Origin of the sequence: Grylomicrobium aquisgranense, from assembly GCF_033971865.1 — a bacterium.
Classification (GTDB): Bacteria; Bacillota_I; Bacilli_A; order Erysipelotrichales; family Erysipelotrichaceae; genus Bulleidia; species Bulleidia massiliensis.
This window is the reverse complement of record NZ_JALBUR010000002.1, coordinates 57,672-113,889: the sequence shown is the minus strand read 5'-3', so window position 1 is coordinate 113,889 and position 56,218 is coordinate 57,672. Positions and strand designations below refer to the sequence as shown.

63 protein-coding genes and 1 other RNA gene (2 of these 64 only partly in view) are annotated in these 56,218 nt (G+C 48.0%); 51 read left to right on the top strand and 13 right to left on the bottom strand.

From position 1 onward, the window contains the following. The 24 genes from serS to MOZ60_RS01565 form a co-directional block, all read left to right on the top strand. Positions 1-322, top strand: the 3' portion of a protein-coding gene (gene serS / locus MOZ60_RS01680; protein ID WP_277009802.1) for a serine--tRNA ligase. It extends 971 nt beyond the left edge of the window; only the last 322 of its 1,293 coding nucleotides appear in the window; its start codon lies beyond the left edge, outside the window; it ends in the stop codon at positions 320-322. 92 nt (positions 323-414) lie between these two features. After that, an RNA gene (gene ffs, locus MOZ60_RS01675) (signal recognition particle sRNA small type) lies at positions 415-511 on the top strand. 23 nt (positions 512-534) lie between these two features. Continuing rightward, complete coding sequence (tadA, locus tag MOZ60_RS01670) at positions 535-1,002, top strand: tRNA adenosine(34) deaminase TadA (protein ID WP_277634986.1); 468 nt, start codon at positions 535-537, stop codon at positions 1,000-1,002. Between the two features lie 47 nt (positions 1,003-1,049). Then, complete coding sequence (gene dnaX / locus MOZ60_RS01665) at positions 1,050-2,804, top strand: DNA polymerase III subunit gamma/tau (protein ID WP_370595409.1); 1,755 nt, start codon at positions 1,050-1,052, stop codon at positions 2,802-2,804. A gap of 11 nt (positions 2,805-2,815) precedes the next feature. Then, positions 2,816-3,124 carry a YbaB/EbfC family nucleoid-associated protein gene (locus MOZ60_RS01660; protein ID WP_277634988.1) on the top strand — a complete coding sequence of 103 codons (309 nt, stop codon included), beginning with the start codon at positions 2,816-2,818 and terminating at the stop codon, positions 3,122-3,124. Between the two features lie 2 nt (positions 3,125-3,126). Beyond that, positions 3,127-3,720 carry a recombination mediator RecR gene (gene recR / locus MOZ60_RS01655; protein ID WP_370595408.1) on the top strand — a complete coding sequence of 198 codons (594 nt, stop codon included), beginning with the start codon at positions 3,127-3,129 and terminating at the stop codon, positions 3,718-3,720. Positions 3,721-3,740: 20 nt separating this feature from the next. Then, positions 3,741-5,408, top strand: coding sequence for a formate--tetrahydrofolate ligase (locus tag MOZ60_RS01650; protein ID WP_370595407.1), 1,668 nt, complete (start codon positions 3,741-3,743; stop codon positions 5,406-5,408). A 15-nt stretch (positions 5,409-5,423) separates the two neighbouring features. Further along, positions 5,424-6,326 (top strand): hypothetical protein, encoded by a 903-nt coding sequence (locus tag MOZ60_RS01645; RefSeq protein WP_277655626.1) that lies wholly within the window; start codon positions 5,424-5,426, stop codon positions 6,324-6,326. Further along, the gene (mnmG, locus tag MOZ60_RS01640; RefSeq protein WP_108774593.1) at positions 6,313-8,193 is read left to right on the top strand and encodes a tRNA uridine-5-carboxymethylaminomethyl(34) synthesis enzyme MnmG; all 1,881 of its coding nucleotides are present in this window, start codon (positions 6,313-6,315) and stop codon (positions 8,191-8,193) included. The genes MOZ60_RS01645 and mnmG overlap by 14 nt, the downstream gene beginning before the upstream one ends. Then, complete coding sequence (locus MOZ60_RS01635; protein WP_370595406.1) at positions 8,183-8,812, top strand: hypothetical protein; 630 nt, start codon at positions 8,183-8,185, stop codon at positions 8,810-8,812. The genes mnmG and MOZ60_RS01635 overlap by 11 nt, the downstream gene beginning before the upstream one ends. Positions 8,813-8,982: 170 nt before the next feature. Next, positions 8,983-9,678 carry a 16S rRNA (guanine(527)-N(7))-methyltransferase RsmG gene (gene rsmG / locus MOZ60_RS01630; RefSeq protein ID WP_277653005.1) on the top strand — a complete coding sequence of 232 codons (696 nt, stop codon included), beginning with the start codon at positions 8,983-8,985 and terminating at the stop codon, positions 9,676-9,678. A gap of 9 nt (positions 9,679-9,687) precedes the next feature. Further along, the gene (locus MOZ60_RS01625; protein WP_108774590.1) at positions 9,688-10,506 is read left to right on the top strand and encodes a ParB/RepB/Spo0J family partition protein; all 819 of its coding nucleotides are present in this window, start codon (positions 9,688-9,690) and stop codon (positions 10,504-10,506) included. 12 nt (positions 10,507-10,518) lie between these two features. After that, a complete protein-coding gene (locus tag MOZ60_RS01620; RefSeq protein ID WP_108774589.1) occupies positions 10,519-11,301 on the top strand; it encodes a ParA family protein in 783 nt (260 codons plus the stop codon). After that, positions 11,301-12,194: a ParB/RepB/Spo0J family partition protein gene (locus tag MOZ60_RS01615; protein WP_370595405.1), complete on the top strand. Its 894-nt coding sequence runs from the start codon at positions 11,301-11,303 to the stop codon at positions 12,192-12,194. The genes MOZ60_RS01620 and MOZ60_RS01615 overlap by 1 nt, the downstream gene beginning before the upstream one ends. Positions 12,195-12,300: 106 nt before the next feature. After that, complete coding sequence (locus MOZ60_RS01610) at positions 12,301-12,660, top strand: hypothetical protein (protein ID WP_277009768.1); 360 nt, start codon at positions 12,301-12,303, stop codon at positions 12,658-12,660. Position 12,661: 1 nt separating this feature from the next. Beyond that, positions 12,662-13,366 (top strand): F0F1 ATP synthase subunit A, encoded by a 705-nt coding sequence (locus tag MOZ60_RS01605; RefSeq protein WP_108774586.1) that lies wholly within the window; start codon positions 12,662-12,664, stop codon positions 13,364-13,366. 15 nt (positions 13,367-13,381) lie between these two features. Beyond that, positions 13,382-13,621 (top strand): ATP synthase F0 subunit c, encoded by a 240-nt coding sequence (locus MOZ60_RS01600; RefSeq protein WP_108774585.1) that lies wholly within the window; start codon positions 13,382-13,384, stop codon positions 13,619-13,621. A 14-nt stretch (positions 13,622-13,635) separates the two neighbouring features. Further along, positions 13,636-14,151: a F0F1 ATP synthase subunit B gene (atpF, locus tag MOZ60_RS01595; RefSeq protein WP_108774584.1), complete on the top strand. Its 516-nt coding sequence runs from the start codon at positions 13,636-13,638 to the stop codon at positions 14,149-14,151. Continuing rightward, complete coding sequence (gene atpH / locus MOZ60_RS01590; protein ID WP_108774583.1) at positions 14,141-14,686, top strand: ATP synthase F1 subunit delta; 546 nt, start codon at positions 14,141-14,143, stop codon at positions 14,684-14,686. The genes atpF and atpH overlap by 11 nt, the downstream gene beginning before the upstream one ends. Continuing rightward, positions 14,683-16,212, top strand: a complete 1,530-nt coding sequence (gene atpA, locus MOZ60_RS01585) for a F0F1 ATP synthase subunit alpha (protein ID WP_370595404.1) — start codon at positions 14,683-14,685, stop codon at positions 16,210-16,212. Before atpH ends, atpA begins: the two co-directional genes overlap by 4 nt. Further along, positions 16,209-17,063: an ATP synthase F1 subunit gamma gene (gene atpG, locus MOZ60_RS01580; RefSeq protein WP_370595403.1), complete on the top strand. Its 855-nt coding sequence runs from the start codon at positions 16,209-16,211 to the stop codon at positions 17,061-17,063. The genes atpA and atpG overlap by 4 nt, the downstream gene beginning before the upstream one ends. A 17-nt stretch (positions 17,064-17,080) precedes the next feature. Further along, on the top strand, positions 17,081-18,472 hold the full coding sequence (gene atpD / locus MOZ60_RS01575; protein ID WP_277009755.1) for a F0F1 ATP synthase subunit beta: 1,392 nt from the start codon (positions 17,081-17,083) through the stop codon (positions 18,470-18,472). Continuing rightward, on the top strand, positions 18,469-18,870 hold the full coding sequence (atpC, locus tag MOZ60_RS01570) for an ATP synthase F1 subunit epsilon (protein WP_277634997.1): 402 nt from the start codon (positions 18,469-18,471) through the stop codon (positions 18,868-18,870). The genes atpD and atpC overlap by 4 nt, the downstream gene beginning before the upstream one ends. After that, a complete protein-coding gene (locus MOZ60_RS01565; RefSeq protein ID WP_370595402.1) occupies positions 18,867-19,403 on the top strand; it encodes a hypothetical protein in 537 nt (178 codons plus the stop codon). The genes atpC and MOZ60_RS01565 overlap by 4 nt, the downstream gene beginning before the upstream one ends. Positions 19,404-19,507: 104 nt before the next feature. Here MOZ60_RS01565 and MOZ60_RS01560 read toward each other — a convergent pair whose 3' ends face one another. Next, positions 19,508-20,056, bottom strand: coding sequence for a hypothetical protein (locus MOZ60_RS01560; RefSeq protein ID WP_370595401.1), 549 nt, complete (start codon positions 20,054-20,056; stop codon positions 19,508-19,510). A 24-nt stretch (positions 20,057-20,080) separates the two neighbouring features. Further along, a complete protein-coding gene (gene nagA, locus MOZ60_RS01555) occupies positions 20,081-21,229 on the bottom strand; it encodes an N-acetylglucosamine-6-phosphate deacetylase (protein WP_370595400.1) in 1,149 nt (382 codons plus the stop codon). Between the two features lie 190 nt (positions 21,230-21,419). On the opposite strand from nagA, the gene MOZ60_RS01550 reads away from it, so the two are divergent. The 3 genes from MOZ60_RS01550 (at position 21,420) to MOZ60_RS01540 (ending at position 24,102) form a co-directional block, all read left to right on the top strand. Next, positions 21,420-22,595, top strand: a complete 1,176-nt coding sequence (locus MOZ60_RS01550) for an SIS domain-containing protein (protein ID WP_277635000.1) — start codon at positions 21,420-21,422, stop codon at positions 22,593-22,595. A gap of 18 nt (positions 22,596-22,613) precedes the next feature. Further along, entirely contained in the window at positions 22,614-23,063 is a 450-nt protein-coding gene (locus MOZ60_RS01545; RefSeq protein WP_370595399.1) for a PTS sugar transporter subunit IIA domain-containing protein, read from the top strand. Positions 23,064-23,139: 76 nt separating this feature from the next. Next, positions 23,140-24,102: an N-acetylglucosamine kinase gene (locus MOZ60_RS01540; RefSeq protein ID WP_370595398.1), complete on the top strand. Its 963-nt coding sequence runs from the start codon at positions 23,140-23,142 to the stop codon at positions 24,100-24,102. A 379-nt stretch (positions 24,103-24,481) separates the two neighbouring features. Here the strand turns inward: MOZ60_RS01540 and MOZ60_RS01535 are convergent, their stop codons facing one another. Next, complete coding sequence (locus MOZ60_RS01535) at positions 24,482-25,660, bottom strand: helix-turn-helix domain-containing protein (RefSeq protein ID WP_370595397.1); 1,179 nt, start codon at positions 25,658-25,660, stop codon at positions 24,482-24,484. Between the two features lie 230 nt (positions 25,661-25,890). Between MOZ60_RS01535 and agaV the strand changes: the two genes are divergently transcribed. From agaV to MOZ60_RS01520, 3 genes are all read left to right on the top strand, one after another. Continuing rightward, on the top strand, positions 25,891-26,367 hold the full coding sequence (gene agaV, locus MOZ60_RS01530) for a PTS N-acetylgalactosamine transporter subunit IIB (protein WP_277009313.1): 477 nt from the start codon (positions 25,891-25,893) through the stop codon (positions 26,365-26,367). A 69-nt stretch (positions 26,368-26,436) separates the two neighbouring features. Further along, positions 26,437-27,228 (top strand): PTS sugar transporter subunit IIC, encoded by a 792-nt coding sequence (locus MOZ60_RS01525; protein ID WP_277009314.1) that lies wholly within the window; start codon positions 26,437-26,439, stop codon positions 27,226-27,228. After that, positions 27,218-28,081 carry a PTS system mannose/fructose/sorbose family transporter subunit IID gene (locus MOZ60_RS01520; RefSeq protein ID WP_277009315.1) on the top strand — a complete coding sequence of 288 codons (864 nt, stop codon included), beginning with the start codon at positions 27,218-27,220 and terminating at the stop codon, positions 28,079-28,081. Before MOZ60_RS01525 ends, MOZ60_RS01520 begins: the two co-directional genes overlap by 11 nt. A gap of 67 nt (positions 28,082-28,148) precedes the next feature. On the opposite strand, the gene MOZ60_RS01515 is transcribed toward MOZ60_RS01520, so the two are convergent. Then, the gene (locus MOZ60_RS01515; RefSeq protein ID WP_277645190.1) at positions 28,149-28,421 is read right to left on the bottom strand and encodes a hypothetical protein; all 273 of its coding nucleotides are present in this window, start codon (positions 28,419-28,421) and stop codon (positions 28,149-28,151) included. A gap of 87 nt (positions 28,422-28,508) precedes the next feature. Between MOZ60_RS01515 and MOZ60_RS01510 the strand changes: the two genes are divergently transcribed. Continuing rightward, complete coding sequence (locus MOZ60_RS01510; RefSeq protein ID WP_370595396.1) at positions 28,509-29,213, top strand: hypothetical protein; 705 nt, start codon at positions 28,509-28,511, stop codon at positions 29,211-29,213. A gap of 55 nt (positions 29,214-29,268) precedes the next feature. On the opposite strand, the gene MOZ60_RS01505 is transcribed toward MOZ60_RS01510, so the two are convergent. Together MOZ60_RS01505 and MOZ60_RS01500 are read right to left on the bottom strand one after the other, a co-directional pair. Next, a complete protein-coding gene (locus MOZ60_RS01505) occupies positions 29,269-30,594 on the bottom strand; it encodes a class II D-tagatose-bisphosphate aldolase, non-catalytic subunit (protein ID WP_370595395.1) in 1,326 nt (441 codons plus the stop codon). A gap of 183 nt (positions 30,595-30,777) precedes the next feature. Continuing rightward, positions 30,778-32,022: a glycerate kinase type-2 family protein gene (locus MOZ60_RS01500; RefSeq protein WP_370595394.1), complete on the bottom strand. Its 1,245-nt coding sequence runs from the start codon at positions 32,020-32,022 to the stop codon at positions 30,778-30,780. Positions 32,023-32,196: 174 nt separating this feature from the next. On the opposite strand from MOZ60_RS01500, the gene MOZ60_RS01495 reads away from it, so the two are divergent. The 6 genes from MOZ60_RS01495 to MOZ60_RS01470 all read left to right on the top strand — a co-directional run bounded on the left by MOZ60_RS01495 (position 32,197) and on the right by MOZ60_RS01470 (position 37,259). Next, positions 32,197-33,507, top strand: a complete 1,311-nt coding sequence (locus tag MOZ60_RS01495; RefSeq protein WP_370595393.1) for a phenylacetate--CoA ligase family protein — start codon at positions 32,197-32,199, stop codon at positions 33,505-33,507. A 133-nt stretch (positions 33,508-33,640) separates the two neighbouring features. Beyond that, the gene (locus MOZ60_RS01490; protein WP_370595392.1) at positions 33,641-33,997 is read left to right on the top strand and encodes a metal-sensing transcriptional repressor; all 357 of its coding nucleotides are present in this window, start codon (positions 33,641-33,643) and stop codon (positions 33,995-33,997) included. A gap of 76 nt (positions 33,998-34,073) precedes the next feature. Further along, the gene (cbiM, locus tag MOZ60_RS01485; protein ID WP_370595391.1) at positions 34,074-35,093 is read left to right on the top strand and encodes a cobalt transporter CbiM; all 1,020 of its coding nucleotides are present in this window, start codon (positions 34,074-34,076) and stop codon (positions 35,091-35,093) included. Next, on the top strand, positions 35,083-35,796 hold the full coding sequence (locus tag MOZ60_RS01480; protein WP_370595390.1) for an energy-coupling factor transporter transmembrane component T: 714 nt from the start codon (positions 35,083-35,085) through the stop codon (positions 35,794-35,796). The genes cbiM and MOZ60_RS01480 overlap by 11 nt, the downstream gene beginning before the upstream one ends. A gap of 10 nt (positions 35,797-35,806) precedes the next feature. Beyond that, positions 35,807-36,469 (top strand): energy-coupling factor ABC transporter ATP-binding protein, encoded by a 663-nt coding sequence (locus MOZ60_RS01475; protein ID WP_370595389.1) that lies wholly within the window; start codon positions 35,807-35,809, stop codon positions 36,467-36,469. A gap of 91 nt (positions 36,470-36,560) precedes the next feature. Continuing rightward, a complete protein-coding gene (locus tag MOZ60_RS01470) occupies positions 36,561-37,259 on the top strand; it encodes an HAD family hydrolase (protein ID WP_277634484.1) in 699 nt (232 codons plus the stop codon). On the opposite strand, the gene MOZ60_RS01465 is transcribed toward MOZ60_RS01470, so the two are convergent. Next, positions 37,222-38,571, bottom strand: coding sequence for a DEAD/DEAH box helicase (locus MOZ60_RS01465; RefSeq protein ID WP_370595388.1), 1,350 nt, complete (start codon positions 38,569-38,571; stop codon positions 37,222-37,224). The two genes, MOZ60_RS01470 and MOZ60_RS01465, sit on opposite strands and share 38 nt — an antisense overlap. 124 nt (positions 38,572-38,695) lie before the next feature. Here MOZ60_RS01465 and mnmE point away from each other — a divergent pair, with 124 nt between their 5' ends. From mnmE to MOZ60_RS01440, 5 genes are read left to right on the top strand one after another with little or no spacing between them, the layout of a single operon-like run. Then, a complete protein-coding gene (gene mnmE / locus MOZ60_RS01460; RefSeq protein ID WP_370595387.1) occupies positions 38,696-40,015 on the top strand; it encodes a tRNA uridine-5-carboxymethylaminomethyl(34) synthesis GTPase MnmE in 1,320 nt (439 codons plus the stop codon). Continuing rightward, on the top strand, positions 39,981-40,784 hold the full coding sequence (locus tag MOZ60_RS01455; RefSeq protein WP_370595386.1) for a TatD family hydrolase: 804 nt from the start codon (positions 39,981-39,983) through the stop codon (positions 40,782-40,784). The genes mnmE and MOZ60_RS01455 overlap by 35 nt, the downstream gene beginning before the upstream one ends. Further along, positions 40,777-41,310: a ribonuclease M5 gene (gene rnmV / locus MOZ60_RS01450; RefSeq protein ID WP_370595385.1), complete on the top strand. Its 534-nt coding sequence runs from the start codon at positions 40,777-40,779 to the stop codon at positions 41,308-41,310. The genes MOZ60_RS01455 and rnmV overlap by 8 nt, the downstream gene beginning before the upstream one ends. Beyond that, the gene (gene rsmA, locus MOZ60_RS01445; protein WP_370595384.1) at positions 41,307-42,149 is read left to right on the top strand and encodes a 16S rRNA (adenine(1518)-N(6)/adenine(1519)-N(6))-dimethyltransferase RsmA; all 843 of its coding nucleotides are present in this window, start codon (positions 41,307-41,309) and stop codon (positions 42,147-42,149) included. The genes rnmV and rsmA overlap by 4 nt, the downstream gene beginning before the upstream one ends. Then, positions 42,146-42,988 (top strand): 4-(cytidine 5'-diphospho)-2-C-methyl-D-erythritol kinase, encoded by an 843-nt coding sequence (locus tag MOZ60_RS01440; RefSeq protein WP_108774566.1) that lies wholly within the window; start codon positions 42,146-42,148, stop codon positions 42,986-42,988. Before rsmA ends, MOZ60_RS01440 begins: the two co-directional genes overlap by 4 nt. Here MOZ60_RS01440 and MOZ60_RS01435 read toward each other — a convergent pair whose 3' ends face one another. Then, on the bottom strand, positions 42,989-43,825 hold the full coding sequence (locus MOZ60_RS01435) for a tyrosine-protein phosphatase (RefSeq protein WP_370595383.1): 837 nt from the start codon (positions 43,823-43,825) through the stop codon (positions 42,989-42,991). Between the two features lie 74 nt (positions 43,826-43,899). On the opposite strand from MOZ60_RS01435, the gene MOZ60_RS01430 reads away from it, so the two are divergent. Both MOZ60_RS01430 and MOZ60_RS01425 read left to right on the top strand, forming a co-directional pair. Continuing rightward, positions 43,900-44,805 (top strand): bifunctional UDP-N-acetylglucosamine diphosphorylase/glucosamine-1-phosphate N-acetyltransferase GlmU, encoded by a 906-nt coding sequence (locus tag MOZ60_RS01430; RefSeq protein ID WP_108774564.1) that lies wholly within the window; start codon positions 43,900-43,902, stop codon positions 44,803-44,805. Positions 44,806-44,885: 80 nt separating this feature from the next. Continuing rightward, a complete protein-coding gene (locus MOZ60_RS01425) occupies positions 44,886-45,848 on the top strand; it encodes a ribose-phosphate diphosphokinase (protein WP_370595382.1) in 963 nt (320 codons plus the stop codon). 79 nt (positions 45,849-45,927) lie between these two features. Here MOZ60_RS01425 and MOZ60_RS01420 read toward each other — a convergent pair whose 3' ends face one another. The 4 genes from MOZ60_RS01420 to MOZ60_RS01405 are packed head-to-tail and all read right to left on the bottom strand — an operon-like array spanning position 45,928 to position 47,992. Next, on the bottom strand, positions 45,928-46,209 hold the full coding sequence (locus MOZ60_RS01420) for a winged helix-turn-helix domain-containing protein (protein WP_108774562.1): 282 nt from the start codon (positions 46,207-46,209) through the stop codon (positions 45,928-45,930). Between the two features lie 4 nt (positions 46,210-46,213). Continuing rightward, positions 46,214-46,939: a hypothetical protein gene (locus tag MOZ60_RS01415; RefSeq protein WP_370595381.1), complete on the bottom strand. Its 726-nt coding sequence runs from the start codon at positions 46,937-46,939 to the stop codon at positions 46,214-46,216. A gap of 14 nt (positions 46,940-46,953) precedes the next feature. Then, positions 46,954-47,640: an ABC transporter ATP-binding protein gene (locus MOZ60_RS01410; RefSeq protein ID WP_370595380.1), complete on the bottom strand. Its 687-nt coding sequence runs from the start codon at positions 47,638-47,640 to the stop codon at positions 46,954-46,956. Beyond that, entirely contained in the window at positions 47,633-47,992 is a 360-nt protein-coding gene (locus MOZ60_RS01405; RefSeq protein WP_370595379.1) for a GntR family transcriptional regulator, read from the bottom strand. The genes MOZ60_RS01410 and MOZ60_RS01405 overlap by 8 nt, the downstream gene beginning before the upstream one ends. 458 nt (positions 47,993-48,450) lie before the next feature. Here MOZ60_RS01405 and MOZ60_RS01400 point away from each other — a divergent pair, with 458 nt between their 5' ends. The 6 genes from MOZ60_RS01400 to MOZ60_RS01375 all read left to right on the top strand — a co-directional run bounded on the left by MOZ60_RS01400 (position 48,451) and on the right by MOZ60_RS01375 (position 53,057). Further along, positions 48,451-49,413, top strand: a complete 963-nt coding sequence (locus MOZ60_RS01400) for an RpnC/YadD family protein (RefSeq protein WP_370595378.1) — start codon at positions 48,451-48,453, stop codon at positions 49,411-49,413. 45 nt (positions 49,414-49,458) lie between these two features. Beyond that, entirely contained in the window at positions 49,459-49,650 is a 192-nt protein-coding gene (locus MOZ60_RS01395; protein ID WP_370595377.1) for a hypothetical protein, read from the top strand. A 47-nt stretch (positions 49,651-49,697) separates the two neighbouring features. Continuing rightward, positions 49,698-49,952: a hypothetical protein gene (locus MOZ60_RS01390; RefSeq protein ID WP_277007379.1), complete on the top strand. Its 255-nt coding sequence runs from the start codon at positions 49,698-49,700 to the stop codon at positions 49,950-49,952. Between the two features lie 170 nt (positions 49,953-50,122). Continuing rightward, positions 50,123-51,832: a phosphoenolpyruvate carboxykinase (ATP) gene (locus MOZ60_RS01385; protein ID WP_370595376.1), complete on the top strand. Its 1,710-nt coding sequence runs from the start codon at positions 50,123-50,125 to the stop codon at positions 51,830-51,832. 88 nt (positions 51,833-51,920) lie between these two features. Next, positions 51,921-52,454: an HD domain-containing protein gene (locus MOZ60_RS01380; protein ID WP_277009247.1), complete on the top strand. Its 534-nt coding sequence runs from the start codon at positions 51,921-51,923 to the stop codon at positions 52,452-52,454. A 108-nt stretch (positions 52,455-52,562) separates the two neighbouring features. Further along, positions 52,563-53,057, top strand: coding sequence for a nitroreductase family protein (locus MOZ60_RS01375; protein ID WP_370595375.1), 495 nt, complete (start codon positions 52,563-52,565; stop codon positions 53,055-53,057). Between the two features lie 30 nt (positions 53,058-53,087). Here MOZ60_RS01375 and MOZ60_RS01370 read toward each other — a convergent pair whose 3' ends face one another. Continuing rightward, entirely contained in the window at positions 53,088-55,895 is a 2,808-nt protein-coding gene (locus MOZ60_RS01370; protein WP_370595374.1) for a bifunctional diguanylate cyclase/phosphodiesterase, read from the bottom strand. A 200-nt stretch (positions 55,896-56,095) separates the two neighbouring features. Between MOZ60_RS01370 and MOZ60_RS01365 the strand changes: the two genes are divergently transcribed. Beyond that, positions 56,096-56,218 carry the beginning of a GntR family transcriptional regulator gene (locus tag MOZ60_RS01365; protein WP_108774549.1) on the top strand. It continues 243 nt past the right edge of the window, so only the first 123 of its 366 coding nucleotides appear in the window; it begins with the start codon at positions 56,096-56,098; its stop codon lies off the right edge, out of view.

Sequence of the window (56,218 nt, the reverse complement as noted above, 5' to 3'; positions counted from 1 at the left end):
ATGCTGCTCCGGTGATCTGGCTGATCTCAAGGTCAAGAGCTGTGACGTCGAGGCATGGTCTCCGCGCCAGAAGAAATACTTTGAAGTCGGATCCTGCTCTAACCTTGGCGATGCCCAGGCAAGAAGACTGAAGATCAGAGTGAAGGGCAAGGATGGCAACTACTTCCCGCATACACTGAACAATACTGTTGTGGCACCGCCGAGAATGCTGATTGCATTTGTTGAGAACAACCTGCAGGCAGATGGATCTGTATTGATTCCAAAGCCTCTGCAGCCATATATGGGCGGTCAGACTGTTCTTGTTCCTAAGAAAAAGAAGTAATGCGTCAAAGCTGCAGGCGAAATCCTGTGGCTTTTTGTTTCACGTGAAACAATCCAAACATCACAGTTGCCACAAACAAAAAACTTTCATATAATTAACAGCGGTACAGCAAACATGTACTAATCTGGTCAGATCCGGAAGGAAGCAGCCATACGTTCCTCTGTTTGCGTGTACCACTTTTTATTATCATGGAAAAAACACCTGAATATTACATGAGACTTGCTCTGAAAGAAGCAGAGAAAGCAGCTGCCATTGATGAAGTACCTGTTGGCGCCGTGATCGTACAAAATGGCAAAGTGATTGCCAGAGCACACAATCTCAAAGAAAAAAAGATGCAGTCTACAGCTCATGCGGAAATGCTGGCTATTCAGAAAGCATCCAGAAAGCTGAACAACTACTATCTTGATGACTGTGATCTGTATGTCACTCTGGAACCCTGCATGATGTGCACCGGTGCGATCGTATTGAGCAGAATCCGGACGTTGTACTATGGCACTGCTGATCCTAAAGGCGGATGTACGGATACACTGATTCAGGTACGAAACATCAAGCGCTTGAATCATCATCCGAATGTTATTTCTGGTGTACTGCAGCCAGAATGTGCCGAGATTCTAAGCTCTTTTTTCAGAGAAAAACGCAAACATCCAAAGAAGAACCGGAAACCTGTGCAGCCTGCATAAATATGCAGGTTTTTTGCTATAATAGGGGAACGAAGAGGAGAGTGTCTGTGAGCAAACTGGCATTATATCAGAAGTACAGATCATCTACATTTGACGAGGTTGTCGGGCAGGAAGTCACGGTGCGCACCATCAAGAATGCCATCAAAGAAAACAAGGTAGGACATGCCTATCTGTTCTGTGGACCAAGAGGCACCGGCAAGACAACGATGGCCCGTCTGCTTGCCAAGGCAGTCAATTGTGAAAATCCAGAAGAAGCACCCTGCGGTCATTGTGAAAGCTGCATTGCTGCAGCCAATGGCACCCATCCGGATATCATTGAAATCAATGCTGCCAATGAGACCCACGTGGATGATATCCGTGACCTGATTGAACGGGCAAGACTGGCACCGATGGTTGGAAAGCATAAGGTCTATATCATCGATGAGGTGCATCAGTTGTCATCCGCAGCATCCTCTGCATTGCTGAAAACACTGGAAGAACCGCCTGAAAATGTCATTTTCATTCTGGCAACGACAGATCCTCAGAAACTGCTGCCAACCATCATTTCCAGATGCCAGCAGTTCAATTTCTATCGGATTAAAACAGATCAGATTCAGAATCATCTGCTGGATATTGCCAAAAAGGAAAATATTGAGATGGATGAGGGTGCGGCCAGAAAGATTGCCATCCTGGCCAACGGCGGTATGCGTGATGCACTGTCCATCATGGACCAGTGTGCTTCCTTTTCATCCGACAAGATCCAGGAAAAAGATATCGACCGTATTTATGGCCTGACATCTTTGCAGGAACAGATTGATCTGGTGCAGAATCTGTTTGACCATGATCTGGCAAGTGTTCTTAACAGAATCCGCAGCTATGATGAAAGCGGCATTGATATGAACCGTATGTCGGATGCTCTGATTGCGGATCTGAAAGATGCGGCCGTGTACGGCTATACCAGACAGGCAGATCTATTGAAAGTACTGGATGAAGAACATGCAAAGCAGCTGAGCAAAGACCATTCACCGGCCATTCTGTTAAAAATGATTGATGTACTGATGGATGGCAAAAATAAATTCAAGCTTGCCCAGAGTGCTTCTTCTGCCTTTGAAGTGGTATGCCTGGAAACCATTGCGGCTATGGATGCACCAGCAGAGACAGAACAGGTGCAGACGGTCAGAAAACCTGCTGCTGATAAGATAAAGGCTGAGCAGAAAGCCGAAAATAAGCCGAAACCTGCAGTATCCATGATGCAGCAGTCGTATGCACTGGAGCAGAATGAGGAGCACCCTGTCAGTGCAAACGAAGAAGAAGTATTATCTTCAGCACCAATAGAAACAAAAACAGAAACATCATCTGATCTCAGCATGGATGATATTCTTGCCATCCTGCAGGTCTGCAATAAGGACGATAAGAGTGTTGATCAGCAAAAATACAGTCATCTGAATGAAATCATGGGTTTGGAAAAGGCAAAATGGAAACTGATGCTTAATGGCGTTGTGATTGCAGCAAGCGGAAAAGATCTGATCCTGTTTGCATGTGACAATGCCGCAAGTGCTTCCCGCATCAACAGTGACAAAGAAAACCGCGGACTATATGGCTTTCTGCGGGATGATCTGCATATTGAAAAAAGGCCGTATGCGATCACATCAAGACAGTTTCAGGATGCGGCAAGGCAGTTTATGATCCGCAGAAAAAACAATACACTGCCAGATCCCTGGAAATGTGAACCATACAAAGATAACGAAGATATTCCGCATCAGGAAACATCAGAAGAAAAAGTAATCAATCTGTTTGGCAAAGAAAATGTACAGATCATATAGAGGAGAGAAACATGGATTTTAACAGCATATTGCAGCAGGCCCAGATGATGAAGGATAATCTTGGCAAGCTGAGTGAAGAACTTGATGAAAGAACCTATACCGGCAATAACGGCGGCAAAGATGGTGTAACCGTTGTGATCAATGGCCGCTATGAAGTACAGAGTGTCACCATTGGTGAAGATCTGTGTGACAAGGATAACCGTGAGATGCTGCAGGACATGATCCTGCTGGCCTTCAATCAGGCAAGTGATAAAGCGCGTGAAGATCGTGAAAAGTCACTGGATGAGGCAACCGGCGGCCTGAATATTCCGGGGATGTGAGCATGTACCCGCAGAGTCTGAGAAAACTGATTGACTGCTTTAAGATGCTGCCGAGTGTCGGTGAAAAGACCGCAGAACGCTATGCACTGCTTGTGACTGATATGAATCCTGAGAAGGTGCAGAACTTTGCGGATGCACTTGTCGAAGTACGCAACAATCTTCACCACTGCAAAACATGCGGCAACCTCTGTGAAGGGGATGAATGCGAAATCTGTACAGATACAGAACGTGATCATGCCCTGATCTGTGTCGTGGCATCACCCAAGGATGTCATCGCCATGGAAAAAACAGGTGAATACAAAGGAGTTTATCATGTCCTGAACGGACTGATCTCAACAACAAAAGGCATCATGCCGGAAGATCTGAACCTGCAGACACTGCTGGAAAGGGCAGAACATGCAAGGGAGATCATCCTGGCAACAAATACAACACTCGAAGGAGAAACGACGGCAATGTATCTGAACAAGCTGCTTGCCAGCCAGTATCCGGATCTATTGGTTACCCGCATTGCCCATGGCCTGCCAAGCGGCGGTTTACTGGATTATGCGGATGAAATGACCCTCGCCCATGCGATGAGTGACCGCAGAAAGATGTAATCAGAAAGAAGGTGGAATACATGAATGAAGATTTGAAAATTGCCCAGGCTGCGACCCTGGAAGACATTGAAACCATTGCTGCAAAGGCAGGTATTGCCAAAGAATATCTGGAACCTTATGGCAGAGACAAAGCCAAGGTCGATACCAAAATATTTGCCAGTCTCAAGGATAGACCAGATGGCAAACTGATTCTGGTGACAGCCATTACCCCGACAAAAGCAGGTGAAGGCAAGAGTACAACAACAATTGGTCTTGTCGATGGACTGAACAAGATTGGCAAGAAAGCCATGGGTGCCCTGCGTGAACCATCCCTGGGACCTGTCTTTGGCTTAAAGGGCGGTGCCACCGGGGGCGGTCATGCTCAGGTCATCCCGATGGAAGCGATCAACCTTCACTTTACCGGTGATATGCATGCCATCACCACTGCAAACAATCTGATTGCTGCGATGCTCGACAATTCGATCTATCAGGGCAATCCATTAAATATTGATCCAACTAAGGTTGTCTGGAAACGATGCATGGATATGAACGACCGCACGCTGCGTTCCATTACGATTGCCCAGGATAAGAAGACAAACGGTGTGGAACGCAAAGACGGCTTTGTCATCACTGTGGCATGTGAAGTCATGGCCATCCTGTGTCTTTCCAAAGACCTCCACGACTTCCAGCAGCGCATTGCCAGATGCGTTGTCGCATACACCTATGATGACAAACCAGTCACCGTCAAAGACATCCAGGCAGACGGTGCTGCTACAGTTGTCATGAAGGAAGCTCTCAAGCCGAATCTTGTACAGACACTGGAACACAATCCGGTTCTCATCCATGGCGGACCATTTGCCAATATCGCCCATGGCTGCAACTCCCTGATCGCCACAAAGCTTGCATTAAAACTCAGCGATTATGTTGTCACAGAGGCAGGCTTCGGTGCAGATCTTGGCGCTGAGAAGTTCCTGGATATCAAGTGCCGCATCGGCAATCTCCATCCTTCTGCAGTTGTCATTGTCGCTACTGTCAGAGCACTCAAGATGCATGGCGGTGTTGAACAGGAAAACCTGCAGACAGAGAATGTTGAAGCCATGCTTGCAGGTGCAGAAAACCTGCAGAAACATATCGATTCCATTCAGGCATTCGGTCTGCCGTATGTGGTTGCCATCAATAAGTTTGTAAAGGATACACCGGCAGAAGTCGATGCCCTGCTTTCCTGGTGCAAAGACCACAATCACCCGGTATGCCTGGCCGACGGCTGGGCAAAGGGCGGTGCAGGCATGACGGAACTTGCCAGTTGTGTGAGCGAACTTTGTGAGAAGGAAAATCACTATGCACCGATTTATGATGTCAATGATTCGATCGAAGATAAGCTGACTAAGATTGCCACGACTGTCTATGGTGCAAAGGACGTCGAATTCTCTGATGAAGCAAAGGCGAAGATTGTTCAGTTTGCAAAGTATGGCTGGGACAAGCTGCCTGTGTGTGTTGCCAAGACACAGAACTCTTTGTCCGACGATGCCAAGCTCAAAGGCAGACCGCGTGATTTCACGGTTCATGTCAGAGATCTCAGCATCTCGGCAGGAGCTGGCTTTGTGGTTGCCTATACCGGCACAATCCTGACGATGCCAGGTCTGCCAAAGGTACCGGCAGCGGTTCATATGGGTGTTGACGAAAACGGCAATACCTATGGTCTGTTCTGATTAGAAAGGATATGCATGAGTTCCATTGCCTACGTAAGTGATCCAGCCATGCTGGAATATCATCGTCTGTGCCGCAGCCAGACGATCCTGTTCTGGCGGCTGACCGTGAAAAACAGATTCTCAGATTTCCATCATGGTGATCTGCTGTTTTTCTATGCCCGCGGCCCCCGCTCCCGGAAGAAGGGATTTATTGGCTACGGGCATTACGAAGGCACAAGAAAACTGTCACTGAACCAGATGTGGAAACAGTTTGGCAGAATGACAGGCTATGATACCAAAGCACAGCTGGAAGAAGCCATTGCCAAAGCATCCCGAAACCACATTCCGGAATCCATGCAATGTCTCATCCTCAGCAACATCGTCTTCTTTACAGCACCTGTCTTTCCAAAAGAGGTCGGCCTGGATATTCCTGCTAACCTGGAATCCTACTGCTACATTGATAAGGATGATCCTTCTGTGACAGTACGTATTCTGAAACAAGCGGATAAATTTGGTATTGATCTCTGGAGCTATGACAACAGGCAGTCTCCTGAGACTGTTTTCAAGGCAGATGAAGTCCGCCACATCCTTGCTATGGCCTGCTATCAGATGGGCAAAGAAACAGGATCGGAAAACGAGAAGACCATCAGCCATCGTCTGGCCAGAGAAAAAACAAAAGAAGATGGCTGGGAATTGATCAGGGGATCACTGAGTGACTGCGGATCCATGGACAGCCATGGCATTCATCTAGCCATTCCCTTTGTATGCAGCAGTATTGACCGTCCGCACCGTATGCAGATGTGGATTGGCCGTGCAATGCTCTATGCATTGTATCTGAAACAGAATAAAATCAATGATGCACTTTCTGTGTCCGTACTATGTGAGACAGAGGATGCGGAAATGGAAAGGCTCGTGAAACAGTTGAATGGACAACTATGAAGTCATTGTAATCGGCGGCGGTCATGCCGGCATTGAGGCAGCACTTGCCTGTGCCCGCATGCATCACAAGACGCTGCTGTTATCACTCAGTATTGAAAACATCGGCAAGATGCCATGCAATCCTTCTGTCGGAGGACCAGCCAAAGGCATCGTTGTCAGAGAAATTGATGCCCTTGGCGGTCAGATGCCAATCACCGCAGACAAAACAGCACTGCAGTTCAAGATGCTCAACAGTGCCAAAGGACCTGGTGTCAGAGCACTGCGCGTACAGTCTGATAAACTGGCTTACAAAGCCATGATGCAGGATGTCTGTCTGCATCAGGAAAACCTGACAGTCAAGGCAGACATGGCTGTGCGCCTGAACGTGGAAGATGGAAAGGCTACCGGCGTCACATTAAAGGATGGCTCTGTCATCAACAGCCAGATTGTCATCCTGACAACCGGAACATACATGGCCGGTCTCAACATGATCAGCAGTGAAGTCACACCAGGAGGACCAGACCGTGAAACCACAACAAACGATCTGTCCGCATCACTGCGGGAAGCCGGTCTGCGCACATTCCGCTTAAAGACCGGCACACCGCCAAGAGTGCTGACAAAATCCATCGATTTCTCTAAAACAGAGATCGAACCAGGTACCAACAAGTTCATCTGCTTCTCTGACACGACAACGCATATTCGCCCGTTTGACCAGCAGGTACCTTGCTATCTGACCTATACAACCCCGGAAACACATGAGCTGATTCTCAGCAATCTGCACAAGTCATCTATGTATTCCGGTGTTGTCAAAGGTGTTGGACCGCGCTACTGCCCATCCATCGAAGACAAGCTTGTCCGCTTCAAGGACAAGCCAAGACATCTTTTATTCCTGGAACCGGAATCACTGTCTCTGGATACAACCTATGTCCAGGGATTCTCCACATCTCTGCCAAGAGACATCCAGGAAAAGATGGTTCACTCTCTGCCGGGCTTTGCCAATGCCGTGATCAAGAAGTATGCATATGCCATCGAATATGATGCCATCGATCCAATCCAGATGCGGCCATCTCTGGAATCCAAGATCATTCAGAATCTTTTCACTGCCGGTCAGGTAAATGGCACCTCCGGCTATGAGGAAGCAGCCGGACAGGGTATCATGGCAGGCATCAACGCCAGCCTGAAACTGGAAGGAAAGCAGCCACTCATCCTTTCCAGAGATGAAGCCTATATCGGTGTCATGATTGATGATCTGACAACCAAGGGCACGGCAGAACCATACAGGCTGTTAACAAGCCGTGCTGAATTCCGTCTGTTATTACGCCATGACAATGCCGATCAAAGACTGCTGGAAAAAGGCTATCAGATTGGTCTGATCTCTGAAGAGAGACATGATGCGTATCTTAAAAAGATGGAGAAAATCAAAGATCTCAAAGAACATCTGAAAAATACAGGTCTGAACCATGAAAATAAGGATGCCAGCGATTATCTTGTCTCACTTGGCTATAGTCCGCTGGAAGGACACGTGTCAGAAGATGAACTGGCCAGACGTCCGAAAGTCGACCTGTATACGCTGCTTTGCAAAGCAGGGGAAGATGTGGATGAAAGGATTGCCGAACAGGTTGGTATTGAAGTCCGCTATGAAGGCTATATCAATAAGGCAAAGCGTGAAGCCGCAAAATTAGCAGCCATGGACCATGTCATTCTTCCCGATGATCTGGATTATCAGAAGGTTGACAATCTGTCTATTGAAGGCAGACAGAAACTGTCAAAGTTCCGTCCTGCCACCATGGGCCAGGCATCCCGCATCTCGGGTGTCAATCCGGCTGATCTTGCCGTACTTGCTATATATCTCAAAAGTCAGAAAGAAGTGAAGTCATATGAATTATGAAGAAGTTGTTTCCAATGTCCAGGTCTATGGTCTGGAAGAATCCGTCAAGGGATCCAAATATCCCATGGCAACCGATCTTGCCAAAGTTACCTCGGAAGTAACCCCAACCACCCAGAAACTTGCGAACGCTAAAACAGGATCCGGCCATGATAACTTCATGAACGGCATCGTTGTCCAGTTTGATCTGACCTTCACCAACAAGGCATGGGTCGAAGCCGAGCGCTATCACTTCCTGGACTTTGTCTCTTCACAGTCCACCATGCACCGGATCACCAAGTTTGATCTGGATCAGGCCTATATTTCCTATGTCGATCCCCGCATCATCACGATCATGAAGGAAAAGGTCAAGGATTACAATGACCTGCAGGCCGATATCAAGCGTCTCAAGGCAGAAGGCAAAGACACCTCAACCCTGGATGATCTTGCCCGCAGTAAGTATCTGGAAATCCTGTATTCCAACCCGGCCGGCTTCCGTCTGACCGCCCGCATGACTACCAACTATCGTCAGCTCAAAACGATCTATTTTCAGAGAAGAGATCACAGACTGCCGGAATGGCGTGCTTTCTGCAAGTGGATTGAAACACTGCCATATGCCGAATTTATTATAAAAGCACAGTAAAACAGCAGGGTACATGTATGTAATCAGATGTGGAGAATAAACTTTTCCACATTTATTTTGCCCTGTACGTTTTCTTTTCATGAAAATGTGGATAAATTGTTTTTCAACAATCCAATGTATCCGCATCTGAATCTTGATGGTAGAATGGGTTAGCGCAGAGAGGAAAAGACATGACCAATGAACAACTGAAGGATGCCTGCACGGCCATGCACATGCCTTTAGACAATGAACAGATGGCAAAGCTCCATACATATGCTCAGATGCTTGCCAGCTGGAATGAAAAGATGAATCTGACTGCTATTACCGAGGAAGAGGAAGTCAATGAAAAGCACTTTCTCGACAGCATTCTGCCTCTTGGCGATGTTCATGTCCTGGGAAATATTTGTGATGTCGGCTCCGGTGCCGGCTTTCCCGGCCTTGTCTGGAAGATCGTCAGACCAGACCTCACTGTCACCCTGCTGGAGCCAACAGGCAAACGCTGCACCTTTCTGCAGGCAGTGATTGATGAGCTGCATCTCAATGAAATCAAGGTCATCAATAAAAGAGCTGAAGATTTTGCCAAGGAAAAAAGGGAAAGCTTTGATGTGGTAACAGCCAGAGCCGTTGCCAATCTGTCACTGCTTTCAGAACTCTGCCTGCCTCTTGTCAGGCCAGATGGCCTCTTCATTGCCATGAAAGGCCTTCATGGAGATGAAGAAGCCATTGCGGCAGAACATGCCATCACCATTCTTGGCGGCAGAAAAGAAGCCGAATACAAACATGAACTGCCATCGGGTGAACGCATCAACCTGGTTTACCGCAAGGTCAAAAAGACACCAGTGATGTATCCACGCAATTATGGCCAGATGAAGAAGAAACCGCTGTAAGGAGATTGTATGCGAACAAAGGGAAGAAAAGGAATCCTTGATATCTTTGACCGTCAAAGTGAGCAGACAATCAAACAGATTCCGGTAGAGCAGATTGCAGCATCCCGCTATCAGCCAAGACTGAAGTTTGATGAGGAAGCATTGCAGGAACTTGCACAGTCGATCAAGGAGCAGGGACTGATTCAGCCGATCACGGTCAGACAGGTAGAAGATCATTATGAGATCATTGCCGGTGAGAGAAGATTCCGTGCCTGCCAGATGGCCGGCTATGACACGGTGCCATGTTATCTGCTGACACCAAGTGAAGATCAGGCTGCCCAGATGGCACTGGTAGAGAACATTCAAAGACGTGACCTCAGTGCGATTGAGGAAGCCAAGAGTTATGTACAGATCATGCGGCAGGCCAGTCTGACCCAGGAACAGATGGCAGAACGGGTCGGCAAATCGCAGTCGGCCATTGCCAACAAGATCCGCCTGCTGAATCTTCCTCAGGAAATTCAGGAAGGCGTGCTGGACCAGAAAATTTCGGAGCGGCATGCCCGTGCACTGCTGAGTGCGCCGGCTGAAAAGCAGAAACAGATTTACCACGAGATTCTCAAGCATGGCCTGACTGTGCGGGAAACCGAAGACTACATCAGGAAAGCATCACAGCCTGAAAAGGTACATAAAAGACAGAAGACAAAGGGATTCACCAGGCAGACACAGCTTGCCATCAATTCGGTGAATCAGTGCGTACAGATGATCCGTAAGATGGGCATTGACGCAGAAGTGCAGCAGATGGAAACAGACAATGACATCCGAATGGTCGTCCGTTTCCCTAAAAATTAAGGGGAAAACGTTATGGGAAAAATTATTGCAATTGCCAACCAGAAGGGCGGCGTAGGAAAAACAACCACCAGCATTAACCTGGCAGCTGGTCTGGCATATTTTGACAAGAAAGTACTGTTGGTCGACTTTGACCCCCAGGGCAATGCCACCCATGGCATCGGTGCCAACAAAGTCGGTTTTGATGCAAGCGTCTATGATGTATTAACCGGCGACAATACCCTGGAAGAAGCCACTGTGCATCTGACCATGCCGCCGCTGGATGTTCTGCCCAGCACGATCGATCTGGCCGGTGCCGATGTAGAGATGAGCTCCTATGAAGTCGGCAAGGAACAGCTTCTCAAGAAGCGCCTGGAACCAGCCCGCGATAAGTATGATTTCATCATCATCGACTGCCCGCCGGCACTGGGCCTTTTGAATACAAACGCACTGACTGCTGCTGATTCTGTCATGATCCCGGTACAGTGTGAATACTTTGCCCTGGAAGGACTGACCCAGCTGTTAAGCACGATCCGCCTTGTCCAGAAGCTCTGGAACCCGCATCTGTCGATCGAGGGCGTATTACTGACGATGTTTGATGTGCGTACCAGGCTGTCAGTCGAAATCCAGCAGGAAGTGCGCAAATATTTTAAAGAAAAGGTGTACCATATCGTGATTCCACGCAATGTCAGGCTGTCTGAAGCACCATCCATGGAAAAGTCGATCTTTGAATATGACACCAGATGTGATGGCGCCAAGTCTTATGCACAGCTTGTCAAGGAAGTCATTACACAGAATGCAAAGGACGGCAGAAAATAATGGCAGAGAAGAAAAAGAAACTCGGCAGAGGACTTGATTCCATCTTTGGCGGCAATGTGGAACAATTCCTGGACGAGATCCAGGAAAATGCCAATGATGAACCAGGCCGCCGGGAAGTACAGATCAATATCAATGAAATCAGGCCGAACCCATATCAGCCTCGTAAAGAGTTTGATGAAAAAGGACTGCAGGAACTGGCTGACTCCATCAAGGAACATGGCATCTTTACACCGCTGTTAGTCAGAAAGTCCGTCATGGGCTATGACCTGATCACCGGTGAAAGAAGACTGCGTGCAGCCAAGATGGCAGGCCTGGATAAAGTGCCAGCCATTCAGGTAGATTTCGATGATTCAGAGATGATGGAAATCGCGCTGCTGGAAAACGTGCAGCGTGAAAATCTCAATCCGATCGAAGAAGCCCTTGGCTATGAAGCCCTGGTCAAAAAGCTTGGCTATACGCAGGAAAAGCTTGCCGAGCGGGTCGGTAAGAGCCGTGAGTACTGCGCCAATATGATGCGTCTGCTGAAACTTCCTGATTCCATCAAGGATCTGGTCGTCGCAAAGAAACTGACGATGGGCCATGTCCGCCCATTGCTCAGCTTAAAGGATGAAGATGCGATGGAAGATGCGGCCGATGAAATTTTGAAAAAGAAGATGTCGGTGCGTGAAGTTGAAAAGTATGTCAAGCAGCTCAATGTCCAGGATCAGCCGGTTTTGAAGAAAGAGAAGGAAAAAGATCCGTATACGAGGGATCTGGAAACCCGCATGAGTGATAAGTACGGCACCCGGGTAGAAATCGGCAGACACGATATCAAGATCAGTTTCAGCGATACTGATGATCTCAATCGTCTGCTGGAAATGCTTGGCTGTCTGGATGAATCAGAGCAGGATTAACAAACAAAGCACATTTTCTGTCTATGATATACAGGAAATGTGTTTTTTTTACAGCTGAATTCCTCTAAAATGATAAGTATGGTTCATATCCGGAAGGAGTGATACGATGCGTACGAATTCGTGGAAGCTTTTCAGGATTTTGACGATTCTGATATCGCTGGTCACCGCAGTATTTAACTGGCGGTGGACAACAGGTTTTCTTGCGGGAACGGCAATGTGCATTCTGCTGTATTACCGCACAGATACCTACTGGAGCGATATCCTTGACAGTGGTACGACCAAAGGCAGCCGCTACATGTTTCATTTCGCCATCAATTTTCTTCTGATGGCACTGCCGATGGTGCTGGCAGCACTGTTCCCGCAGATCATGAATATCTTCGCAGCGGCACTTGGCTTACTGATGATCAAGATCACGGTCACCGTGGAAGTACTGCTGCCAAAAGGAAAGGAGGAAGCACGATCTTAGAATGAAAATTCAATCGGATGTCTATACGATCATCCTCATTACCCTGATCATTGGCATCAGTATTGTCCTGATTTCAAAGAAGATTGACAAGCTTGATCCCTATGCAAAGCCCAAAGGCTTTACCGGCGCGGTGATCCTTGGCGTCCAGGCAGTTTACAACACGGTCAGTGACAATACCGGCAGAAAGCTGGCAGACCACTATGTCCCGTATATTCTTGTCCTGTGGACATATATCTTCCTTGCCAACATCATCTCGCTGTTCGGTATTTCATCACCAACTGCAAATCTGTCCGTGACCCTGCTGCTGGCCATCATTACCTGGGTTATGATCCAGTATGTGGAGCTCAAATACGGCGGCTTCAAAGGCTACATGCACAGCTTCATTGAACCGATTGCCGTCATGCTGCCAATGAACATCTTCGGCAAATTCTCTACCATGATCTCCATGTCGCTGCGTCTGTTTGGAAACATTCTGTGCGGCGGCATTATGATGCAGCTGGTATACAACGCCTGCCAGTCACTGTCCAACCTGTTGCTGGGCTGGATCACCAAGTCAGGAACCGTATTCAATTTCATGGCGCCGATTCTGGCTCCATTGCTGCATGCATACTTCGATTTGTTCTCTGGATTCATCCAGACACTCGTCTTCGTCACATTAACAGTAGTTCTGATCGGGAATGATATTCCTGAAGATATCAAGAAATAAAAAGGAGAAAAAATTATGGATATCAACAAAGGTTTAATCGCAATCGGCGCCGGCCTGGCAGTTATGACAGGTATGATGACTGGTCTTGGTGAAGGTACCTGCGCAGCTCATGCCTGTGACGCCATCGGCAAGAATCCGGAAGTCGAAAGCAAGATCCGTTCCACGATGATCCTTGGTATTGCTCTTTCTGAGACATGTGCCATCTATGGTCTTCTGGTTGCCATCCTGCTGATGTTTGTCTATCCGAATCTTTAATAAGAGGCTGATCAATGATTAATATCGACATCGTTGAACAGCTTGTTCCAAACGTTTACACGATGATCGTTCAGCTCTGCTCCACACTCGTTCTGTTTTTACTCATGAAGAAATTCCTGTGGAAGTCCGTCAAGAAGTTCATGAATGCCCGGGAAGAGAAGATGCAGTCAGATCTGGCTGCCTCTGCTCAGGCAAAGCAGGATGCCCTTGGCGATCGCCAGAAGGCATTGAGCGAACTCCAGGAAGCTTCTTCCCGCAGCAAGCAGATTGTGGACGCTGCCGTACAGCAGGCCAAGGATGAAAAGACAAACATCCTTGCACAGGCAAATCAGGAAGCTGATGCGGTCAGAAAGAAGGCCCAGGAACAGATTGAATCCGAGCGTCAGGATATGTACAGGTCCATGCAGAAAGAAATGGTCGATGTGGCGATGGCCGCAGCCGGCAAGCTCATTGGTGAAAAGAGCAATGAGGAAATGGACCGCAAAGCCGTTGACGCTTTTGTAAAGGAAGCAGCCGGCAATGAGCAGTGAAGTCGCTGAAAGATACGGCACAGGTCTGTTCGAGCTGGCATGTGAAGACAATACCGTTGAAAGCAAGAAGGAACAGGCAGAAACACTTCTTGATACATTAGAACAGAGTGATGAACTGCTTTTATTCCTGCAGGCTGTCAAAGTTACGAACGAAGAAAAGAAAGATACGGTTGTGGAAATCTTCAAAGATACACTGGACAAGGACATGATCAACCTGATCAGGCTGCTTGTCGACCGCGACCGTACCTGGTATCTCAAGGATATTCTGCGTGTGTATATCGGTCTTGCCGATGAGAAACTCGGCATCCAGAAAGCAGAAGTTTACTCGGCCCGCAAACTGAGCAAAGAAGACCTGCAGCGCATCGCAGATGCCATTGGTAAAAAACAAAACAAGAAGATTATTCTGCGCAACATTGTGGATCCATCCCTGATTGCCGGCATCAAAGTCAAAGTTGGCAATACCGTGACGGATATCACCATGAAGAGCCAGATTGAAAATCTCAGACAAGCATTACTGAAAGGAGGCAACGCATGAAACAGCTGCGTCCGGAAGAGATCAGTTCCCTGATCAAGGATTCCATCAAGAACTATGACAGCCGCATTCATTCCGATGATGTTGGCTATGTCATCAGTGTCGGTGATGGCATTGCCATGGTCCAGGGTATCGATAAAGCTATGTCATCCGAACTGCTGGAATTCCCGCATGGCGTCATGGGTATGGTACAGAACCTCGAAGAAGACCATATCGGTGTCGTCTTGTTTGGCGATGATTCCCTGATTCATGAAGGTGATGAAGTACACCGCACCGGCAGAATTACAGAAGTACCGGTCGGTGATTCCATGCTGGGCAGAGTCGTCAATGCCCTTGGCATGCCTATTGATAACAAAGGTCCCATCAACACAACCAAGACCCGTCCGGTAGAAAGAGTCGCGCCTGGCGTCATGACCAGAAAATCTGTATGCCAGCCGCTGATGACAGGTCTTAAGATTATTGATTCCATGATTCCGATTGGCAAAGGCCAGCGTGAATTGATCATTGGTGATCGTGAAACCGGTAAGACTGCCATTGCAGTTGATACCATCATCAACCAGAAGGGCAAGAACGTTTACTGTATCTATGTCGCGATCGGCCAGAAGGAAAGCACCGTAGCCCGTATGGTACAGAAACTGCGTGAGACCGGTGCCATGGACTACACAGTTGTCGTTAACGCAGGCGCTGCTGAAAGTGCACCGCTGCAGTACATTGCACCATATGCAGGCTGTGCCATTGGTGAGGAATGGATGGAACAGGGCAAGGATGTCCTGATCGTCTATGATGACCTCTCCAAGCATGCAGTTGCCTACCGTACGATGTCCTTACTGCTCAGACGTCCTCCGGGAAGAGAAGCCTATCCTGGTGATGTCTTCTACCTGCACAGCAGACTGCTGGAAAGAGCTGCCAAGCTCTCGGATGCCCTGGGCGGCGGTTCTTTGACGGCACTGCCGATCATCGAAACCCAGGCAGGTGATATCTCTGCCTACATTCCGACCAATGTGATTTCCATCACCGATGGTCAGATCTTCCTGCAGACAGATTTGTTCGCTTCCGGTGTCAGACCGGCCGTTGATTCCGGCCTGTCCGTATCCCGTGTCGGTTCCAGTGCCCAGACCAAGGCAATGAAGAAAGTATCCTCATCCCTCAAGCTGGATCTGGCCCAGTACCATGAAATGCTGAGCTTTGCCCAGTTTGGATCTGATCTGGATGCCAATACCAAGAAGATCATTGAACATGGTGCCAGAGTGACAGAACTGCTCAAACAGCCGCAGTATCAGCCGATGTCCATGGCAGATCAGGTATTGTCCCTGTACTCTGCCAGGAAAGGTCAGCTGGATCAGGTGCCAACCGATCAGGTTGCCGCATTTGAAAAAGCCATGCTCAGATTCTTCCATGACAAGCATGCCGATCTTGTCAAAGAGATCGAGGATACGGAAGACATCAGCAAGGAACTTGATGCAAAGCTGAGTGCTGCTATGGATGAAGCCCTGCAGCATTTCCAGCTGCTTAAGGGAGTCGCTGCATGAGTCAGTCCAAACAGGCCCTGCGGTCCCGGATCAAATCGGTCAATTCGACCAAGAAGATTACCCGGGCCATGGAAATGATTGCCAACGCCAAGCTTTTCAAGCAGAGAAACAAGATGGAAAGCAATCGTGAATATGCCCAGCGCCTGCAGGACACCGTCAATGAGATTGTCACCAAGAACAAAGGAATCGACAATCAGTTCATGAAGCCCAGAACTGCCAAAGCAGTCTACTCCATCGTATTCTGCTCTGACCTTGGTCTTTGCGGCGGCTACAATGGCAACATTACCCGCTATGTTGAGACCTATCTGAACAAAGAAGATCCGCTGATCCTGATCGGCACCTCATTGTTCCATATTCTGCAGGAGAAAGGCTTCCATCTGCTCAATGACAAGCCGATTTCCAGTGATCACATGGATTTCATGACTCTCAAGGGCTATGTCGAAGATGGCGTGAAGCAGTATCAGGCAAACAAGGTTGGCAAAGTTCAGCTTGTCTATACAAAGTTCATCAATACGATGACTTTTGTGCCTGCTGAAGATGTCCTGCTGCCATGTGAAGTCAAGGAAGACCAGCAGGTCAAAGAAAACAAGAACCACGTCGAAACATTGTTTGAGCCGGATCCGGATACGATTCTGGATGCACTGATTCCGATGATGATCGCCGATGTTGCCTATTCTGACTGGATGGAGAGTACAACCAGTGAGCAGGGCAGCCGCAGGGTTGCCATGAAGACGGCAACAGACAATGCGAATGATCTTTCTGACAAGCTGCTGCTGGCTTACAACAAGGCAAGACAGGCGGCGATCACGCAGGAGATTACTGAAATCGTCAGCGGATCACAGGCCGTCTGACAAGAAAGAAGGAAAAGATGGAAAATACTGGAAAAATCGTACAGGTCATCGGACCTGTCGTAGATATTCGCTTTCATCCGGATCATTTGCCTTCCATCCGCAATGCAATTCATATCAAGATGGGTGACAAGGAAATGACCTGTGAAGCAGCCCAGCATATCGGCGATGATATCGTCCGCTGTATTGCCATGTCTTCCACCGACGGCCTTGTCCGCGGCATGGAATGCATTGATACCGGCAATCCAATCGAAGTGCCGGTAGGTGATGAAGTACTGGGCAGAATGTTCAACGTCCTTGGTGAACCGATTGATGGTCTGGGACCGGTCAATGCCAAAGAGCATCTGCCGATCCACCGTCCTGCCCCGACCTTTGCCCAGCAGCAGACATCCAGTGAAATTCTGGAAACCGGCATCAAGGTCATTGACCTGCTGTGCCCGTATGCCAAAGGCGGTAAGATCGGTCTGTTCGGCGGTGCCGGTGTCGGCAAGACCGTATTGGAACAGGAGCTGATTCATAACATTGCGATCGAGCACGGCGGCCGTTCCGTCGTTGCCGGTGTTGGTGAAAGAACCCGTGAAGGCAATGACATGTACTATGAGATGAAGCAGTCCGGCGTCTTGAAGAACACCGTGCTTGTCTATGGCCAGATGAATGAATCTCCGGGTGCCCGTATGCGTGTTGCTCTGAGTGCACTGACCATGGCAGAGTACTTCCGTGATGAAGAACATCAGGATGTGCTTCTGTTCATCGATAACATCTTCCGTTTCACCCAGGCTGGCTCGGAAGTATCTGCTCTGCTTGGCAGAATGCCTTCAGCCGTTGGCTATCAGCCAACCCTGGCAACCGAAATGGGCCAGCTGCAGGAACGTATCACATCGACCGACAAAGGATCCATTACATCCGTGCAGTGTGTCTATGTGCCTGCCGATGACCTGACCGACCCTGCGCCGGCTGCTACTTTCACCCATCTGGATGCCAGACTCGTTCTGGATCGTTCCATTGCTGCACTGGGTATTTACCCGGCCGTAGATCCGCTGCAGTCCAGTTCCAGAATGCTGGATCCGCTGGTAGTTGGTGAAGAGCATTACGAAACAGCCAGAAAGGTTGTTGAGATTCTGCAGAGATACAAGGAGCTGCAGGATATCATTGCCATCCTTGGCATGGAAGAACTTGGTGAAGAAGACAAGCGTACCGTCAACCGGGCAAGAAGAATCCGTAACTTCCTGTCTCAGCCGTTCTATGTTGCTGAACAGTTCTCCGGCCTGCCGGGTGTCTATGTCAAGGTTGAAGATACGATTCGTTCCGTCAGAGCAATTCTTGATGGCAAGTACGATGATCTGCCGGAACAGGCTTTCCTGTCTGTTGGCACCATTGAAGATGTCGTCAGGAAGGCAGAGAGTCTGAAATGAGTACGCTGCACGTGAGGATTGTCACCCCGCATGGTCTGTACAAGGAATTTGATACAGAGATTCTCAATGTGCAGACAAATGATGGTGATCAGGGCATCCTTGCCCATCATATGCCGCTGGTGACAATGCTGAAGATTGGTAAGATGTCGACGGTGGAAAATGGCAAGCGTGAAGAATATGCCGTGGCCGGAGGGCTTCTGTATTTCCGTGACAACACGGCTGAGATTCTGACCGATGCAATCGAAAGCAAGGACGAGATCAATGTTGACAGAGCCGAAGCTGCTAAGAAAAGAGCAGAAGAACGGCTTGCCTCCAAGGATCCTAACATCGACATGAAGCGGGCCCAGGCAGCACTCGCCAAGGCGCTCAACCGTCTGGAGCTGACACACACGAAATGATCAGACGCTACTATAAATCTGTCATTTCCCTGAAAGCAGCACTCAGACAGACCATCAATGCACTGCTTGTCTTCCTGTTTGCCTATCTGACCTTCCATACCGGCACTAAAACATACTGGTATCTGGGCGTGATCACTGGCATCACGTTGATCATCCAGATCATTCTGACTGAGATCAAAAAAGCTTCCACAACAAGAAGCCTGCACCAGGTGAAACATGCGGACCAGTATTATGATGAAGGTGCCATGCTTGGCAAATCATTCTTCCTGGAAGACAGAATTCTTCTTTGCACAGGTAAGATCCAGGTGAAAGAATATCCATCCAACGGATGGACAAAGGTGCAGATCAAGCCGGGCAAAAAAGAAACCATGCAGGTAACACTGCAGGGCAGTGAAAACATCACATTCACTGTCGATAATAAACTGCAGGCGGAAAGGCTTGCAGCTTTCCTGAAGAAAAGAAACAAAGAAATTACCATTGATGGGATTGCACCAAAGGGAAATGGAACCCTGCAGGAATTAAAGAATGAATGAAGAACACCAGCTGATATGAATTGGCTGGTGCTTTTTCTTATAATAAAAAGCCCCCTCAGTTTCCTGAGGAGGTGAAAGGGGAAGGTGATATGTTTTACTTGTGATTACTTTTGAAGCATGATGGCATGTATATAGTTGTATGCCATGTAGAGGCAGCCTGCTAAGACAACGAAGGAACCAATGATCATCACAATGGAAGACTTCTGCATGAACATGTAGACAACCAGCAGGATGCCAAATGCCAGGTACAGAACCATCAGCAGTATTGCTTTTGGCTTTGTGTAGGACTGGGCAACGGCTTCTGCCAGGGTGTGTCTTCTTTCTGGCTTGAAGTTTTCGATGTGGGACAGGTTCTGCAGCCATTTGCGGTAGCGGAATTCCAGCAGGATGTACAGGATGACACCGACAATCAGCGGCATCTTCCATGAATTGACAAACGAAGCCAGAATCATGAAGACAGCAATCGCAATGGCAATACGGTTATGATACAGGCTGTAGGCACTCCTGTCAGACGGCTTGAGAAGATAGCCGGTACCGGTACGTTTGACATACATAACCGTCTGTCCCTTATCATTCTTATAAATGTTCAGGCCGGCAATTTCATCATTGGAATTGCTTTTATTTCCCATTCCTGTTTTTTTCTTATCTGACATGAGCTTCTCCTTCTAATCTTACATTCAGAACTGCGGAACGCCCTTGCAGTATGTTTCCTCAACAGAGTAATCATCGTTGAGAACAACAAGGTCTGCATCATAGGCTGCAGCAATCTTGCCGATGTGGTCATTGAGACCAAGCAGGGTTGCCGGGTTGATGGTGCAGCTGTTCAATGCGGCATCAAACGGCACCAATGCCCTGGTAACCAGATTCTTAAGACCATCGCACATCCACATCGTGGAACCAGCCAGACCCTTTGTCTCGGTCAGATGGGCACTGCCATCCGGATAGATTTCAATCTCGTGGCCGCCGAACATGAACTTGTCACCCGGCTTGAATCCCTTTGCCATCAGGGCATCGGAAATCATGATACCATGATCCTTTCCCTTGCTGGTGAAGAAAATATTCAGTGCTTCTGGTGTGGAATGGTTGCAGTCACAGATGACTTCACTGTACAGATCATGCAGACGAAGAGCGGCTCCGGTCACGCCATTGGCACGGTGGTTGAACGGTGACTGTCCGTTATATGTATGGGTAATGGACTTGGCACCATTAGCAACAGCCAGAATTGCTTCCTGGAAGGTAGCACCGCTGTGGCCGATGGACACAACCACACCATTTTCACTGCAGTATCTTGTCAAGGCATAATCCGGATCATGTTCCGGTGCCAGGGTGATGATCTTGATCAGACCGTTGGCAGCTTCCTGATATTCCTTGAACTCATCCACAGACGGCGGCACGATTGCCTCCGGCGGTTGGGCTCCCTTGTACTTCATATCCAGGTACGGACCCTCGAAATGAATACCGAGGATATCAGCACCATCTCGGCCTGCCTCAAAGTCTTTCTTGACGGCAGCCACATTCTTGACGGCCTTCATCAGTACCGGCTTGAGCTCCGTGATCGTTGTGGACATGAAGCCTGTAACACCTTCATGCACAATGCCCTTGGCCCACTTCTTCAATCCTTCCGGCTCTGCATAGTTGGTATCGTATCCATAGGCACCATGGCAGTGAATGTCAATGAAGCCCGGTACGATACGCAGATCGCCATAATCCTTGTCTGCCGGTTTTGTGTTGATCGGATAGATTTCTGTAATCTTTCCATCGTTAATTTCAATTTCTGCAGGGATGAAATCACCGCAGATCCAAACATGTGTACTCTGAATCAGCATAAATAATCTGATCTCCTTTCTTGTTTTCTGGTTTGTACTTATAAGATATCACGTGATGTAAGCGCTTGAAATCGATATGCTTACACTTTTCGGTTATCCTTTTATCGTTTTCAACCGAAACGTTCCATACCGGTATCGCACATGATATCATCCGGTTGTAAGAAGTAAGGCAAGGAGGAAAAAATACCTTATGACAATATTTGGTTATACAGAAGAAGATCTGCAGAACAAGAATGCAATCTTTACCGCCACAGAGATTCACCAGCAGCCGGATACCTGGGAGAAGACAGTGAAGCAGATTGCGTCCATGAAGGATGAGATCAAGGCTTTCATCTCCAAGGTCACAAGCCAGCCCGACTATGACATCATCATGACTGGTGCTGGTACATCTGAGTTCGTCGGCAATGCACTGTTCTCTTATCTGAACAGACTGACAAACTATAAGGCAAAGAGCTTTGGCTCCACAGACCTGACACCGACACCTGAGAACTATGTCAGTGCCCACAAGCCAACCCTGCTGATCAGCTTCGGCAGATCCGGTGATTCTCCGGAGTCCATTGGCGCCATTCAGTCTGTTGAGGCTGTTAATGACAATGTTTACCATCTGTTCATCACCTGCAACAAGGATGGTGCTCTGAGCAAGAGAGCTGCCCAGGAAGGTGACAGATGCCTGGCGATTGACCTGACACCGGAGACACTCGATAAGAGTTTTGCAATGACATCTTCTTTCTCCAATATGTATCTTGCCTGCCTGCTGTGCTTCAGCCTGGACAACCTGGATGAAACAGCAGCCAAGGTCAGGGAAGTCACCGAAGCAGCCAGAAAGCTGGTTGATACCGACTGGAAGGAAATGCTGAAGGTTGATGAAACATACGGCTATGACAGAATTGTATATCTTGGCACCAACTGCCTGAAGGGTGTTGCCCAGGAGTCTGCGCTGAAGATGCTGGAGCTGAATGCCGGCAGAATCGTAACAATGTATGATACACCGATGGGATTCAGACATGGTCCGAAGTCCATTGTGAATGACACAACTCTGAATGTTGTCTATCTGTCTGATGGTGCTTACCAGAGACAGTATGAGATGGATCTGGTCAGAGAGCTGGCTTCCCAGCGCAAGGGCGACAAGGTTATGGTTGTCTGCAACACGCCTTGTGAAGAAGCAGAAAAGCTTGCGGACTACTACTATTGCTTTAACACATCCGCAAAGGACAATGTGTTCCTGGGCCTGGAGTATGTTGTTGTGGCACAGCTGATTGCCATCTTCCGTTCTCTGCAGAACAAGATCACACCGGATAATCCGTGCCCGACAGGTGAGGTAAACCGTGTCGTCAAGGGTGTTACACTGTATCCGTACCACAAATAAGATTGGGAGAAATCATCGATGATTGGAATTGTAGTAACAGGACACGGACACTTTGCCACTGGTCTGGCAAGTTCTGTCAAACTCATTGCCGGTGTACCGGAAAATTTTGTACCAGTTGACTTTGAAGAAGGAGACAGCTCTGAGGATCTTGCAAAGAAACTGACAAATGCCTTTGATTCTCTTTCCAACTGCGAGGATGGCATTCTGGTCTTCACGGATCTGGTTGGGGGATCTCCGTTCAAGATTTCAGCCGAGCTTTCTGTCACACAAAAAGACAAATATCATCTGGCTATCCTTTCCGGCAGCAACCTTGGCATGGTCATTGAAGCCAATATGTCCCGCCAGTTCATCACAGATCTGAATCAGCTCGCTGACAGCACTGTGGAAACAGGCAAAGATCAGGTCATTCACTACGTCTACAGCGAATCAAAGAATGATGAGCCTGCAGATGACGAAGACGGTATCTGAGTGAAACCACGAAGTCTGGCTGAAAAGTCAGACTTTTTGTTATGCTTGAAATACAGCTGATCAAGGAGGAAATGTGATGCATACATATATCATTGGCATCGATGGCGGCGGTACCAAGACCATCTATGCCCTGGCAGATGAAACAGGCAGAATTGTTGAGACAGTGTCTTCATCATCAATTTCCTATCATGAATATGGCATGGATGCCATCATTGCAAGAATCAAAGATGGCATCGGGAACATGTGCAGGAAAGCAGGTGTTCAGACAAAAAACATTGCCATCATTGCGGCAGGCATTCCGTGCTTTGGTGAAAATGCTGCTGCCGACAAACAGATCAAAGAAAAGCTGAAATGTTATCTGCCGTGTCAATGGATTCTGGTCAATGATGCCGTTGTTGGATTCTATGGGGCACTTGGCGGCAAAGCAGGCATCAATGTGGTGGCAGGGACAGGGTCCATTTCCTATGGACAGGATGAAAATGAAAATCAGGCCAGAAGCGGCGGCTGGAGTGATCTGGTTGGAGATGAAGGCAGCTGTGCCTGGATTGGCAAAAAGGGCATGGAACTGTTTTTCAGGGAAGCAGACGGCAGAATGAAAGCAGGAGCGCTTCTGCGCATTGTGCGTCACAAATATCAATTGAAAGAGGATACGGATTTTATTGCAATTGCAGAGAAAGACATCTTTCCAAACCGTGCCAATACAGCAGCATTTCAACAGGTTGTATTATCTGCTGCAAAACAGGGAGACACGGAAGCAGCCAAACTCTATCAGCAGGCCGCTTACGAATTGTTTCTGATGGCAGACAGTGTCAGAAGACAACTGCATTTTGAAACAGGAAATATACCGGTATCGCTGACAGGCGGGCTGCGCCATGCTTTGGATTTTGTGCTGCCTTCTTTTGTGCAGGCATTACAGCAGCATGGTATGTCATATCAGGATCCTGTAAAAGAGCCATATGAAGGTGCTGTCATCCTGGCTCTGCAGCATCTTTATGTTTCTCACGGATCTTCTGACTGCATGGACAAGCGATGTCAGTAAACGTTCAGGCATGAACATTCATGCATACTCATGCCATATGATGAACTTTTCCTTTATGTAAACAAAAAAATAAATGCATGCATTGATATGCCTTACATCATACAGGTTTTTCTATTTTCGGATGATAAGCCGACGGAGAAAGCATGGTATATATTAGCCATCATGAGTTCATCATAAGGCATCAGTGATGCCGACAGAATGAATGATGGCAAGCAGCGTCTTCTGGGAAGGGGCATCGTTGTTCCCTTCGCTGTGTTTGTAACCAGACAGATGGAACAGCACAAGGCAATAGAGTTTTCATCATTGAAAAAACACTGTACGCATCTTAAGCACACGATTGCATGTGCAGAATGAATACAGTGTTTTGTTTTTTGCTCACTCAGACATCTTTGACATCATAGATGCGGCGTGCATACTCACTTGGTGTGACACCAAACTGCGCTGTGAATTTGCGGGAGAAGTAGTGGATGCTGTTGTAGCCGACCATGGCGGCAATCCCTGAGATCGTATGCTTGCCAGAGCGGATCAAGATGCGGCTGCGGGCAAGCTTGGCATCATTGATATACTGCTTCGGAGATACTTTCAGGTTGTTTTTGAACAGGTTCTGCAGGGTGCTGCGTGAGATGGAGAAGCGGCTACAGACCTGATCGATCGGCAGTGGTTCGTTCAGGTGGGTGTTGATATAATCCACGATTTCTTCTACGAGACGTTCTTCATGGTGCTGGGCAATCGGTGATGTCGGCATGACTTTGCTGGTCTCTTTGGAGTCCATCTGCATGGCAATGATCAGATAGTGCAGGGAAGCAATCATGGCATCGTTGTGAAATTCACTCTTGTCATCTGTTGCTTTGACAAAGTCGTTGACATCGACAAGCAGTGCTCGTGTCAGTGGAATGACTCTGTTCAGCATCAGATCGTCATGGATGCCGGAAGCACGGAAGATGATTGTAAGATAAGAACATGATTCTTCGGATGTGATGCGCTGGTCATGGTACTGTCCGGGTCCATAGAGCATACACTGGTTGGCTGCGATCTGATAGGTCTTTGTATCGACGGTTGTTTCCAGGGTGCCCTGGTCGACATAGGTGAATTCATAGTAGGAATGTACTTCGCCATCGAAGACATAGCCCGGGCGCTTGACCATGTAGTAGACGGCAACGATTTCATCGATGCTGAGATGGGGTGAAATGTAGTTGTAGCGGTAGGGCTGGGGCAATGTGAATGCATCGCTTTTGGAACTGGCATGGACGTACAGGTTGTAGGAGATACTGCCGTACATGGACATAGGGACCAGAGCGAAGTAGACGTGGGCGTTGATCTTGACGGAGCGGTGCAGGGCGAAGCTTTCAATGTTGTCGATGCGTGGATCATTGACGACCCGCAGCATGCCCATACCATCAACTGGTTCGATGTACACTGGCATGTCATAGGCGATCATCTGATACACAGTGCCGTCTCTTTCGACGTGGGAGGTTTTGATCATGTCTGTTTTAGACAGATATGACTTGGTGACGATACCATACTTCAGATAACTTGTACTTGTTGTTTTGCTAAACATAACCAATACCGAAAAGTGCAACTTTCGTGATGAATATAACACACGAATCCCACAATGTATTCATTTCCAGCAATAATTTTTGACAATTTACCGAAATTTACACATCAAGTCATAAAAATTATAAAGACTTAGTAAACGCTTTCATGTATCTTGAAACCAGAAAGAGCGACCAGTTGACCGGAAACTCGTTCTAAAAAGTAATAATGCTTGATAGAAAGGAGAGAATTCACATGCCTGATATTGTATTGTGCAGAATTGACAATCGTCTGATTCATGGACAGGTAGCTACGCAGTGGTCTGGATCTATTGGAGCTAATCTTCTGCTGGTTGCAAATGATGAGGTGGCTGGAAACAAACTCCGTCAGGGGTTGATGGATATGGCTGCTCCGTCATATGCCCAGACAAGATACTGGACATTGGATAAGACAATTTCCACGATTCATAAGGCATCTCCGAAGCAGCATATCTTCCTGATATGTGAGACGCCGGAGGATGTACTGAAGCTGGTTGAAGGCGGCGTTCCGATTAAAAAGGTCAACATCGGAAATATGCATATGGCGGAAGGTAAGCGCCAGGTGGCTGGCAGTGTTGCTGTCAACGATGAGGATGTTGCCGCATTCAAGAAACTGCGTGATCTTGGGGTTGAATTAGAGATTCGCAGAGTACCACAGGAGCCTGCTGAAGACATTAATAAGCTCTTCAAGTAAGCCATTCATTATTGTTTTGCAAAGATTCATCACATTTAAATCATTGGAAAAGGAGAGAATTCATCAATTATGCAAATCGTATTGTTAGCGATTGTAACCTTCATCTTCGCGATTGACCAGTTCTCCCTGACAGAGCTGTTGTATCGTCCGATTATTGCCTGCCCGATTATCGGTGCAATTCTGGGCGATGTAAAGACCGGCCTCGTTGTAGGTGGAACCTACGAGCTGATGATGGTTGGTAACATGCCTGTCGGTGGAGCGCAGCCTCCGAATGCAGTTCTCGGTGGCATCGTCGCCATGATCTTTGCCGTTAAGTCTCAGCTGGATGTCGATACAGCGCTGGGTCTGGCCGTTGTCTTCTCAATCTTCGGTCAGTATGCAGTTACTCTGACATTCACCATCACTTCTGGTCTGATGTCCAAGGCTGATGAGGCTGCTGACAAGGCAGATCCTGCCGGAATCACAAAGGTCAACCTCATTGCTATGTGCTTCCTTGGTGTTCTGTTCGCAATCCTGGCTGTCGTTGCTTATGTTGGCGGCGAAGCAGCTGGTACTGCTCTGAACAACTTCTCTAACAGCAGATACTTCAGCTTCGTCATGGGTGGTCTTGGCGCAGCCGGCGGTATGATGAGATATACCGGATTTGCAGTATTGCTGAAGATCATGCTCGCTGATGACATGTGGGGTATTTACCTGGCAGGTTTCGCTGCTGCTGCACTGTTCGGAAACGTCGAGGCAACAAGCGGTGCTACCCTGATCCTGGTTGCCTTCATCGGTGTTGCAATTGCTCTGTATGACTACAACACAAATGTAAAGATTAAGAATTTGCAGAACGCAGGAGGAGACGAAGATGGCATCTGAAGCACTGGTATATGAGGATCGTACACCCGCTCCTCAGCTTGACAAAAAGACGCTGAACAAAATGGTCTGGAGATCACTCATGCTGCAGGCATCCTTCAACTATGAAAGAATGCAGGCTGCTGGCTGGCTCTGGTCAATTCTCCCGGGACTGGAAAAGATCCACACAAATAAGAAGGATCTTGCCACTTCCATGAAGCATAACCTGGAATTCTTCAACACCCATCCGTTCCTTGTTACATTCGTTATGGGTATTGTCCTTTCCATGGAACAGAATAAGGCTGACATCAACTCGATCCGTGCCGTACGTGTTGCTGCAATGGGTCCTCTGGGTGGTATCGGTGATGCCCTGTTCTGGTTCACACTTGTTCCGATTACTGCTGGTATTACTGCTAACATGGCAATCAACGGCAGTGTCGCCGGACCAATCATCTACTTCCTGATTACCTTCGGTGTGCAGATGGTTCTCCGTTACTGGTTGATGTACATGTCCTATGACATGGGCACAAAGGCCATTGAAGTTCTGACTGCTAATGCACGTGAGTTCACACATGCTGCTTCTCTGCTGGGTGTCTTCGTTGTCGGTGCTCTGACCTGCAACTATGGCGCTACAACACTGGGCATGGAAATCGCCAATGGTGATACGCCGATCGTTATCCAGGATAAGCTGAACAGCATCCTGCCGGCAATGATCCCGCTGATCCTCACTCTGATGTGCTATAACCTGATCAAGAAGAAGGGCTGGAGCCCGACAAAGTGCATCCTGCTTCTCCTTGCCATCGGTATCGTCGGATGTGCATTCGGTATCTGGTCCGGTACTTACACAGCACTGGTTCCGGTTCCTTGGCATAGCTAATTCCAAGAGGGAAAGTAAGAACACCTTCGGGTGTTCTTTTCTTATCCCTGCATAAAAAAACAACTGCTTATGCAGCAGTTGTATCAGAATGATCGTCATCCTGTGATTCCGGCGCGTGATTGGCAGAACGCTCTTTATCCGCGTCTTCCTTCTCCTGTTTCAGCTCATTCATTTTCTTCTGGTATTCATCATAGTAAATGTGCTGAACATCATCACTCAGCGGAACCTCATAGTCTTTCTTCTTTCTTGCCTGGCTCAGAAGTCTGGCTTTGCGTACCTCATAGTAAATGACAACGCATGCCAGGATGAGAATGGCAACAACAGCAGATGAGTTGTTCATACGAATTGCTCTCCTTATATAATTAAGAAACTGCTATGATAATAACACAAGAAAACACGATCATATGACCGCTGGAGGATATATTTTATGAAGTGGGGTTTATTTGCAATTTTACTGATTATTGGTCTTGCACTGTATCTTGCCTGGACCTTCTTCTCCCAGAGAGAAGCGGCTGTTTTGTCCATTCTGCTGTACCGCAATGGTGATGCGGATGGCTTTCTCAAAGAGCTGAATACAGCCAGCGCTAAATTCTTCTTTTCCAAGAAGCTGCGCGTATTGATGGCCATTGATGCCTACATGATGAAGAACGATGATGAAGCACTGGCAAAACAGTTTGAAAAGGCCGATGCCTACAGACTGCGGGCTGCGGACAGACTGCTTGTGCTGCAGAAGGAACTGACATGGCATGTTGGCAGAACTGAGATTGATCTTGCCAAAAAGGATTTTGAAGAGATGTCCAGGATCTATGATCATGATCTTTCCAAGAAGCAGAAGAAGACGCATGAAGAGATGATGCGGGAAGCGGATTATACCAATGCGATTCACATTGAGAAAGATGGCAAGTATGCACATGAGTTAATGGAACGTGCTAAGAATATCAAGGATGATATACCGTGTGGCGTGACATACTACAAGGCTGCCCAGTCCTATTATCTCAAGGGTGATAAGAAGCAGTGCCAGCTTGCATTGGAAAAGGCGGAGCCAAAGCTTCGCAAGACAAGCTATCATGATCTGATCCAGAAAATGCTTGATAACAAGAACTATGATCAGATCCTGAGCATGAAGATCTAAGTAAATGAAAATCAGTACCATTTCCCTGTTGGAAACGATACTGATTTTTTTGGTGTCAGAACTTGATCTCTTCCTGATGAGAAGCGAACAGATACTCATCTACAGTATGAATGACTCTGTCCTTGACAATGGATACCGGGTCATTGTGAAGCTTTCCTTCTCTGACCTTGGTATAGGCAATCGGGGCAAACTGTGAGAGTACACCCAGCGGAACGCCATCTTTGAAGTTCTCAAACAGCTTTTCCTGGGCCGCAACAACTTCCGGCTGCGGCATGTAGTAGCGGCAGCGGTCAGAGAACGAGAACTTTCTCTTATACGCAATCTCAGCCGCAGTGCCATGATAATGATGGGCATAGTACTTCGGATCCTTTGTCATGGCTTCATCGAGCACTTCCATAAAGTGGGACTGTTTTTCAGGCTGATCCTTATACACTTCCTTCTCGGCATAGGCCAAAGCAAACAGGCCTTCTCTCATCGCAAATGTCAGGCCAGGTCCAACCTTGAGAATACCGACACCATCTTCAACCAACTCTCTTAATGCATACTTTGTCTGATAGTCAGTGGAATGTCCTTCAAACACAAAGCTTGGGTATTCCTTGATGGAAGCCATCAGATCTACTGCCTTGGATCTGTCATACGGTGTGCAGCCGGCATCTTTCTCTTCAACACCAGGCTGAACAACAAAGCCGATGACCTGTTTCCAGGCTTCATCCAGGCCATGTTCATGGAAGGACTTCTCAAAGATATTTACGGTGTTTTTGAAGTCTTCTACCTTGGTGACCTGCAGACCGGTATCGACCGCCTGCTGGGATCCGCCCGGAATCGGTACTTCAGAGCCAACGATGTATACCGGATGAATGGCATCCGGATTCTTTTTCAGCAGTTCCTGATAAGCATTCTCTGCGACAACAGCCAGTTCTGCCCCTCTTCTGGAAATGACTTCATCCGACAGTCTTGTGTCAGGATCATCCGAAGCAACCTTCATCGATGTATCGATATGGATCTTGGTGAAACCGGCCAGGACAAACTGACGGATCAACTTAGAAGCCTCTGCCATTGCCTTTTCTTCATCATAATGTGCGAATGTCAGCGGACCCAGATGGTCGCCGCCAAGAATGATCTGGCTCATTGGCAGATCTTCCTCGGCTGCCAGCTTCTTGATGAATTCCATGAAGTCTGCCGGCTTCATGCCTGTATAGCCGCCGTACTGATCAACCTGGTTTGCAGTTGCCTCAATGAGCAGAATTGTGTTTGTTTCCTTTGCCCGCTGCATGCATGCGCGCAATGTTAAGCCATTGGATGTGCAGGCACTGTAAATACCAACCTGCTTGCCTGCTTTCTGCAGCCTGACAATATTCTTTAATGGATTTTCCTTTACCATAAAAGCAAATATTCCTCCTGAAATCATTATACGGGAAAGAATTGTCACTATCCGCCACAGCGTGTATACATTTGCACATTGCAAAAGGAAAAATCAGTTGAAAATGGCACAGACACATGAGCCCTCGAAGTCATATTTCTTATCGATGATCCTGTTCTGCATTAATGTCAGCCGGAAGAAACGCTATCTCTGATTTCGCCTGATTAACAGAACCGTCAGATCATTGACATTGGTACCGGTAGGACCTGTTTTGATCAGAGTACCCGCAGCCTGTAAGGCATGATAGCTGTCATTATCAGAAAGAATGTCAGGGATGGAAATTCCTTTCTCCTGCATCAGTTGTGCCGTATGTTCATCCACCATACCCCCAGCCGCATCACTTGGCCCATCCGTGCCATCTGAACCAATGGAAAAAAGACATGTATCATGACATCCGGACAAGCCTTCACATGCTGATAAAGCCAGCTCCTGATTCCGTCCGCCCAGACCTTTACCAGTCAGATGCACAACGGTTTCGCCGCCCAGAATATATGCCAGTGAAACCGGGCTGTCCTGATGATCCCGGGCAATTGCCGACAGGAACCTTCCTGCTTCCCTGGCTTCACAGTCCAAAGAAGATGTCAGATAGATGGGCGTATAACCAAGTCTTTTGCATTCCTCCTCAGCACTTTGACACAGCTGTTTCACACTGCCAGTGACGATGCTTTCCACATTCCATAACGCTTTTGGTGTTTCTTCCTGCAATGCTGCAATTGCATCATCAGACAGGGTGAGATGGTATTTGTTTACAATTGCCATCGCATCCTGGCAGGTATGGGGATCCACAGCGGCTGGACCGGACGCAATGGCATCCAGGGGATCGCCAATAATATCAGACAGAATAATCGCGTACACATGGGCTGGCTGGCACAGCTGGCCGAATCTGCCTGCCTTCACACCGGACAGGTGCTTGCGGATGATATTGATTTCCTGGATATCTGCTCCACAGGCAAGCAGCTGGCTGGTGATATCCTGCAGTTCAGGAAGGGGAATGATCGGATCCTCAAACAGGGCACTGCCGCCGCCGGAGATACAGAAGATGACAAGATCATCCGGCGATAAATCAGAAACCAGCTTCTCGGCCTTCTTTGTGGCAAAGATACTGTGCTGATCAGGCACAGGGTGGCCTGCTTCCAGACATTTGACATGGGTGATATCACCTTTGACATGGCCGTACTTGGTGATACAGACACCTTTGCTCAAGCTCTCACCAAGCTGCTTTTCAACGGTCTCTGCCATTGTCCAGGCAGCTTTGCCAATTGCCACAAGCACAATTTTTCCAGTTACTTCCGGCATCTTCTTTAAGGCAGAAATGACAGCCTGATCAGGCTGGGCATCCTGCAGTGCTTTCTTCATAATCTGCTGTGCATCTTCTTGTATTGTTCTCATCGTACAGTCCTCATTTCTATTGTATGACACCAGTGTTTGCGGCAGGTAAAAACACGATGAAATTGCATGCATGATTTTGAAGAGGATTTATTTGATCATAATCGTCTTCAATTTGATCAAATTAATCGAAATGATCAAATTGAAGTGTCGGTGTACTGATATACTGTGGATGAGATGTCATTACTTACACTTGTCATAGAAAGCCGGAGATACTGGCAGAATTCGCTGCTTTCACGGGAAGAGATCCAGCAGAAGAGTCTGGATGGTTTTCATCATGTGCTTGTGCATGCCTATGATCATTCAGCGTTTTATCATGATCTGTACAGCAGAGCGGGACTGAAAAGAGATGATCTTTTTGAGATTGCACCAGTCGATGTGCCAGTGATGGCAAAGCAGGATGTGATCGATCATTTTGAAGAGATTGCCACTGTTCCAGTCCATCATACAGCAGATGGCTGGAAGGCGTCCCATGGTGCCATGGTGATTCATTCTTCTGGTTCTACGGGAACACCGACGCCGTTTGTTTATGGACGTGGAATGATGACGGCAATTGAGGCAAACTTTGTCAGACTGGTCAACAGAGGCGGCATGAACCGGATTGCCTGGTATGATCTACCGATCAAAAACATCCATGCGGCATCGGTTGGCTCCGGTTATGCCAGTACGTTATTGTTAACAAGCGGGTTGAAGAAATATCATGTGAACTGCATTGTGGTGAAAGCTTCTGATCCTTTGGACGAATGGGTCAGTAAGATCGGTGCTTTCCAGCCGCAGTTTCTTTCCGGCTATCCATCCTGTGTGGCGATTCTATTGAAACTGCAGAAAGAGGGCAGGATTCATCTTGCCCCAAAGAAAATCATCATCGGCGGTGAACCAGTCACGAAAGAACAGATGCAGGCTCTGTGTGATACATTCCATGCGGATGTGATCAATTACTACGGCAGCTCTGAATCCATCCTGATTGGTGCCGGCGGAAGCTGGTATGACGGCATGTATTTGTTTGATGATCTGAACTATGTTGAGGAAGATTCCATGCACAGACTGATTCTGACAACCCTGCACAATCCGGAATTTCCTTTGATTCGCTACCGCATGAATGACATCATGACCGGCTTTGACAAAGGCTATGATGGCGTATTGCCGTTTACGCATATTGATGGCATTGCCGGCCGTGTGGAGGATACTCTCTGGTATGACAATGAAGAAGGAAAGCCTGATTTCCTGCATCCACTGATGCTGGATGATTTATATGTGGAAGGCGTATCTGCCTATCAGTATGAAAAGACAGGAAAAGAGGAACTGACCGTGTATTGTCTGACAGATCAGGATCATCAGAAAGTACAGGTGGAAGTAAGAAAACAGGTTGGAAAAATGCTGGCAGAGAAAAAGATGCGCAACATCAGAATTCGAACTGTATTTCCGGAACAGTTATATCGGAATCCGGTATCAGGCAAGACGGCCATGATTGTAAATCGCAGCAGATGAGGCAGAATCTGAAAAGATATCAGGATTCTGCTTTTTCATGCTTTCATGTATTCTGGAATATTCCGTGTATTTGGGACAATCATTGTGTTCTGATGGATGCGGAAAATGTGGATCATCGTATAAAGTTATAGATATGAATAAAGTTATAGATATGAATAAGGTACAGAAAGACAATGTTGGAATTCCTGGTGATGTGACTGTGGGACATGCACATGTTCATGGTCACTATCATTCACCTGAAGAAAAGAAAAAGCAGCTGAATCGTCTTGCCAAGGCGAGCGGGCATCTGACCCATGTGAAAACGATGATTGAAAACGATGAGGATTGTTCTGAGGTATTGATGCAGCTGGCGGCCGTAGAGTCTGCTCTGCATAGTCTTGGCAAAGAGATCATCAATGAACATCTGACACACTGTATTACCCATGCGATTGAGGATGGCGATACAGAGGCAATCGAAGAATTCAAGAAGGCAATATCAAAGTACATGTAAGTAACCCCCACCCGGGTTGTGAGTAATTCCCATTTTTCATACAATGTAAGCACATACAGAAAAAGGGGAGAATACAATGCATATTCCGGAGAATTATCTTTCACCTGCCACGTGTGCCGTTATGGGGGCAGCAATGGTACCAGTATGGGTACATGCTGTGCGCAGGGTAAATCGTGATCTGCCAAAGGAGAAGATGCCGCTGCTTGGGGTTGGAGCGTCCTTTTCCTTTCTGAGCATGATGTTCAATGTACCACTGCCGGGCGGAACAACCGGTCATGCCGTAGGCGGCACATTGATTGCAATCTTATTCGGACCAGATGCGGCCTGCATTGCAATCTCCATTGCTCTGCTGCTGCAGGCAGTGATCTTTGGTGACGGCGGTATTTTATCATTTGGCGCCAACTGCTTTAACATGGCCTTTGTGCTGCCCTATGCAGGATATGGCATTTATTCGCTGATCCAGAAAGCATCAGGAAAGAAGGACCGGCATGGCATCAGCTATGCCGCTGCTGCGATTGGCTCCTATGCAGGCATTAATCTTGCGGCATTATGCACAGCCATCGAATTCGGCATCCAGCCCATCCTGTTTCATGACGCAGCCGGCAACGCTCTGTATTGTCCCTATGATTTTTCCGTTTCCATCCCGGCTATGATGATTCCCCATCTGCTTGTTGCAGGCATTGTGGAAGCTGCTTTTACAATTGCAATTCTGGCCTTTGTCAGAAAGACATCACCGGATCTGCTGTATGGTGATGACACAAAGACACACACAAAATCTCGTGTGCCGCTGTTTGCTCTGACTGCCATTTTAATTGCGGCATCACCGTTGGGCCTTCTTGCCCAGGGAACAGCATGGGGAGAATGGGGTGCAGATGAGATCTCAGCGATTGTCACAAATGGAAAAACACTCGGTTATACACCGCAGGGGTTATCAAAAGGGTGGACATTGCAGGCCTTACTGCCGGATTATGCAGTTTCCGGCTTCAATGAGATTATCGGCTATATCCTGTCTGCCATCATAGGAACAGCTTTGCTGATTATTTTTTTCAAACTGCTTTCCATTCCTGTGAAGAAAAAGGAAAAGTATGCTGCCTGAATGGATGCAAAAAGAAGATGATTACCATCCGGAAAAGGATGGCAGCCGTTTCGTTATTTCTACGATCAAAACCATTGGCTGTGCCATGGCACAGATCCGTGTTCAGCATGGCCATGAAAAAGGGCGGACACTGCCGCCTGTTTTCAAATTGTGCCTGCTGTTGATCCTGATCCTGTCCGTGTCCATTACCCAAAGCAGAATCCTGCTCATGGCATTTGCTGCCATGATCCTTGGATATCTTTGCACATGGCCTGCAAAAGATATTCTGCCTGTTGTCAAAGCCAGCAGCAGGGCATCGCTGCTTGCATGTTTGCTCTTGCTGCCGGCAATGCTGATGCGTCCAACCCTGATCCCCAACGATCTTTTCATCATTTCCAAAGTGTTTCTCTGTGTCAGTGCACTTGGGATCTATAATCACACAACCCAATGGAATCACATCACCACAGCACTGCGAAAGCTCCATCTGCCTGCCGTCTTCATCTTCACGCTTGATCTCACCCTGAAATACATTGTTCTGCTGGGAAGCCTGATCAATGATCTGCTGACTTCTGTGCAGCTTCGCTCGGTGGGAAAAAATCAGAAGAAGTACAATTCCATTGGCGGTGTCATGGGCATCACATTTGTGCGCGGATCAGAAATGAACCAGCAGATGTATGAAGCCATGCAGTGCCGCGGCTTTACAGGCGATTATAATGGACTGTGATATGTGCTTGATGGAACTGAAAGATATTACCTTTGCATACAGTGAAGATGAACCGCCGGTGCTGGAACACCTCAGCTTTTCACTTGGCAAAGGAAGATGCCTGGCGGTGGAAGGTGCCAATGGTGCTGGTAAGACAACCTTGTTCCGGTTGCTCAACGGCCTGTCCTTTCCCCAGGATGGCACTTACTTCTTTGATGGTGTACAGATTGATCAGAAATACCTGAAAGACCAGCAGAAAGCCAAAATGTTTCATAAACGGATCGGCTATCTGTTCCAGAACCCGGATGTGATGCTGTTCAATGGCAGTGTGTATGATGAGATTGCATTTGGGCCAAGGCAGATGGGACTGTCAGAACGTGATGTCAGAGAAAGAACAAATGACTGTCTGAAACTGTTCCATCTGGAAGCACTGGCAGACAAGGCACCGTATCATCTCAGCGGCGGTCAGAAGAAACGGGCAGCACTGGCAGCGGTTATGTCATTGAATCCGGAGGTATTGATCCTGGATGAACCATTTGCCTCTCTTGATCAAAAGACGATTGAACATCTGGAGACATTCCTGCTGGATCTTAAAGCTGCCGGCAGAACCATTCTGCTGGCAGACCACCAGAAAACATGTATAGAAAAACTGGCAGATGACGTATTGAAGCTGCCGCAGAGAACCGAAGAATAATGCAGGCAGAATATGAATTCTGCTGTTCTTTCTGGCATTGCATGAAAAACCTGCTATCATAGCAGGGCTGAAATGACAGAAGGAGATGGGCATGAAGAAACTGGTGATCTTTGATGTGGATGGTTTACTGCTGAATACGGAATTTATCTGGCAGAAGATCTGGAATGAAGTGGGCAAGAGGAATCATGTGCCGGCGTTTGGGCCATTATTTCATAAAGCGGTTGGCACCAATGGCGATATGGTCATGAATATGCTTCGAAAAGAACTGCCTGCTTTGACTTCTGATGAGATTGACAAGCTGCGGGATGATGTTTTTGCACTGGGAGATGTGCAGATGGACCGTGATCTGTCTTTGATGCCGGGTGCAAAGGAGCTGCTTGCCTGTCTGGAAGAGAAGAAGATTCCGATGGCGGTTGGTACGGCCACATCCCGCATCAAAACGATGGAGCGCTTTGCAAAAATGCAGATCACACAGTATTTTTCCTGCATCGTATGCGGTGATGAAGTGAAAAAGAGAAAGCCAGATCCTGAGATTTATCAGACACTGCTTGCCAAAATGAAAACAGCACCAGAAGATGCACTGGTGCTGGAAGACACATGCTATGGGGTTGAAGCTGCCCATCGCGCCGGTATTGATGTCATCATGGTGCCCAGCATCAATGCACCGACTGGCACTGACAGACAGCGTGCCTGTGCCATCCTCGACAGTCTGTATGATGTCCACAAGCTGATCAGCTACGGAACCATCCAGCTTATGCCAGCACACTCTTCTGGCGAAGCTGCACTTTGACTTTCTTCTTCTTGATCGTCAGTCCTTCCAGCAATGGCAGGACTTTTTCTCTGGGCAGAAAGATGATGACAGCACAATAGCGGTCCTGCAACTGCAGCCGGCCGATCTTTTCAAACGGCATCCTGGCACACAAAGCACCAATCACATCCTTGATTCGGATACCATCTTTTTTGCCAAGCAATAGCAAAATTTCCGTAGCATCCACGTTTTCTGCTGCTGCTTTTGCAATTGGCCGGGAAAGATCACCGGCCTGATTCCGGATCTGATACGGTTCTGCGATATCCATGATCTGCTTTCCAACGACACTGTCCTGATCATCCTGATCCAGCAAAGCAATCGTCATGCCGGCTTGTTCCTGATGGCCGGAGCGGCCAGAGCGGTGCAGGAAGGTATCCATATCTACCGGCAGATCATAGTGAATGACTCTGGATATGCTGGTGAGATCCAGGCCCCTTGCGGCCGCATCTGTCGCACACAATACCCGGATTTCACCTTGTTCAAACTGATGCAGTGTATGCAGGCGCTTTGCCTCATCAAAGTAGGCAGAAAACGGTGCCGCAAGAATCTCATGATGAGACAAAACATCACAGATTGTATTGGCATCCGAACGATGATTCACAAATACAATGGCCTGCTGGATGCCGTCTTCGTGCAGCAGTTCCAACAGTGTCTCTTTCTTATTCTGGGTAAGGATGTCATAGGCTTTGATGTTTTGGCTGAGCTTTGCCTCATCCAGAATCACTTCTTCATAAGGCTCTGGCAGAAAGGATTTGACATCCTCATGCAGCGTCGCGGAAAACACAGCACGCTGCCCTTTCACCTGCTCAAGAATCTGCTTTGTCTCTTCACTCTGGCCAGTGCCTGCCATCATGTCTGCTTCATCAATGATTGTCAATGTGACGCTCTTCAGGTTCAGCCTGTTCTGATGAATCAGATCCAGCAGCCTGCCTGGTGTGCCAATCACCAGTTCAGCTCCTTGTTTCAAGAGATTTTCCTGCTGTTCAATCGGCATGCCGCCAATCAGGCAGGCCGTATGAATGCGTGTATACAGGGAAAGCCGCTGAGCCGTCTGTTCCACCTGCACCGCCAGCTCCCTGGTCGGGGCCAGTACAAGCACCTGGGTCTCTCTGTTTTCCTTGATGCAATCCAATGCAGGCAACAGATACGCCGCGGTCTTGCCAGCTCCGGTATGAGCCTGGACATAGAGACTTTTTCCCTGCTTCAATAACGGAATGCATTTCTGCTGAATCGGCCGCAAGTTTTTCATGCCGCAATGCACCATTGCTTTTTGCAGTGCTTCTTTTGCAATCATCGTATCGCTCATAATCCTAGTGTAGCCTTTGTGCAGGAAAAAATGCAAATCGGTGTGATCGGTGCAATCTGTGCGGAAAGAAGAAAGGAAAGGTATACTAATAAGGAAATGAAGGGAGACAGACATGGAAGATACAATTGCGGCGATTGCGACTGCCAATGCCATGGGGGCCGTTTCGATGATTCGCATTTCGGGTGAAAATGCGATATCCGCTGCGGAAAAGATCACACACAAAGACTATTCCCATGCGGCTGGCTATACCATCCACTTTGCGACGGTCTATGATGGCAAAGAACCCGTGGATGAAGTGCTTGTCTCTTTGTTCCGGGCACCAAAGTCCTATACGGGTGAAGATGTGGTGGAGCTGTCATGCCATGGCGGTATGTATATCACCCGTCGTATTCTTTCCATCGTATTAGGCACTGGTGTGCGCATGGCAAGACGCGGTGAATTTACGGAACGTGCCTTTCTCAACGGCAAAATGGACCTCACCCAGGCCGAAGCGGTCAATGATCTGATCCGCTCCCGTGACAAAGTCAATGCCAGAAGTGCGGTCCATGCCATCAAGGGATCCGTTCAAAAACTGCTGGCGCCGCTGGAAGAAGATCTGACCCAGATCATCTCCAACATCGAAGTCAACATCGACTATCCTGAATATGATGATGTCCACCAGCTGACCGAAGAGGAAATCCTGCCCAAGGCAAAGCAGTGGGTGAAGCAGATTGATCAGATCATTGAGACAGCCCAGGATGCGGTGCTGATCAAAGAAGGTATTGATACTGTGATCCTTGGCAAGCCGAATGTTGGCAAGTCCTCTCTTTTGAATGCCCTGCTGGAAGAAGACAAGGCAATTGTGACGGATGTGGCCGGTACAACCCGGGATCTTGTGGAAGGCAGTGTGCGGGTCGGCAATATCACACTGAACCTGATTGATACGGCCGGCCTGCATGATTCATCCAACAAGATTGAACAGATCGGCATGGCCAAGACCATGGATGCACTGCACAAGGCACAGCTTGTCATCGTGGTCATTGATGCCTCCCGCCAGGACGCAGAAGATGAAAAGCTGCTGGCGATGACAAAAGATAAAAACAGAATTGTTGTCTATAACAAGAAAGATCTGCAGGAAGTGCCGGGCAAACTTTGTATCTGTGCCGGAAGGGGCGACGTGCAGGCATTGAAGGATGCCATTGAGACAAAATATGAGAAAGAGCTGCTGGCAGCACAGTCTGATACCTTGAATAACGAAAGACAGATCGGCCTGGCCATTGCCGCCCGCAATTCTGTGCAGGATGCCATTGCCTCTTTGGAAGCTGGCATGGAGCTGGATCTTGTGACCATCGACCTGCAGAAGGCATGGACAGACTTAAGAGAAATGACAGGAAAGGCAGGCAGGGAAGATCTGCTGGATGAAATATTCAGCCGGTTCTGCCTCGGTAAGTAATATGCAGTATGTTGATACACATGCCCATCTGTTTGATGAGGCATTCCACGATGATTTCCATGATGTTGTCAAGCGTGCTGAAAATGCCGGCATCACCAGGACACTGATCATCACGCTGAAACATGAAGAGACGATGCAGGCCATCGCCTTTGCTGACAAAGATCCTGAACACTATCAGATCGCGGCGGCCATCTTCCCCGAAGACGCTGACAAGATCACGGATGCCGACTATGCCCAGTTTGAAAAAGACGCCGCCCTGCCCCAGGTCAGCGTACTTGGTGAAATGGGTTTGGAATACCACTGGGTCAAGGATCCAGGCATCCGGCAATTGCAGAGAGATCTGTTTGTCAAACAGATGGAACTTGCCAAAGCACTGAACAAGCCGGTGGCAGTCCATGCCCGCGATGCCATGCAGGATACCTATGACCTGATGAAACAGGTCCATCCAAGAGGCCTGCTGCACTGCTTCTGTGGCACCAGGGAAATGGCAAAGGAATTCACAAAGCTCGGCTTCTTTCTTGCTCTGGGCGGGGCACTGACATTCAAGAATGCCCGGCATTCGGTTGAAGTTGTGGAAACGGTAGATGAAAAGTGGCTGTTAACAGAGACCGACTGTCCGTACATGGCCCCGGAACCAGTGCGCGGCACCCGCAATGAGCCGGCCAACATTCCCTATATTCTTGCCAGGATGGCATCTGTGCGCAATGAAAGTGTGGAACACATGGCAGATGTTGTGATGGCTAACTATGAAAGGTATCTCCATGGCTGAGAAGAAACGGATCAAAGAACTGATTGTAGTGGAAGGACACCATGATACGGCAAGGCTGAAACTGCTGTATGACTGCGATACGGTGGAAACCCATGGTACGTGTCTTTCTGACTGGACACTGCGTTTGATCAAGCGGGCTGCCAGAAGTCGCGGTGTGATTGTCATGACGGATCCGGATTCTCCTGGCAACCGTATCCGCAAGGCAGTCAATGATGCCGTGCCTGGCTGTATGAATGCCTTTGTGGATAAAGCACATGCCCATACGACACATAAAGTAGGCGTTGAACATGCGGATGACAAAACGATCCAGGATGCCCTGGACAATCTGATTACATTTACGGAAGAGAGTCATCTGACGATGCAGGATATGTATGCACTGGGCCTGTCAGGACGTCCTGACAGTGGGGAAAAGCGTGAGAAGATCGGACAGCTCTATCATCTTGGCAATGGCAATGCAAAGACCATGCTGAGCAGGCTGAATGCGCTTGGCATCAGTAAAGAAGAACTCCAGGAGGCACTGAAATGACAAAGTGGATTGCAACACCATCCCGGACAAAACAAATCCTGGCAGATTATGGCCTGCATGCAAAGAAGGGCTATGGTCAGAATTTCCTGGTGGATCCGATGCTTGTGGAGCGCTGTGCCCAGCAGGCTCATGCCGAAGATGCCGTCATTGAAATCGGACCAGGCATCGGCTCATTGACCGAGCAGCTTGCCCGCGTGGCGAAACATGTCACCGCCTATGAAGTCGACGAAGATCTGAAAACGGTCCTGGCAGATACATTGTCACCCTATGACAATATCGAAATCATCTGGCAGGACTTTCTGACCTGTGATATCAAGACAAAAGTGCAGGAACTCAGGGAACAGTACGGCAGTGTTTCCGTGTGTGCCAATCTGCCTTACTACATCACCACACCCGTCCTGTTCCGTTTGTTTGAGGAAGCACCTGATATTCCCTATATTACGGTCATGGTGCAGAAGGAAGTTGGAGAACGCTTTGCGGCTGGTGTCAATACCCAGGAGTATGGTGCCCTGAGTGTGGAGGCACAGACACTGTATGATGTCAGAAAGCTGTTCAATGTGCCGGCCAGATCCTTCAATCCCAGTCCGAATGTGGACAGTGTGATCATTCAGTTTGCCCGCCGGTCGGAAACTGTTGATCCAGAAGATCTGCAGAAATTCTTTACCTTTGTCAAAGCCTGTTTCCGCCAGAGAAGAAAGACGGTTTACAATAATCTCAGAGACTATCTTGGCTCAGGAGATCAGGCACTTGCTGTCCTTGAAAGGGCAGGCATTGATCCCCGCACCAGAGCGCAGGAACTGAGCAAAGAGGAGTTAAGAAAGCTGTACGATACATTATGAGAGAACGTGCTTATGCCAAAATCAATCTGTGTCTGAATATCAAAGACACAAGAGCAGACGGCTATCATGATCTGGAAATGATCATGGTGCCGATTGACTTCTATGATGTGCTGGAAATGGATATTGCCCCGGAAACAACCCTGTCCAACAACCGCAGCTTTCTGCCGGTCAATGAGAAAAACACGGTGATCAAGGCGATCCGGGTCATGCGTGACCGCTATGGCTTTACGGAAAACTTTGCCTGTACACTGAACAAGCATATTCCAACCCGGGCAGGTCTGGCCGGGGGCAGTGCCGATGCGGCGGCAGCCATCCGCATGATGAACCGCATGTTAAACCTGCAGATGAGCAGGGATGACATGATTGAAGTGGGCAAGGAGGTCGGTGCCGATGTACCGTTCTGCCTGTTGAATCAGCCGGCCTTTGTTCGGGGCATCGGCGAGATCCTGCAGCCATTTGTATGCCATCCTGACTTTGAAATCCTGCTGGTCAAGCCCAAGCGCGGTGTCTCCACCAAGGAGGCCTTTGCTCTCAGTGACAAGACAGATCCCATCCATCCTGACTGCATGGCCATGTGCAGGGCATTGATTGAAAATGATTATCAGGGTGTGATTTCATCGCTTGGCAATTCCCTGGAAGATGCGGCTGTACAGCTTGTGCCCGAGATCCGCAGCGTAAAAGAAGCCCTGCATGCGCTGGGCTTCGATGGCGTATTGATGTCAGGTTCAGGCAGCACGGTCTTTGGCATCACCAGAGATCATGATCTTCTGGAAAAAGCCAGCCAGCTGCTGTATGAGCGCAAATATTTTGTCAGAAGAACGCGGATTCTCACCCGCTGATCATTCCAGATACATGGCTTTCAGCCGATCAATCTCATCATCACTGAGATTGATTTTTTTCTGTACAAATCCCTTTACAGAACCATATTCACGGTCACACCAGTCCATCATCTGTTCCATGGTCTCCGACATGACGCCAAACATGCACCGGATGCCGGTCATGATGCGCTCATCATCCGTGAGCTCACGTGCCTTCTCCAGCATCGACTCAATCCGGTCTGCTCGGTACTCATTGGTAAGCAGGTAGTCTTCCATCATGGTTTCTCTGTCAAAGTCCAGTACAGACATCAGGAAGACAGCCGCAATGCCAGTACGGTCCTTGCCGGCATTGCAGTGCCACAGCACAGAACAGCCATCCGGATTGGACAGCAGATAGTCAAAGAACTTGCGGTATCCCTGCTGGGCACGGAACGTCTTGATGATCTCAATATAGAAGCCATACAGATCAAACGGCATCTTGACCATCTCCATGACCATGGACAGTTCATCATCATTGGCATGCACAACCGGATTTTTATCCTCAGCCACCTCTGGATTGACCGAAATCCAGACATAGTCTGTGCCGGGAATGGAAACATCCGGCTTGGCAGCAGCTTCCAGGCGGGTGCGGAAGTCAATGATCGTCTTGACATGATATTTGTCAGTCAGTAAGGCAATGTCATCATCCTGCAGATTATGCAGATTGGCGGTGCGCAGCAGACGGTCCATACGGATCTTTCTGCCCTCTTTGTTTACATAGCCGCCCAGCTGGCGGTCATTGTCGACATGGGCAAGCCCCAGGGCATGGGGCATGGCCGTGACGGATTCATAGTCCATAACAAATTCCTCCGCTTTCATGATACATCATCCACCACCGGTTGGGATGGCAATTGCCAGCGGTATAATAGACTTGCAACAAGTGGAGGATAAATATGAAGAATGCAATTATCATGGCCGGGGGCAAAGGCACCCGCATGAAGTCAGACAAGCCCAAGGTTCTGCATGAAATCCTGCATGAACCGATGCTGGGACTGGTTATTGACAGCCTGCAGGCTGCCGGGGCACAGCGGATTGTGACCATTGTCGGCTATCACCATGAAGAAGTCGAAAAAGCCATGGCAGGCAGATGTGAATTTGCCGTGCAGGAACCGCAGCTTGGCACCGGCCATGCGGTCATGCAGGCTCATCAGCTTGAAAAGGAAGAGGGTATCACATTGGTGGCATCCGGTGACTGTCCGTGTGTACGGCCGGAAACGTATGCCCACATGTATGAAGCGCTCAAAGATGCCCAGATGGCCGTATTGACGGCTGTTCCGGATGACAATGGTGCCTATGGCAGAGTGATCCGGAACGCAGATGGCAGTGTAAAGAAGATTGTGGAGTTCAAGGATGCGGATGAAGAGGAGAAAAAGGTCAGGGAAGTCAACACCGGCATCTATGCCTTTGATACACAGTCTTTGTTTGCAGGACTGTCTCATCTGGACAACAACAATGCCCAGCATGAGTACTATCTGACCGATCTTGTGGAGATTCTGCAGAAGATGGGAAAGAAAGTAACAGCCGTTGCCTGTGATGACTGGCAGGAAGTATCCGGCATCAATGACAATCCGGCCCTGGCCGCATCCAGTTACTATCTGCAGCAGCGTATCAATCTGGCCCATATGCAGGCCGGCGTGACAATTGTCGATCCAAAGAACACCTACATCGGTCCGCATGTGTCAATCGGCCATGATGTCGTCATCTATCCCAATACGTGCCTGTTTGGTGATACGAAGATTGCGGATGGAACTGTCGTAGCACCGGGTACGGTGCTGACAAACGGAAAGATTGGCCTGTAAGATTGGGATTCTAACCTGTTCATAAAGCGGTTTCGTGCTTATAATATAACCTGTTTGTGAGGATATAGAAGGGAACCAGTATGGTAAAGGAAACTGTCATTTTCGCACTTACTTCCAGCACTGATCTCGCTGCGCATGTATGCCGGGATCTTGGCCTGCCGCTTGGCAAAATCAAGGTGGAACATTTCGCTGATGGTGAGATTCTTGTAGAACCGCAGGAATCTGTCCGTGGAAGATCTGTCTTCATTGTCCAGAGTACATGCAATCCGGTAACGGAGAGACTGATGGAGGTGCTTGTATGCATTGATGCCTGCAAGCGTGCTTCTGCCGGTGAGATCAATGTCATCATGCCGTATTATGGCTATGCCCGCCAGGACCGCAAGGCAAAGCCCCGCCAGCCGATCACAGCAAAGCTTGTCGCAGATCTTCTGCAGGTAGCTGGTGCTGACCGTGTTGTCGTATTTGACCTGCACGCAACCCAGATTCAGGGCTTCTTCGATATTCCGATTGATGATCTGACCGCTGTACCGATGCTTGGTCAGTATTTCAAGGAGAAGAACCTGCCGTCTGACAAGCTGGTCGTTGTATCACCTGACCACGGCGGCGTCACCAGAGCAAGAAGACTGGCCGATATTCTGGATGCACCGATTGCGATCATTGATAAGCGCCGTCCGAAGCCGAACATGGTCGAAGCACAGAATGTCATTGGTGATGTGAATGGCAAGATCTGCATCGTTGTCGATGATATCTGCGATACAGCCGGATCTCTTGTTGCAGGATGCCAGATCCTGAAGGACCATGGTGCTTCTGAAATCTATACCGGCATCACACATGGTGTCTTCTCCAGAGATGCGATTGAAAAGATCGAGAATTCTCCGATCAAGGAAATGGTCATCACCGATACCATTCCGATGAGTGAGGAACAGAAGGCAAGAACGACCAAGATCCACGTTCTGTCCGTCGCTGACATGATCGCCAAGACGATTGATTCCATTCAGAACCATACGCCGGTATCTGATGTCTACGATCTGTTCAAGGACTGAGTACATAACAAAAGTTACACATACAGCCAGTGGAAACACTGGCTTTTTCATACGAAAAAAGGAAGCCGCAAAGACTTCCTCAGGCTGTAAATCGATAACCCATGCCCATATCATAATTGACATGGACTGGATGAGATGGATTCACTTCAATCTTTTCACGAATGTGGCGGATGTGCACAGAGATGATCGGCCTGACTTCAAACGGCTCTTCCTGCCAGGCATGACGGTAAATCTCTTCGGGAGAGAACGTGCGGTCAGGATGAGCCATCAGGAAGTGCAGAATCTGAAACTCCTTGGGAGTCAGATGGCTGTTTCTGCCATTGGCAGAGACACTGTGCTTTTTGATATTCAGAAAGATCATAGGCTTATACCGATAGTTTGTCCTGCATCAGCCATCCGTCAAGACCATACAGACCAAGCACCCAGACAAGAGATAACAGGGTAGTGGCCGCATAGCTTGTATCAACTCTGCTGGTCATCCATGCATTCAGGCAGGCAAGGACAATGAACAGCAGGAAGGCCAGCCAGCCGCCGTACTTTTTGCCATTGAACAGCGTGGCCTGAATAATGACGGCAGAGAATGCAGCAAGGGTGAAGGAGAGCAGTTCCAGCAGACTGATAACGCAGAATCTGACAATATCAAGCACCCGGAAACTGTCCAGATCAAACGCAGACAGGAAGGTACGGATCGTAATATCCGGGCTGATGGTGCCGGCTGCTTTGAGGTCAATGATGGCCAGCAAGGCAAAGAAGGCAATCATGACAAAGAAAGATACCGTGTTTTCAATCACTTTGGCACCCAGGATCTCCCAGGAGGAGTGAGGTGTCAGAAACAGCATATAGCTCTGCTTGGTGTTGAGATCCTTGTACAGAATCATTGTGGAGTAGATGGCAATGATCATCAGGCCAAGGGCAGTCGTAAAGACAAGCCCCATAGAGCCAAAGATCAAGGATCTGTTCATGTCATATTTCACCGGATTGCCATGGAGCAGACCGACCAGAAACAATGCCTCAAACAAACAGGCAATGACAATAATGATCAGCTTCAGATTCCGCGTCTTACGGAATTCATATTTCAACAGTTTTCCCATGTCTTTTCTCCTTCTTACTTCATGATTTCACGATACAGATCAGCCAGAGAATCATGATCCTCACTGCGGACATCTTCCGTATCAACCGTCTTGATCAGATGACCGTTGTGAATAAAGATCGCATCTGTCACATACTGTTCCAGCTCTTCCACCAGGTGGCTGGAGATGACAATGGCTGTATCCGGCTGGGCAGCAGAAATAATCGTGTTCATGATGGCATCACGTGATAACAGATCAATGCCGTTGAGCGGCTCATCCAGCAGATACACTTTGGCATGGCGGGACAGCACGCCGGCTGTTTTCAGCTTTGCCAGCATGCCGGAAGACAGATTCTTCAGCTTTTTGTCAGCAGGCAGCTGCATTTTCTCTAACAGATCATCAAAGCGCGATGGATCAAAATCATCAAAGAAGTCGGCAAACCAGGACCGTACATCCTGCACGCTCATCCAGTCATAGAAGTAGGATTCCGTGCTCATATAGGCAATGTACTTCCGGCTTTTCACACCGACCGGTTCGTCTTCATACAGCACTTCACCGGACGTCGGCTTGCTTAAGCCAGCCGCAATCTTCATCCAGGTCGTCTTGCCAGATCCATTGGGACCAAGCAGGGCATAAATCTTTCCTGGTGCAATCGTAAACGACACATCATCCAGTGCCGTTGTATTCAGAAATTTCTTCGTAACGTGATTTGTTTCAAGCATCTTTCCAATTCTCCCTGATCATCTGGATCATTTCTTCTTCACTATAGTCAAGCTCTTTCAAACTGCTGATCAGCCTGTCAACAGACTCTTTTGCCATCTGATTGCGGATGTTTTTCACCATGTCCGCATCCTCGCTGACAAATGTGCCAAGTCCGCGCCTGGTCATACAGATGTGTTCACTCTCCAATACCTGATATACCCGCGAAGCGGTATTCGGATTGATCTGAAATGCAATGGCAAGATCACGCGTCGAAGGCATCTTTTCACCTGGTTTGCGCTTGCCGGAGGCAATCTCTTTCTCAATCTGATGTACAACCTGCAGATAGATCGGCATACTCGTGTCATACTTCATGTGTCTTCCTCACTAGTGCACTAGTAAAATAGTACACTATGACGATAAATGCAAGTAAAAGAAATAAATTTCTTTTCCAACAGGGAAAACATGGCTTTTGCGGCTATAAGGAAGCAGGGACCAGATATGTCAGAACAGTATGCAAACAGGCAGGAAAAAGGACAACTGCGCAGACTGCGGAATATCCAGGCACATATTTTCTAAGTCTGCGGCCAGTATGTCATGCTGGAAGATAACCTTGTATTACTGCTGGCCCTGAAGAAAGATGCGCTGTCCAGGACTGTACGCCGGCATCCGGAATATTTTCAGGCAGATTCTGCTTTCCGCTTTCTGACATGGAATATGCCGGGATTCAGGCATCAAAGATGCTGGCAGAAAATGCTTTTGCATCACCCGGATTCTGAATGAACAGACCGTAAAAGATATTCTTTACACAGCAGAGAAACAGGAGAAAAACAATGATGCCAATCAACAATGCCATTAACCTTGCCTATCAGAAAGAACAGTTGGATCTGTATGCCAAGAAGATCATGGCAGACGATCAGATCATCAGAGTTCTGCTGAAAAATGCAGTACCAGATCTGTTTCCCCAAAAGGTAGAAATAACCATCAGAAATATGTGGATCTCTAAGGTGCCTGTAGATCCTGGCTATACCAATCGAATCAGCGTGAAACAACAGGAAAACTTTATCCCGTCGGAAGGCAGAATTGTCTTTGACCTGCTGTTTGAAACGCAGCTACAATCCAATAAAACAATCACTGTCAATGTTGAGATCCAGAAGAATTTCCATCTGAAATATCCACCTGCCTGCCGGGAAGAGTTCTATCTGGCAAGACAGATTTCTGCACAGGCGGAAAGCATCTTTTCACTGGCCAGACAGGAGTATGGAAAGATTCATCATGCGATTGGCATCTGGCTGTACCTGAATGTGCCAAAGAAATACAGCAATACCATCATCAGATGCCAGAGAGAACGCAGAATCATGGCAGGATCAGGACAGCAAAGAACGGATAACTTCCCATCCACGATCATTGAAATCATGGTCGGCAATGAACCATATACTGGTGACAATGATCTTCTCCATGTGCTGCATATCATCTTCAAAGAAACCTGCAGCTCAGAAGAGAAGATGAAAAGGCTGGCACAATTCGGCATCATCGATCATAATGAATTCAGAAAGGAGCTGAGAGATATGTGCAACTACAGTGATCTGATTTATGAGAACGGTATCAGGAAAGGCAAGATGGAAGGCAAGATGGAAGGCAAGATGGAAGGTAAGCTTGAAGGCATAAGAGAGCATAGTCTTCAGGCCGCAAGGAATATGCTCCAGATGGGTGGCTTTTCTGATGAAACAATTGCCCAGATATCCGGTATCTCTCCTGCAGAAGTCCGTCAGCTCCGCAAGAAGCAGCTCAACTGATAACAGGTGTCCCTCTCCAATGAATTCAGAAAGGAGCTGAGAGATATGTGCAACTACAGTGATCTGATTTATGAGAACGGTATCAGGAAAGGAAAAACAGAAGGCATCAGAGAGCAGAGCCTGCAGACCGTACAGAATATGCTTCACATGGGTGGCTTTTCGGATGAAACAATTGCCCGGATATCCGGTATCTCTCCTGCAGAAGTCCGTCAGCTCCGTAAGAAACAGCTCAACTGATAACAGGAGCATCCCTCTCCAATGAATTCAGAAAGGAGCTGATAAATATGTGTGATTACAGCGACTGGGTCTATGAAAAAGGCTATCAGACTGGGTATCGGCAAGCATATCAGCAAGCGTATCAACAGGCATATCAGCAAGCGTATCAGGAAGAAGTAAGAAAGTATGCAGTCAATACTGCAGAAAAAATGATGAAAGATGGCATTCTTCCTGATGAAAAGATTGCAAAGATTGCAGGTTTAAGTCTTGAAGAAGTCCAGCAGTTGAGGAACCATCCAAAGAATGGATCCGATCAATCATGAATCAGATGGTGCTGCCAGAAATGGTGGCTTTTCTTTTTGCCTGTCAATACAAAAATTACAAAATGTATGAAAGAATCATGAAAGAATTCTTGGAGTCTTGAAAGAAAATTGGAAATCAGTCATCATTAGGGCAAAGGGGACAGATTCATTGTTGACATTGGAGGTTATTTATGAAGGAACCATGCTATTTTCATGATCATGAGGTGATTCTGAACTATTCTGCCGAGTTTGTCACCTCAACATCACAACTGCTGGATTCTCAGGTATTTAATGAGTTTCTGGATCATTATCTGACATATCTGGACAGCCACCGCCGTGATCTGCGTGCTTTTTTATACAAGAACACGGATGAGCGCAAAAAAGTAAAAGAAGACCTGAAGAATGTTCTCCATGTTCTTTTGTTAATGAACATGAACAAGGTGGATATGCCGTACCTTCAACTGCCTGAGACAATGCAGGATGTGATTGAGGAAGGATACCGCTATTGGAACAGTCTGCAGCGTTTTAGTGTGCTCTATGCTCAGAGAGCAGATTCCTATCAGACCAATTCCTTTATGAACGTGGACAACCAGATCAATGAGGTTGCCCGCAATTTCTTCCGTACTGTTGAAGCCAAGATCACCGGCCGTGCGGATAATGTCTACCGTCAGATTCAGGCAGGCACCAATGCCTCTTTGCTCATGCAGAAATATGCCTGGAAATGCCCGAAGGAATATCAGGAACTTGCGGATATTGACTTTGTGCATACAATCATGGTCCGTACACCATTGATCATTCATACCAAGTCCAACAAGCGCACCAACACCTTTGCACCATCGGATCACAATCCTGTCCTGGATTTTAAAAAGGGTGATGATGACTGGTTCTGCTTCCCGGCACTTGTTGGTGAAGTCCTGATCTTTGTGTATTTCCACAAAGATGAAATGAGCTCCTGTGTCGCCACCTCCGGTCTGTTCCAACTGGCCAGAGAAGAAGACTGCCGCGGCAGAAAGCCAGATGCGATACTCTTCTTTGGCAATCCCGACGGCACCAAAGACACGGTCTATTACCACGACACTGACAATCACATATGGATCGGCAAGACAAGTGCTTCCCCGGAGATTGACTACTTCGGCTATACCAAGAAGAGCATCCTGACCCTTCACAACCTTGCCATGATGGAACGTGGCTGGCTGCCAATCCATGGGGCGATGGTCAACCTCTATCTCAAAGATGGCAGAAAGAAAGGCCTGATGTTCATGGGTGATTCCGGAGCCGGCAAGAGTGAAACCATCGAAGCATTAAGCAATCTTGCCAGTGATCAGATCGACCATCAGGAAACGGTCTTTGATGACATGGGCACAATCCACATGGATGAAGATGGAAATCTCTGGGCACAGGGTACAGAGATCGGTGCCTTTGTCCGCCTGGATGACCTTGATAAAGGCACTGCCTACAAGGACCTTGACCGTTCTATCTTCTTCAACCCGGATAAAAAGAATGCCCGGGTTGTCATGCCTGCTGCACCGTATAAGGTTGTCATAAAGAACCATCCGATTGACTGCTTTGTCTATGCCAACAACTATGATGACAAACGCGGCATGCATGTATTTGCCAATGAAGAAGAAGCCAAGAATGTCTTCATCCAGGGTAAGCGTTTCGCCCTTGGCACAACCCAGGAAAAAGGCCTGTCCACAACCTTCTTTGCCAATCCGTTTGGACCAATGCAGGAACAGAACATCTGCAAGCCCCTGATCGACAAGATGTTTGCGGCACTATTTGAAAAAGGCATTCCGGTTGGCGAAGTTTACACATGCCTCGGCCTGCCTGACAAAGGAGACCATGGCATTGACAAAGGTGCCCAGGCACTGCTGGATTTCGTCATCAACAACGATAAATAAGCAGAAACCCGGTTTTTACAGAAAGCATGGGAAAACTTGTCATCATTTGACTTGAATTCAGAATACAAAGTGACTATTCTACATCTCGATGACAAGAGTATTGGGATCAAGACGCACCTTCTGTGATGAAGATGACGAAAAAGCTTTGACGTTTATAGAGACAGTCGCAGATATTACGACAGTAAAGGAGTACAGAGAACTGATGCACTGCCGCCAGCATCATGCGACTTCACGCTATCAGCACTGCCTGAATGTGGCGTGGTATTCCTACCTGATGGCCAGAAAAGCAGGACTTGATTACCGCAGCTGTGCCAGAGGAGCCATGCTGCATGACTTCTACCTGTATGACTGGCATAAGGGAACACCACTCCCCGGCAGGCACTGCGCTGTACATCCGCGCATTGCACTGATGAATGCAGAGAAGTACTTCAAGCTCAACGATATTGAGAAAGACTGCATTGTCCACCACATGTGGCCAAACGGAACAGCCAGGCCAAAGACAAAAGAAGGCATGATTATCACCATTGCCGACAAGTACTGTGCTACGCTGGAATTCTGCAGCCACGGTGCCCTGCAGGTACCTTACTATGTCGCCAAGGCCTACAAGATGATTATGGAATGAGCAGAGAACAATCTCTGCTTTTTATGTCATAATCTGATTTTTGATCCTGCATCTTTCTGCATGCATTTTGAGGATATCTCTACTATCCTGATAACAGGAGGTCATACTATGGAGAATCTGTTTCACCGTGTCAGTATCCGGAAATATCAGGATAAACCTGTCAGAAAAGAGGATATCACAGAAATTTTGCGGGCAGGCATGCAGGCACCAAGTGCCGGCAATCAGCAGCCCTGGGAGTTTTATGTCGTTACGGATAAGGATGTGATTGCGCAGCTTGCCAAGGCAAGCCCCTATGCCGGCTGTGCAGCCGGTGCACCGGCAGTGATCGTACCTGTGTACCGCACAGATGGGCTGCGCTTTCCTGAATTTGCCCAGATTGATATGTCAATCGCCCAGGAAAACATGTGGATCATGACAGATGCGCTGGGACTGGGCGGTGTCTGGCTGGCTGTGGCACCGGTAAAGGACCGCATGGATGCAGTCAGAAAGATATTGGATCTGCCGGATACACTTGTGCCGTTCTCCTTGTTTCCGGTTGGCTGGCCGGCGGAGGAGAAGAAACAGCAGGATCGCTTTGAAGAAAGCAGAATTCACTGGCAGTAAACTAAAAGGAAGATGTGAGGTCTTCCTTTTTCAGTTCTCTTTATCGGATGTCTGGTTATGATAGATTTCCATCTGGCAGATTGCCTTGCTGTTATCTGGCGATACCCCAATCCGCATGGCCAGTACCAGATAGGTATCATTGTCAATCTGGCCGGACTGCCATACCGGAATGTTGGATCTGGCAGCTTTCCTGAGCACCTGCTGACATAAAGGCTTCTGCAGGATATTGCTGTGTTTGCCTATGAATTTCTCCATGGCATCTGACAGCCGCAGCATGGTAATACTAGTATTGGATACTTCCAGCACAATTTCAGGAATGATCTTGCCAATGGTGAGATAGTGACCTGCCTGAGAATAATAGGAGGAATTGGCTTTCTGATAATAAGGAAGCTGATCCATATGTACATAGTTTGTCCAGAACGTACTCTTGATCAGTTCCTCCCATGGCATCGGACTAGCATAATAGAAACCCTGAATATAATTGACGCCGCACAGACGGACAAAGGTCAGCTGTTCTCTGCTTTCTACACCTTCAACAACCACGTCCGTCCCCATCGAATGCGACATCTCAATCAGAGCCCGGATAATGATGGAAGAACGCGCATTCTCATGGAAACTGCGCATAAACTCCATATCCAGCTTGACGCCATCTACCTTGTAATCTTTCAGAGCACTCAGGGAAGACATGCCGGTGCCAAAATCATCCAGCCAGATCTGATAGCCTTCCTTCTGCATGGCACGGATGGCATTCTGGATCTTGGGGCTTTCAATGAACGCAGATTCTGTGATCTCAATACGCAGGGCACTGTGAGGAATCTCATACTTTGAAACAATCCGGCTCAGTCTTGCCGGTACATCACATACATCAAAGTCCGTTCGTGACAGATTGAAAGAGAAAAATAGATTCTCGCGGCGGTCTTCATTCATATCTGCCAGCAGCTGGCAGCCTTTCTCCAGCATATAGAAGTCAAGCCGATAGGCATCATGTGACTTTTCCAACACCGGCATGAAATCACCAGGTGAGATGATGCCGCGTTCAGGATCATTCCAGCGTGCCAGCACCTCAAAGCCGCATGTCTTGCCGGATGCACCGCCGACAATCGGCTGAAAGTACGGGATGAAATCACCACGAGAAATAGCTTCGTTGAACTTAGAGAGCACGAAGGCTTCTTTCTGCATGCTCTGAAACAGCTCATCATCAAACACACGGATGGAATTCACCGTCTGCTGACGCAGGGTATTACACGCCGCATGGGCCATATCGATACATGCGCGAAGATCGCTCGTGCCGCGGTCTTTGTGATGCAGGTAAACACCAGCACGCAGGAAGATGTAATTGTGCGGCAGATAGCGGGAAATACCCTGCTGCACCTTTTCGATTCTGGCTGCGTCATCTGTTCTTTTGGTTAGAACCAGAAAGTGGTCATTCTCACTCCGGGTGATCAGATCACCGGGGAAGTTTTCCTGCAGCAGCTGGCCGGTTCTGGTCAGTACCTGATCACCGGTTTTGAAACTGTTCGTCTGATTCAGACTCTGGAAACGGTCGATATCAAAGAAGATCAGCTTCCATTCCGGATTATCTTTGATCAGATCTTCAGCTTCATGGGTGAAAGAAGAAAGCGATGGCAGGCCGGTAATCCGGTCTTTTTCGTTGCTTGGCACATGTTCATCCGGCTTGTTATAGTCAATGGAAAATGCCCGGCTGGCAATCTGATTCTTGCCCTGTGCCTTGGCTTCATACAGACAGTCATCTGCCTGCTGCAGACAGGAGCGGATATCGCGCTCATTTTTCAGCATGCCGTAGCTGATGCCTATCGAGAACGAAGACATCGTCCCATCCGGCATCTTCCGGGAAAAGTCTTTGCGGAACTGTTCCATCCGCGCCTTGAAATCTGCCTGGGTGATATTGCGGCTGATAACCAGGAATTCATCACCGCCATAGCGGTAACACTTGACCTTGTCACTCTGCAGATCCTTGGCCATGGCAGTACCAACTCCCTGCAGCAGAGTATCACCATATATATGACCAAAGACATCATTGACCCGTTTGAAATCATCGATGTCCATCATTGCCATGCACACATAAGCTCCGGTAAAAGCGGGGAAGTCCTGGCGCAGGGCAGCCCTGCTGTTAAGACCGGTCAGGACATCCGTGCGGTTTTCCTTTGTCAGCGTGGAGTTTGCTTTGGCAAGTTCTGACTGCAGCCAGGTCGTCTGGGCAAACCAGATCCTGCGCAGAATCATTGTAAACACGCAGATGAAATAGAAAATGCCAAGATCAAACGCATCCTGCCAGGCAATATGAGCGTTTGAGAAAATCAGGCAGGCCAACATTGTGATCGCGGATGTCAGCACGACCGGCACGATATGATTGCTGCGGTAAAAAGGCAGGATCGTGACCAGTGTCATAATGATGACAAGCTCAAAAAATAATGAACTGCCTGTCTGGGTTGTAAACAACGTCATGCCGGAGATCAAAGCATTGATCAGAAAACCGACATAACTGACATTGAGGTTGTGAATGGCAGACTTGCGGTCGGCGGCTACACTGAGATGCAGCAGATAGAAAATCAGGACAGTGTTGAAGATGATCAAGGCAAGATAAGCGAGGATGCTTGGCACCTGTGGGTACAAAGCTGCCTCATCTTTATAGATCAAAAGACCGGCGGAGCCAATGAAACCAAGCAGAATGAGCAGGAGAGAGACGACATAGCTGATGCGGACATTATTCTCCGCAGCTGCGATCATCATCGGTGTACTGTTCATGAATTGCTTCAGGTCTTTGTTTCTGGTAAGCCGCAGATAATCTTTGATTGATCGTGCGGAATTGATCTCCATGCACTCTCACCTCTTCCGTATCAACTCAGTGCGCATACATATCAATTATATAAAAGAATCAGGGGAACTGGATTGCTTAAAGTGAGCAGTATGTTGGTATTTTTGAACAATATATTTGCAGTCTTACGATTGACTGATTGACAAACAGATAGTACAGATAATACACTTAATACAGACAGTACAGAAGAAAGGGAGGATATATGTTTCTGCTTAATCTGCAAAGCAAAGAGCCGATCTATGAACAGATCCAGAAACAGCTGATCCGGTTTATTCAGGCAGGTGTGCTGAATCCGGGGGACAAGCTTCCTTCCGTCCGCCAGCTT

Coding starts and splice junctions, on each gene's coding strand:
- tadA (WP_277634986.1), top strand. CDS start 535: ATGAGACTTGCTCTGAAAGAAGCAGAGAAAGCAGCTGCCATTGATGAA.
- MOZ60_RS01660 (WP_277634988.1), top strand. CDS start 2,816: ATGGATTTTAACAGCATATTGCAGCAGGCCCAGATGATGAAGGATAAT.
- recR (WP_370595408.1), top strand. CDS start 3,127: ATGTACCCGCAGAGTCTGAGAAAACTGATTGACTGCTTTAAGATGCTG.
- MOZ60_RS01650 (WP_370595407.1), top strand. CDS start 3,741: ATGAATGAAGATTTGAAAATTGCCCAGGCTGCGACCCTGGAAGACATT.
- MOZ60_RS01645 (WP_277655626.1), top strand. CDS start 5,424: ATGAGTTCCATTGCCTACGTAAGTGATCCAGCCATGCTGGAATATCAT.
- mnmG (WP_108774593.1), top strand. CDS start 6,313: ATGGACAACTATGAAGTCATTGTAATCGGCGGCGGTCATGCCGGCATT.
- MOZ60_RS01635 (WP_370595406.1), top strand. CDS start 8,183: ATGAATTATGAAGAAGTTGTTTCCAATGTCCAGGTCTATGGTCTGGAA.
- rsmG (WP_277653005.1), top strand. CDS start 8,983: ATGACCAATGAACAACTGAAGGATGCCTGCACGGCCATGCACATGCCT.
- MOZ60_RS01625 (WP_108774590.1), top strand. CDS start 9,688: ATGCGAACAAAGGGAAGAAAAGGAATCCTTGATATCTTTGACCGTCAA.
- MOZ60_RS01620 (WP_108774589.1), top strand. CDS start 10,519: ATGGGAAAAATTATTGCAATTGCCAACCAGAAGGGCGGCGTAGGAAAA.
- MOZ60_RS01615 (WP_370595405.1), top strand. CDS start 11,301: ATGGCAGAGAAGAAAAAGAAACTCGGCAGAGGACTTGATTCCATCTTT.
- MOZ60_RS01610 (WP_277009768.1), top strand. CDS start 12,301: ATGCGTACGAATTCGTGGAAGCTTTTCAGGATTTTGACGATTCTGATA.
- MOZ60_RS01605 (WP_108774586.1), top strand. CDS start 12,662: ATGAAAATTCAATCGGATGTCTATACGATCATCCTCATTACCCTGATC.
- MOZ60_RS01600 (WP_108774585.1), top strand. CDS start 13,382: ATGGATATCAACAAAGGTTTAATCGCAATCGGCGCCGGCCTGGCAGTT.
- atpF (WP_108774584.1), top strand. CDS start 13,636: ATGATTAATATCGACATCGTTGAACAGCTTGTTCCAAACGTTTACACG.
- atpH (WP_108774583.1), top strand. CDS start 14,141: ATGAGCAGTGAAGTCGCTGAAAGATACGGCACAGGTCTGTTCGAGCTG.
- atpA (WP_370595404.1), top strand. CDS start 14,683: ATGAAACAGCTGCGTCCGGAAGAGATCAGTTCCCTGATCAAGGATTCC.
- atpG (WP_370595403.1), top strand. CDS start 16,209: ATGAGTCAGTCCAAACAGGCCCTGCGGTCCCGGATCAAATCGGTCAAT.
- atpD (WP_277009755.1), top strand. CDS start 17,081: ATGGAAAATACTGGAAAAATCGTACAGGTCATCGGACCTGTCGTAGAT.
- atpC (WP_277634997.1), top strand. CDS start 18,469: ATGAGTACGCTGCACGTGAGGATTGTCACCCCGCATGGTCTGTACAAG.
- MOZ60_RS01565 (WP_370595402.1), top strand. CDS start 18,867: ATGATCAGACGCTACTATAAATCTGTCATTTCCCTGAAAGCAGCACTC.
- MOZ60_RS01560 (WP_370595401.1), bottom strand. CDS start 20,056: ATGTCAGATAAGAAAAAAACAGGAATGGGAAATAAAAGCAATTCCAAT.
- nagA (WP_370595400.1), bottom strand. CDS start 21,229: ATGCTGATTCAGAGTACACATGTTTGGATCTGCGGTGATTTCATCCCT.
- MOZ60_RS01550 (WP_277635000.1), top strand. CDS start 21,420: ATGACAATATTTGGTTATACAGAAGAAGATCTGCAGAACAAGAATGCA.
- MOZ60_RS01545 (WP_370595399.1), top strand. CDS start 22,614: ATGATTGGAATTGTAGTAACAGGACACGGACACTTTGCCACTGGTCTG.
- MOZ60_RS01540 (WP_370595398.1), top strand. CDS start 23,140: ATGCATACATATATCATTGGCATCGATGGCGGCGGTACCAAGACCATC.
- MOZ60_RS01535 (WP_370595397.1), bottom strand. CDS start 25,660: ATGTTTAGCAAAACAACAAGTACAAGTTATCTGAAGTATGGTATCGTC.
- agaV (WP_277009313.1), top strand. CDS start 25,891: ATGCCTGATATTGTATTGTGCAGAATTGACAATCGTCTGATTCATGGA.
- MOZ60_RS01525 (WP_277009314.1), top strand. CDS start 26,437: ATGCAAATCGTATTGTTAGCGATTGTAACCTTCATCTTCGCGATTGAC.
- MOZ60_RS01520 (WP_277009315.1), top strand. CDS start 27,218: ATGGCATCTGAAGCACTGGTATATGAGGATCGTACACCCGCTCCTCAG.
- MOZ60_RS01515 (WP_277645190.1), bottom strand. CDS start 28,421: ATGAACAACTCATCTGCTGTTGTTGCCATTCTCATCCTGGCATGCGTT.
- MOZ60_RS01510 (WP_370595396.1), top strand. CDS start 28,509: ATGAAGTGGGGTTTATTTGCAATTTTACTGATTATTGGTCTTGCACTG.
- MOZ60_RS01505 (WP_370595395.1), bottom strand. CDS start 30,594: ATGGTAAAGGAAAATCCATTAAAGAATATTGTCAGGCTGCAGAAAGCA.
- MOZ60_RS01500 (WP_370595394.1), bottom strand. CDS start 32,022: ATGAGAACAATACAAGAAGATGCACAGCAGATTATGAAGAAAGCACTG.
- MOZ60_RS01495 (WP_370595393.1), top strand. CDS start 32,197: ATGTCATTACTTACACTTGTCATAGAAAGCCGGAGATACTGGCAGAAT.
- MOZ60_RS01490 (WP_370595392.1), top strand. CDS start 33,641: ATGAATAAAGTTATAGATATGAATAAGGTACAGAAAGACAATGTTGGA.
- cbiM (WP_370595391.1), top strand. CDS start 34,074: ATGCATATTCCGGAGAATTATCTTTCACCTGCCACGTGTGCCGTTATG.
- MOZ60_RS01480 (WP_370595390.1), top strand. CDS start 35,083: ATGCTGCCTGAATGGATGCAAAAAGAAGATGATTACCATCCGGAAAAG.
- MOZ60_RS01475 (WP_370595389.1), top strand. CDS start 35,807: ATGGAACTGAAAGATATTACCTTTGCATACAGTGAAGATGAACCGCCG.
- MOZ60_RS01470 (WP_277634484.1), top strand. CDS start 36,561: ATGAAGAAACTGGTGATCTTTGATGTGGATGGTTTACTGCTGAATACG.
- MOZ60_RS01465 (WP_370595388.1), bottom strand. CDS start 38,571: ATGATTGCAAAAGAAGCACTGCAAAAAGCAATGGTGCATTGCGGCATG.
- mnmE (WP_370595387.1), top strand. CDS start 38,696: ATGGAAGATACAATTGCGGCGATTGCGACTGCCAATGCCATGGGGGCC.
- MOZ60_RS01455 (WP_370595386.1), top strand. CDS start 39,981: ATGAAATATTCAGCCGGTTCTGCCTCGGTAAGTAATATGCAGTATGTT.
- rnmV (WP_370595385.1), top strand. CDS start 40,777: ATGGCTGAGAAGAAACGGATCAAAGAACTGATTGTAGTGGAAGGACAC.
- rsmA (WP_370595384.1), top strand. CDS start 41,307: ATGACAAAGTGGATTGCAACACCATCCCGGACAAAACAAATCCTGGCA.
- MOZ60_RS01440 (WP_108774566.1), top strand. CDS start 42,146: ATGAGAGAACGTGCTTATGCCAAAATCAATCTGTGTCTGAATATCAAA.
- MOZ60_RS01435 (WP_370595383.1), bottom strand. CDS start 43,825: ATGAAAGCGGAGGAATTTGTTATGGACTATGAATCCGTCACGGCCATG.
- MOZ60_RS01430 (WP_108774564.1), top strand. CDS start 43,900: ATGAAGAATGCAATTATCATGGCCGGGGGCAAAGGCACCCGCATGAAG.
- MOZ60_RS01425 (WP_370595382.1), top strand. CDS start 44,886: ATGGTAAAGGAAACTGTCATTTTCGCACTTACTTCCAGCACTGATCTC.
- MOZ60_RS01420 (WP_108774562.1), bottom strand. CDS start 46,209: ATGATCTTTCTGAATATCAAAAAGCACAGTGTCTCTGCCAATGGCAGA.
- MOZ60_RS01415 (WP_370595381.1), bottom strand. CDS start 46,939: ATGGGAAAACTGTTGAAATATGAATTCCGTAAGACGCGGAATCTGAAG.
- MOZ60_RS01410 (WP_370595380.1), bottom strand. CDS start 47,640: ATGCTTGAAACAAATCACGTTACGAAGAAATTTCTGAATACAACGGCA.
- MOZ60_RS01405 (WP_370595379.1), bottom strand. CDS start 47,992: ATGAAGTATGACACGAGTATGCCGATCTATCTGCAGGTTGTACATCAG.
- MOZ60_RS01400 (WP_370595378.1), top strand. CDS start 48,451: ATGATGCCAATCAACAATGCCATTAACCTTGCCTATCAGAAAGAACAG.
- MOZ60_RS01395 (WP_370595377.1), top strand. CDS start 49,459: ATGTGCAACTACAGTGATCTGATTTATGAGAACGGTATCAGGAAAGGA.
- MOZ60_RS01390 (WP_277007379.1), top strand. CDS start 49,698: ATGTGTGATTACAGCGACTGGGTCTATGAAAAAGGCTATCAGACTGGG.
- MOZ60_RS01385 (WP_370595376.1), top strand. CDS start 50,123: ATGAAGGAACCATGCTATTTTCATGATCATGAGGTGATTCTGAACTAT.
- MOZ60_RS01380 (WP_277009247.1), top strand. CDS start 51,921: ATGACAAGAGTATTGGGATCAAGACGCACCTTCTGTGATGAAGATGAC.
- MOZ60_RS01375 (WP_370595375.1), top strand. CDS start 52,563: ATGGAGAATCTGTTTCACCGTGTCAGTATCCGGAAATATCAGGATAAA.
- MOZ60_RS01370 (WP_370595374.1), bottom strand. CDS start 55,895: ATGGAGATCAATTCCGCACGATCAATCAAAGATTATCTGCGGCTTACC.